The sequence below is a fragment of the Pseudoxanthomonas sp. UC19_8 genome, assembly GCF_042700505.1.
Classification (GTDB): domain Bacteria; phylum Pseudomonadota; class Gammaproteobacteria; order Xanthomonadales; family Xanthomonadaceae; genus Pseudoxanthomonas_A; species Pseudoxanthomonas_A winnipegensis.
Genome location: NZ_CP170559.1, coordinates 3957843 through 4015263, shown reverse-complemented (window position 1 = coordinate 4015263; position 57421 = coordinate 3957843). Strand labels below are relative to the sequence as shown.

The 57421-nt window shown below is 70.2% G+C and carries 46 protein-coding genes and 1 pseudogene (2 of these 47 only partly in view); 14 read left to right on the top strand and 33 right to left on the bottom strand.

The window, feature by feature from the left end; genetic code table 11:
- Positions 1-1051, bottom strand: the 5' portion of a protein-coding gene (locus ACFJIT_RS17625) for an acetyl-CoA C-acetyltransferase (protein ID WP_379654446.1). The gene continues 230 nt to the left of window position 1, outside the view; 1051 of the gene's 1281 nt are visible here — the first part of the coding sequence; its start codon is at positions 1049-1051; the stop codon falls past the left edge of the window.
- Between the two features lie 214 nt (positions 1052-1265).
- On the opposite strand from ACFJIT_RS17625, the gene ACFJIT_RS17620 reads away from it, so the two are divergent.
- Positions 1266-2150, top strand: coding sequence for a hypothetical protein (locus tag ACFJIT_RS17620; RefSeq protein ID WP_379654445.1), 885 nt, complete (start codon positions 1266-1268; stop codon positions 2148-2150).
- A 104-nt stretch (positions 2151-2254) separates the two neighbouring features.
- Here ACFJIT_RS17620 and ACFJIT_RS17615 read toward each other — a convergent pair whose 3' ends face one another.
- From ACFJIT_RS17615 to glnA, 7 genes are all read right to left on the bottom strand, one after another.
- On the bottom strand, positions 2255-2884 hold the full coding sequence (locus ACFJIT_RS17615; protein WP_130520827.1) for a superoxide dismutase family protein: 630 nt from the start codon (positions 2882-2884) through the stop codon (positions 2255-2257).
- Positions 2885-2935: 51 nt separating this feature from the next.
- A complete protein-coding gene (locus ACFJIT_RS17610) occupies positions 2936-3523 on the bottom strand; it encodes a superoxide dismutase family protein (RefSeq protein ID WP_130535364.1) in 588 nt (195 codons plus the stop codon).
- A gap of 112 nt (positions 3524-3635) precedes the next feature.
- A complete protein-coding gene (gene ntrC / locus ACFJIT_RS17605; RefSeq protein ID WP_130520823.1) occupies positions 3636-5060 on the bottom strand; it encodes a nitrogen regulation protein NR(I) in 1425 nt (474 codons plus the stop codon).
- A complete protein-coding gene (locus ACFJIT_RS17600) occupies positions 5050-6102 on the bottom strand; it encodes a nitrogen regulation protein NR(II) (protein ID WP_379654444.1) in 1053 nt (350 codons plus the stop codon). Before ACFJIT_RS17600 ends, ntrC begins: the two co-directional genes overlap by 11 nt.
- Positions 6103-6189: 87 nt before the next feature.
- A complete protein-coding gene (locus ACFJIT_RS17595) occupies positions 6190-7644 on the bottom strand; it encodes an ammonium transporter (RefSeq protein WP_379654443.1) in 1455 nt (484 codons plus the stop codon).
- 20 nt (positions 7645-7664) lie between these two features.
- Entirely contained in the window at positions 7665-8003 is a 339-nt protein-coding gene (locus ACFJIT_RS17590; protein ID WP_130520819.1) for a P-II family nitrogen regulator, read from the bottom strand.
- Positions 8004-8343: 340 nt separating this feature from the next.
- Positions 8344-9753 carry a type I glutamate--ammonia ligase gene (glnA, locus tag ACFJIT_RS17585; RefSeq protein WP_130520817.1) on the bottom strand — a complete coding sequence of 470 codons (1410 nt, stop codon included), beginning with the start codon at positions 9751-9753 and terminating at the stop codon, positions 8344-8346.
- A 221-nt stretch (positions 9754-9974) separates the two neighbouring features.
- On the opposite strand from glnA, the gene ACFJIT_RS17580 reads away from it, so the two are divergent.
- Entirely contained in the window at positions 9975-10769 is a 795-nt protein-coding gene (locus ACFJIT_RS17580) for an undecaprenyl-diphosphate phosphatase (protein WP_379654442.1), read from the top strand.
- A gap of 697 nt (positions 10770-11466) precedes the next feature.
- Here the strand turns inward: ACFJIT_RS17580 and ACFJIT_RS17575 are convergent.
- The 8 genes and pseudogenes from ACFJIT_RS17575 to ACFJIT_RS17540 all read right to left on the bottom strand — a co-directional run bounded on the left by ACFJIT_RS17575 (position 11467) and on the right by ACFJIT_RS17540 (position 18271).
- Complete coding sequence (locus ACFJIT_RS17575; protein WP_379654441.1) at positions 11467-12081, bottom strand: YbhB/YbcL family Raf kinase inhibitor-like protein; 615 nt, start codon at positions 12079-12081, stop codon at positions 11467-11469.
- A 59-nt stretch (positions 12082-12140) separates the two neighbouring features.
- Positions 12141-13169, bottom strand: coding sequence for a YheT family hydrolase (locus ACFJIT_RS17570; RefSeq protein WP_130520892.1), 1029 nt, complete (start codon positions 13167-13169; stop codon positions 12141-12143).
- A gap of 32 nt (positions 13170-13201) precedes the next feature.
- Positions 13202-13997: pseudogene (locus ACFJIT_RS17565) on the bottom strand (lysophospholipid acyltransferase family protein).
- A gap of 91 nt (positions 13998-14088) precedes the next feature.
- On the bottom strand, positions 14089-14520 hold the full coding sequence (locus ACFJIT_RS17560) for a hotdog fold thioesterase (RefSeq protein WP_130520809.1): 432 nt from the start codon (positions 14518-14520) through the stop codon (positions 14089-14091).
- A gap of 27 nt (positions 14521-14547) precedes the next feature.
- Positions 14548-16557, bottom strand: coding sequence for a phospholipase D family protein (locus ACFJIT_RS17555; RefSeq protein WP_379654440.1), 2010 nt, complete (start codon positions 16555-16557; stop codon positions 14548-14550).
- Entirely contained in the window at positions 16554-17147 is a 594-nt protein-coding gene (locus ACFJIT_RS17550; RefSeq protein WP_379654439.1) for a YceI family protein, read from the bottom strand. Before ACFJIT_RS17550 ends, ACFJIT_RS17555 begins: the two co-directional genes overlap by 4 nt.
- A complete protein-coding gene (locus ACFJIT_RS17545) occupies positions 17138-17614 on the bottom strand; it encodes a histidine phosphatase family protein (protein WP_130520807.1) in 477 nt (158 codons plus the stop codon). The genes ACFJIT_RS17550 and ACFJIT_RS17545 overlap by 10 nt, the downstream gene beginning before the upstream one ends.
- A 27-nt stretch (positions 17615-17641) precedes the next feature.
- Positions 17642-18271, bottom strand: a complete 630-nt coding sequence (locus tag ACFJIT_RS17540) for a ParA family protein (RefSeq protein WP_130520805.1) — start codon at positions 18269-18271, stop codon at positions 17642-17644.
- Between the two features lie 128 nt (positions 18272-18399).
- Here ACFJIT_RS17540 and ACFJIT_RS17535 point away from each other — a divergent pair, with 128 nt between their 5' ends.
- Together ACFJIT_RS17535 and ACFJIT_RS17530 are read left to right on the top strand one after the other, a co-directional pair.
- Positions 18400-19887, top strand: a complete 1488-nt coding sequence (locus ACFJIT_RS17535; protein ID WP_379654438.1) for an AAA family ATPase — start codon at positions 18400-18402, stop codon at positions 19885-19887.
- A 181-nt stretch (positions 19888-20068) separates the two neighbouring features.
- Complete coding sequence (locus ACFJIT_RS17530; RefSeq protein WP_379654437.1) at positions 20069-20845, top strand: hypothetical protein; 777 nt, start codon at positions 20069-20071, stop codon at positions 20843-20845.
- A gap of 21 nt (positions 20846-20866) precedes the next feature.
- Here the strand turns inward: ACFJIT_RS17530 and ACFJIT_RS17525 are convergent, their stop codons facing one another.
- Both ACFJIT_RS17525 and ACFJIT_RS17520 read right to left on the bottom strand, forming a co-directional pair.
- Positions 20867-21967: a hypothetical protein gene (locus ACFJIT_RS17525; RefSeq protein WP_379654436.1), complete on the bottom strand. Its 1101-nt coding sequence runs from the start codon at positions 21965-21967 to the stop codon at positions 20867-20869.
- Positions 21968-22009: 42 nt separating this feature from the next.
- Positions 22010-22927, bottom strand: coding sequence for an AEC family transporter (locus tag ACFJIT_RS17520; protein ID WP_379654435.1), 918 nt, complete (start codon positions 22925-22927; stop codon positions 22010-22012).
- Between the two features lie 162 nt (positions 22928-23089).
- Here ACFJIT_RS17520 and ACFJIT_RS17515 point away from each other — a divergent pair, with 162 nt between their 5' ends.
- Together ACFJIT_RS17515 and ilvA are read left to right on the top strand one after the other, a co-directional pair.
- Positions 23090-26803, top strand: coding sequence for an indolepyruvate ferredoxin oxidoreductase family protein (locus tag ACFJIT_RS17515; RefSeq protein ID WP_379654434.1), 3714 nt, complete (start codon positions 23090-23092; stop codon positions 26801-26803).
- Positions 26804-27034: 231 nt separating this feature from the next.
- A complete protein-coding gene (gene ilvA / locus ACFJIT_RS17510; protein WP_130524608.1) occupies positions 27035-28579 on the top strand; it encodes a threonine ammonia-lyase, biosynthetic in 1545 nt (514 codons plus the stop codon).
- A 476-nt stretch (positions 28580-29055) separates the two neighbouring features.
- Here ilvA and ACFJIT_RS17505 read toward each other — a convergent pair whose 3' ends face one another.
- From ACFJIT_RS17505 to egtB, 3 genes are read right to left on the bottom strand one after another with little or no spacing between them, the layout of a single operon-like run.
- Positions 29056-29334, bottom strand: coding sequence for a DUF3253 domain-containing protein (locus ACFJIT_RS17505; RefSeq protein WP_379654433.1), 279 nt, complete (start codon positions 29332-29334; stop codon positions 29056-29058).
- On the bottom strand, positions 29331-30317 hold the full coding sequence (gene egtD, locus ACFJIT_RS17500) for an L-histidine N(alpha)-methyltransferase (RefSeq protein ID WP_379654432.1): 987 nt from the start codon (positions 30315-30317) through the stop codon (positions 29331-29333). The genes ACFJIT_RS17505 and egtD overlap by 4 nt, the downstream gene beginning before the upstream one ends.
- A complete protein-coding gene (egtB, locus tag ACFJIT_RS17495) occupies positions 30314-31606 on the bottom strand; it encodes an ergothioneine biosynthesis protein EgtB (protein WP_379654431.1) in 1293 nt (430 codons plus the stop codon). Before egtB ends, egtD begins: the two co-directional genes overlap by 4 nt.
- Positions 31607-31678: 72 nt before the next feature.
- On the opposite strand from egtB, the gene ACFJIT_RS17490 reads away from it, so the two are divergent.
- Both ACFJIT_RS17490 and ACFJIT_RS17485 read left to right on the top strand, forming a co-directional pair.
- Positions 31679-32854 (top strand): aminotransferase class V-fold PLP-dependent enzyme, encoded by a 1176-nt coding sequence (locus ACFJIT_RS17490; RefSeq protein ID WP_379654430.1) that lies wholly within the window; start codon positions 31679-31681, stop codon positions 32852-32854.
- A 5-nt stretch (positions 32855-32859) separates the two neighbouring features.
- Positions 32860-33213: a hypothetical protein gene (locus tag ACFJIT_RS17485; RefSeq protein WP_379654429.1), complete on the top strand. Its 354-nt coding sequence runs from the start codon at positions 32860-32862 to the stop codon at positions 33211-33213.
- A 478-nt stretch (positions 33214-33691) separates the two neighbouring features.
- Here ACFJIT_RS17485 and ACFJIT_RS17480 read toward each other — a convergent pair whose 3' ends face one another.
- From ACFJIT_RS17480 to ACFJIT_RS17445, 8 genes are all read right to left on the bottom strand, one after another.
- Complete coding sequence (locus ACFJIT_RS17480) at positions 33692-35155, bottom strand: glycine betaine ABC transporter substrate-binding protein (RefSeq protein WP_379655799.1); 1464 nt, start codon at positions 35153-35155, stop codon at positions 33692-33694.
- Between the two features lie 11 nt (positions 35156-35166).
- Positions 35167-35910: an ATP-binding cassette domain-containing protein gene (locus ACFJIT_RS17475; RefSeq protein ID WP_379654428.1), complete on the bottom strand. Its 744-nt coding sequence runs from the start codon at positions 35908-35910 to the stop codon at positions 35167-35169.
- Positions 35911-35955: 45 nt separating this feature from the next.
- The gene (locus tag ACFJIT_RS17470) at positions 35956-37101 is read right to left on the bottom strand and encodes an acyltransferase family protein (protein WP_379654427.1); all 1146 of its coding nucleotides are present in this window, start codon (positions 37099-37101) and stop codon (positions 35956-35958) included.
- Positions 37098-38369 carry a lytic murein transglycosylase gene (locus ACFJIT_RS17465; protein WP_379654426.1) on the bottom strand — a complete coding sequence of 424 codons (1272 nt, stop codon included), beginning with the start codon at positions 38367-38369 and terminating at the stop codon, positions 37098-37100. The genes ACFJIT_RS17470 and ACFJIT_RS17465 overlap by 4 nt, the downstream gene beginning before the upstream one ends.
- Before the next feature lie 453 nt (positions 38370-38822).
- The gene (locus ACFJIT_RS17460; protein ID WP_379654425.1) at positions 38823-39419 is read right to left on the bottom strand and encodes a DUF938 domain-containing protein; all 597 of its coding nucleotides are present in this window, start codon (positions 39417-39419) and stop codon (positions 38823-38825) included.
- A 12-nt stretch (positions 39420-39431) separates the two neighbouring features.
- Positions 39432-40931, bottom strand: coding sequence for an ATP-binding protein (locus ACFJIT_RS17455; RefSeq protein ID WP_379654424.1), 1500 nt, complete (start codon positions 40929-40931; stop codon positions 39432-39434).
- A gap of 5 nt (positions 40932-40936) precedes the next feature.
- Entirely contained in the window at positions 40937-41380 is a 444-nt protein-coding gene (locus tag ACFJIT_RS17450; RefSeq protein WP_130524600.1) for a response regulator, read from the bottom strand.
- Complete coding sequence (locus ACFJIT_RS17445; protein ID WP_379654423.1) at positions 41377-43209, bottom strand: ATP-binding protein; 1833 nt, start codon at positions 43207-43209, stop codon at positions 41377-41379. The genes ACFJIT_RS17450 and ACFJIT_RS17445 overlap by 4 nt, the downstream gene beginning before the upstream one ends.
- 308 nt (positions 43210-43517) lie before the next feature.
- On the opposite strand from ACFJIT_RS17445, the gene ACFJIT_RS17440 reads away from it, so the two are divergent.
- The 6 genes from ACFJIT_RS17440 to ACFJIT_RS17415 all read left to right on the top strand — a co-directional run bounded on the left by ACFJIT_RS17440 (position 43518) and on the right by ACFJIT_RS17415 (position 50479).
- Positions 43518-45125, top strand: a complete 1608-nt coding sequence (locus ACFJIT_RS17440; RefSeq protein ID WP_130524598.1) for a glucan biosynthesis protein — start codon at positions 43518-43520, stop codon at positions 45123-45125.
- 326 nt (positions 45126-45451) lie between these two features.
- Positions 45452-46636 (top strand): glycosyltransferase, encoded by a 1185-nt coding sequence (locus ACFJIT_RS17435; protein WP_379654422.1) that lies wholly within the window; start codon positions 45452-45454, stop codon positions 46634-46636.
- Positions 46637-46763: 127 nt separating this feature from the next.
- Positions 46764-47537: a glucose-1-phosphate cytidylyltransferase gene (gene rfbF, locus ACFJIT_RS17430; protein WP_130520769.1), complete on the top strand. Its 774-nt coding sequence runs from the start codon at positions 46764-46766 to the stop codon at positions 47535-47537.
- A gap of 6 nt (positions 47538-47543) precedes the next feature.
- A complete protein-coding gene (locus ACFJIT_RS17425; protein WP_379654421.1) occupies positions 47544-48590 on the top strand; it encodes an NAD-dependent epimerase/dehydratase family protein in 1047 nt (348 codons plus the stop codon).
- A complete protein-coding gene (gene rfbC, locus ACFJIT_RS17420; RefSeq protein ID WP_130531932.1) occupies positions 48587-49150 on the top strand; it encodes a dTDP-4-dehydrorhamnose 3,5-epimerase in 564 nt (187 codons plus the stop codon). The genes ACFJIT_RS17425 and rfbC overlap by 4 nt, the downstream gene beginning before the upstream one ends.
- Positions 49151-49174: 24 nt before the next feature.
- Entirely contained in the window at positions 49175-50479 is a 1305-nt protein-coding gene (locus tag ACFJIT_RS17415) for an NAD(P)H-dependent oxidoreductase (RefSeq protein ID WP_379654420.1), read from the top strand.
- 221 nt (positions 50480-50700) lie between these two features.
- Here the strand turns inward: ACFJIT_RS17415 and ACFJIT_RS17410 are convergent, their stop codons facing one another.
- The 4 genes from ACFJIT_RS17410 to ACFJIT_RS17395 all read right to left on the bottom strand — a co-directional run.
- Entirely contained in the window at positions 50701-51147 is a 447-nt protein-coding gene (locus ACFJIT_RS17410) for a universal stress protein (protein WP_131659495.1), read from the bottom strand.
- A gap of 694 nt (positions 51148-51841) precedes the next feature.
- Positions 51842-54052, bottom strand: a complete 2211-nt coding sequence (uvrD, locus tag ACFJIT_RS17405; RefSeq protein ID WP_379654419.1) for a DNA helicase II — start codon at positions 54050-54052, stop codon at positions 51842-51844.
- Positions 54053-54955: 903 nt separating this feature from the next.
- Complete coding sequence (locus tag ACFJIT_RS17400) at positions 54956-56461, bottom strand: tryptophan halogenase family protein (protein WP_379654418.1); 1506 nt, start codon at positions 56459-56461, stop codon at positions 54956-54958.
- A 22-nt stretch (positions 56462-56483) separates the two neighbouring features.
- Positions 56484-57421: the 3' portion of a cupin-like domain-containing protein gene (locus ACFJIT_RS17395; protein ID WP_379654417.1), read on the bottom strand. 79 nt of this gene lie beyond the right edge of the window; only the last 938 of its 1017 coding nucleotides appear in the window; its start codon lies beyond the right edge, outside the window; the stop codon is at positions 56484-56486.

Below are 57421 nucleotides of genomic sequence, written 5' to 3'. Positions count from 1 at the left end.
CGCTCTCCCACGCGCGCAGCGTGCACAGCACCTGCGCGGCGAAGGCCTCGTGGATCTCGTAGATGTCGAAGTCCTGCAGGCTCAGGCCATGGCGCGCCAGCATCTGCGGCACGGCCACGGTCGGCGCCATCAGCAGGCCCTCGCCGTGGACGAAATCCACCGCCGCGCTCTTCACGTCCTTCAGGTAGGCCAGCGGCGTGTGGCCGTGCGCGGCCGCCCATTCGTCGCTGGACAGCAGCACCGCCGCCGCGCCATCGGTCAGCGGCGTGGAGTTGGCGGCGGTCAGCGTGCCGCGGCCGGAGGTCTTGTCGAACGCCGGCTTGAGCGTGGCCAGCTTCTCCAGCGAGGTGTCCGGGCGCAGGATGTTGTCGCGGCTCACCCCGCGGAAGGGCACGATCAGATCGTCGAAGAAGCCGCGCTCGTAGGCCGCGGCCAGCTTCTTGTGCGAGGACACCGCCCAGGCATCCTGCGAATCGCGCGAGATGTTCCACTCCTTGGCCATGTCCTCGCAGTGCTCGCCCATCGACTTGCCGGTGCGCGGCTCGCCCACGCCGGGGAACTCGGGCTTGAGTTCGGAAAAGCGGAAGCCCTTGAGCAGAGCGCGCGCCTTGTCCTTGGGCGTCTTGGCGCGGTTGACCTCGAGCAAGCGCGCGCGCAGCTTCTTGCCGTAGACGATCGGCACGTCCGAGGTGGTGTCCGAACCGCCGCCAATGCCCGCCTCGATCTGCCCCAGCGCGATCTTGTTGCCGATGTGGGCGATGGTGTCCAGGCTGGTGCCGCAGGCGCGCTGCAGGGTGATGCCGGGGGTCAGCGGCGACAGGCCGGAGGACAGCGCAGCCTCGCGGCCCAGGTTCCAGTCGCTGGAGTGCTTGATCACCGCGCCCATGGCCACCTCGCCCAGGGTCTGCCCGTGCAGGCCGAAGCGCTCGACCAGCGCGCCCAGAGTGCGCACCGACATGCCCAGGTTGCCGACATCCGAATACGCGGTGTTCTGGCGGCAGAAGGGGATGCGAACGCCGCCGAGGATGGCGACGGGACGGGCGACTGGCATGGGAAGACCTCGGTGGACGGCCATGTTCAAGGGAGACCCGCACATGCGCAGGCGTATGGTGGAAGTGTAGCGGCGTCGTTCGACGCCTGTCATTGCGCGTCAACGACCTTCTCTGCTGCGCCGTGAACAGCACGTGCGCGTTCATCGTGTCGCGGCGGTCACCCGGCAGGTGGCTAGAATGCCCACAGATTGCATTGGCCTTGCTGTTCCTTCCATGACCCACCCCAACGAAACCGCGCAGGTGATGGGCCTGATCGCCCTGGAGCTGGCCGGAGGCGCCCCGCCGCGGCAGCCCGCCCTGCCCCAGGCCGAGGCCGGCGCGCTGGCCGAGAAGATCGCCCGCGACCTGGCCGGCCTGGTGCCGCAGGTGACCGCGCTGGAGCTGACCCTGGCCGCCGCGCACTTCGACCCCGCCGAGGCGCTGCGCCCCGGCTGGCCGCTGCACCGCCGCCTGGACGAACTGCGCCAGCGCGCGCCGGGACGCGACCAGGGCCCGCGCGTGATCGCCTTCGGCGCGGCCAGCGATGGCCAGGTGCCGATGCCGTTCCAGGCCGACCCGGACCTGACCGGCGGCGCGCTGCGCGTGCTGCCGTTCCTGCTCAGCGGCACGCCGGAAGATGTGGATGCCGTCGGCGAGGCGCTGGAGGAAGTGCTGATCGAACGCGGCATGGCCGGCGCCGACACCGCCCTGCAGCTGCAGGACGGACTGGGCGCCAAGGTCGAGCACGTGCGCTTCATGACCCTGCACGACCTGGCCGCGATGATGGCGCTGCAGTATCAGCACCAGCACCTGGAAGGCCTGTGGCCCGTGATCGAGACCGCGCTGCTGGCGCCGGACGAGGAGCAGTGGCTGGACGCGCCGCCCGAGCCCCTGCTGCGCTATGCCGATGGCCAGGTGCAGATGGCGCTGCTGGACGCGGCCACCTGGAAGTCGCGCAACACGCCGGGAACCGACGAGCCCGAGCGCCTGGCCCGCGCCTACGAGCACTATCTGATGCGCAAGCGCCAGCTGGCCGCGGTGCTCGAGGCGCACGGCATCCCCGTCACCTACGTGCACTGCCCCAGCGAGGGCGACCTCTGCGCGCACCTGCGCAGCTGAAGGCAGCTTCCTGCCCGTGCAAAGAAGAAGGCGCCCAATGGGCGCCTTCTTTCTTCCTGCGGACCTCGCGGGCGCACGCATCGCGCCGCCCGCGATAGCGCGGCTTACATCGCCGCGGGCGCGGCCTCGATGACGCCGCAGGCCAGACGGCCACCGGCATCGCCGGTCGGCTGGGTTTTGTAGTCGTCCGGCTTCTCGTGGACGATCACGCCCTTGCCGACGATGTCGTACTTGTCGCCCTTGCCGATGTCGGTATTGGCCGAGAGCATCTGGTCGATGGTCACGTTGCCTTGCGCGTCGGCGGTGATGTTGTTGCTGTCGCCGGCGTGGTGGGTCGGCGCGGTGACCTGGCCGTGATCCACGCCGTCGGGATTGAAGTGCCCGCCGGCGCTGCTGCCGTCCGGGGCGCTGCAGTCGCCCTTCTCGTGGATGTGGAAGCCATGCTCGCCCGGGGTCAGGCCGGTCAGCGTGCCGGTGACATGCACGCCGCCTTCCATCGCCATGAAGTTCAGCTCGCCGGCGACCTTGTTGCCCTGGGTGGGCTTGAGCGTGGCCTTGGCCGAGGCCATGGCGGTGGTGGCCGGCGAGCTCGGCGGCGGCGTGTTCTCGGCCGGGGCCGAGCTGGCCGCCGGATCGCTCACCGGCGCGGGCGCGGCCTCGGGTTCGGACTTGTTGCACGCGGCCAGGGCCAGCACGGTGGCGGCACACAGCAGGGTTTGGGTCAGTCGCTTCATCGGAACGCTCCTCGTGTTGCTTCTAGGGAATGCGCGCCATGAGGCACGCGGTCAACGGATCGCCTGGATCACGCCACAGGCCACCCGCGCACCGGACTTGCCCGCCGGCTGGGTGGCGTAGTCGTCGGGGTCTGCATGCACCACCAGCGCGCGGCCGAGAATGTCGTTGGGCGCGCCGCCGCCCAGGGTGACCTCGCCCAGGCGCGTATCGACCCGGGCCACGCCTTCCAGATCGGAGGTGAGGTTGTCCATGTCGCCGGCGTGGTGGGCGCCGATCTTGGCGTTGCCGTGCGGCTGGTGGGTGGGATTGAAATGCCCGCCGGCGCTGCTGGCATCGACCGCGCTGCAGTCGCCGACCTCGTGCACATGGAAGCCGAAACGCCCCGACGGCGGCAGGCCGCCGATGGTGCCGGCGATGCGCACGCCGCCGGCCACCGGGCTCAGCGTCAGCTTGCCGCTGACCAGGCTGGCCGAGGCCGAGCGCATGATCGCCTGTGCCTCGTGGACCGTCGCCTGGGCGGGCACGACGACCGGAGGCGCGGGCTTGGGCGCCGGTGCGCTGCTGCAGGCCGACAGCGCCAGCGCCGCGCCCGAGGCGAGGGCCGGCAGCAGCAGGCGATGGAAGCGGTGGTGAGGCATCGGGCCGCCACGCTATCGGCGGCGGCGTTCAGTTGCAATGAAGTTGGGTGCAAAGCGCGCGGCGGCGCGGTGACCATCGCGTCATCGCATCGCCGTCCCTGCCCGCACGCAATCAGCTGCGACGGCGCCCGGAACCCAGCTTGCGTGTGATCGTGTTGCGGCCCACGCCCAGCCTTGCGGCGGCATCGGCACGACGCCCGTTGGTGAACTGCAGCGCCGCTTCCAGCAGCGCGCGGTCCAACCGCGTGCGCGCCTCGGCGTGCAGGCCATCGGCACCTTCGGCCAGGCGCGCGCGCGCCCACTGGCCGAGCAGCGCGTCCCAGTCAGCGGCATCGCGCGTGGACGACCTGGCGCCATGCGGCAGGGCCTGTTCGACATCGCCCACGGTGATGGTGTCCGACGGCGCCAGCGCGGCCAGGCGCCAGCACACGTTCTCCAGTTCACGCACGTTGCCGGGCCAGTCGTGCGCGCGCAGCGCCTCGCGCGCGGACGGGGCCACGCGCTTGGCCGGCATGCCGAGCTTGGCGCAGGCCTGGGCCAGGAAGTTCTCGGCCAGGCGCGACACGTCGCCGCGACGCTCGCGCAGCGGCGGCAGCTGCAGGCGCACCACGTCCAGGCGATGCAGCAGGTCGGCGCGGAAGCGGCCGGCCTGCACCAGGCCTTCCAGATCCTGGTGGGTGGCGGCGATCACGCGCACGTCCACGCGGATCAGCTCGCGCCCGCCGACGCGGAAGAACTCGCCCTCGGCCAGCACGCGCAGCAGCCGCGTCTGCAGCGGCAGCGGCATGTCGCCGATCTCGTCCAGGAACAGCGTGCCGCCGTCGGCCTGCTCGAAGCGGCCGATGTGGCGCCGCTGCGCGCCGGTGAACGCGCCGGCCTCATGGCCGAACAGCTCGCTTTCCAGCAGCTCGGCCGGAATGGCTGCGGTGTTGAGCGCCACGAACGGCTTGCGCGCGCGCGGGGACTCGTTGTGCAGGGCGCGCGCGACCAGCTCCTTGCCGGTGCCGGTCTCGCCGGTGACCAGCACCGACAGCGGCGCCTGCGCCAGGCGGCCGATCGCGCGGAACAGCCCGCGCATGGCCGGCGTGTCGCCGATCAGCTCCGGCGTGCCGTTGCGCGTCTCCGCCACCGGTTCGGCGACGGCGGCCTCGCTGGGCTCCAGGCTGGGTAGCGCGCGCGCGGCCAGGGCCACCGCATCGTCCAGGTCGAAGGGCTTGGACAGGAACTCCTGCGCCCCACCGCGGAACGCGCCGGCGGTGCTGGCCACATCGGTATAGGCCGACATCACGATCACCGGCAGGCTCGGATGCGCGTGCTTGAGCCGGTCCAGCAGCTTGAGGCCGTCCTCGCCGGGCATGCGCACGTCGGTGAACAGCAGGTCCGGCACGCCGCGCGTGCCCAGCGCCTGCAGCGCCGAGGCGGCGCTGTCGAAGCCGTCCACGTCGTAGCCCGCGTCGCGCAGCGCGGTGGCCAGCACGAAGCGGACCGAGCGGTCGTCGTCGACGACCCAGATGCGCTGGCTTTCCTCAGTGGGCATGGCGTCCCTCCTCGGCGGCATCGCGCGATTGCGGCAGCAACAGGGTGAAGACGGTGTGCCCCGGGCGCGAGCGGAAGCCCAGCGAGCCGCGATGCTCGCGCGCCACCTGCTGGGCCAGCGCGAGCCCTAAGCCGCTGCCCTCGGCACGGCCGCTGACCAGCGGCAGGAACAGGTGCTCGGCCAGCTCCTCGGGCACGCCGCGGCCGTCGTCGATGATCTCCAGCCGCAGCGCGCGCGCATGCAGCTGATCGTGGATGCGCAGCCCGTGCTCGACACGGGTGCGCAGGGTGATCAGCGCTGCCCCGGCCTGCATGGCGTTGCCGACCAGGTTCCACACAGCCTGGGTCAGGCGGTCGGCGTCGCCGTGCAGCTCAGGCAGGCTGGGGTCGTAATCGCGCCGCAGGCGGCCGTGCCAGGCGCCCTCGGCCTCGGCCAGGCGCAGCACGCGCTCGAGCACGGCGTGGATGTTGAGCGCGGCATGCGGGCGCTGCGAGGTCGGCGACAGCAGCCGGTCCAGCAGGGCGTTGAGCCGCTCGGCCTCGGACTCGATCAGGCCGATCAGGGCGCGCTCGTCCTCGTTGTCCGCGCGGTTCTGCGCGCGGCGCGAGAGCAGCTGTGCGGCGCCCTTCAGGCCGGCCAGCGGGTTGCGCAGTTCATGGGCCAGGCCGCGCAGGGCGGCGGCCAGCGCGCTGGGCATGGCCTGGGCCGGGTCCAGCGCCGGGAAGTCGTCGACCGGATGGGCTTCCAGCAGCCAGCCGCCGGCGTCGGCACGCGAGAGCCAGCCCTCGGCGAAGCGCGCGGCCCCGCCGGGGAAGCCCAGGGCGACCCGGTGCAGGCGCAGCAGGTCGCGGTCGGTATTGCGGAGAAAACGGGCCATGGCATCGCCATCCATTTCCAATGCGGCCAGGGGGCGTCCGACCAGGCGGCGCTGGCTGACACCCAGCCAGCGCGCGAAGGCGGCATTGACGCCCAGGACCGTGCCGGCGGAATCGGCCCAGGCCACCGGCGTGCTCAGCGCGTCCGGGGTGGGAATCTCGCTCACAGCGCGTTCCGGGGGTTCGGGAAGCGGGTCCGTGGAGTCCGGCGGCGGCATTGCACCATCTTAGTGCAATGCCGCCGCCGGGCGCGGTCAGGCCTCGTAGGCCGCCTCGCCATGCGAGGTGATGTCCAGGCCCTCGCGCTCGGCGTCCTCGCTCACGCGCAGGCCGAACACCAGCTTGGCAATCGCGAAGCCCACGATGGACACCACGCCGATCCAGGCCACGGTGATCGCCACGCCCTCGATCTGGATCAGCACCTGGTGCGGGATGGAATAACCATCGCCCTTCACCCCACCCAGCGACGCGGCCGAGAACACGCCGGTCAGGATGGCGCCGACGATGCCGCCGATGCCGTGCACGCCGAACACGTCCAGCGTGTCGTCGGCCTTGAGCAGCTTCTTCAGGCCGGTCACGCCCCACACGCAGACGAACGCGGCGATGGCGCCGATGGCGATCGCGCCGAACGGCCCCACCGTGCCGCAGGCCGGGGTGATGCCGACCAGGCCGGCCACCGCACCGGAGGCCACGCCCAGGGCGGAGGACTTGCCCTTGAACAGCTTCTCGGCCAGCGCCCAGGCCAGGATCGCCGCGGCGGTCGCCAGCATCGTGTTGAGGAAGGCCAGCGCCGCGCCGGCGTTGGCTTCCAGGTTGGAGCCGGCATTGAAGCCGAACCAGCCCACCCACAGCAGCGCCGCACCGACGAAGGTGTAGGTGACGTTGTGCGGCCGCAGTGCGACCTGGCCGAAGCCGATGCGCTTGCCGACGAAGTACGAGCCCACCAGACCGGCGACACCGGCGTTGATGTGCACGACCGTGCCGCCGGCGAAGTCCAGCGCGCCGCGCTCGAACAGGAAGCCGCCGGTCGCCCAGACCATGTGCGCGATCGGCAGATAGCCGGCCGTGAACCAGATCAGCGCGAACAGCAGCACCGCGGCGAACTTCACGCGCTCGGCGAAGGCGCCGACGATCAGCGCGCCGGTGATGCCGGCGAAGGTCAGCTGGAAGCAGACGAACACCTGCTCGGGCAGGCTGACGCCCTTGGTGAAGGTGGCCGCCAGCGTCTCGGTGGTCACGCCCTTGAGGAAGAGCTTGTCCAGATTGCCGATCCACTTGCCGTCGCCCGAGAAGGCCAGGCTGTAGCCGTAGGCGACCCACAGGATGGCGATCAGCGAGAACACGGTGATGACCTGGATCAGCACCGAGAGCACGTTCTTGGCGCGCACCATGCCGCCGTAGAACAGCGCCAGGCCGGGCACGACCATCATCAGCACCAGCAGCGTGGAGGTCAGCATCCAGGCCACGTCGCCCTTGTCGACGATCTCGGCGGCGGGTGTGGCCGTGCTCGCGGCGGCGGACGGCGCCGCGACCGGTTCCGGCGCGGTGTCCGTCGGGGCGGTGGTGGCCGGGGCTTCCGTGGCGGCAGGCGCAGTGGCTTCCTGCGCGGCGACGGTGGACACGGTACCGGCGGCCAGCAGGCCCAGCGCGGCGGCCGCGCACAGCACCTGCAGGCGGGTGGTCAGGGCGGAGAGCAGACGAGTCTTCATGGGGGGTCTCTCCGGAAGGGTTAGAGCGCGTCGGCGCCGACTTCGCCGGTGCGGATGCGGATGACCTGGTCGATCGTGGTCACGAAGATCTTGCCGTCACCGATCTTGCCGGTGCCGGCGGCCTGCTGGATGGCCTCGATGACCGCATCCAGACGCTCTTCGGTGACGACGGTTTCGATCTTGATCTTCGGCAGGAAATCGACGACGTACTCGGCGCCGCGATACAGCTCGGTGTGGCCCTTCTGGCGGCCGAAGCCCTTCACTTCCGTGACGGTGATGCCCGAGACGCCTGTCTGCGACAGCGCCTCGCGGACTTCGTCCAGCTTGAAGGGGCGGATGATGGCGGTGATCAGTTTCATGCACATTCCCCGATGATGGTTGGAGCGCCCGGCGCGGGGCCGGACAAAAGAGCGGCGCGATAAGCCGAATCAAAGGTGGTCGCCGGCATCGCGCCGGCGCCACGATGAAGCGCCCAAGGGCCGCGTCGAACGCGCGGGAGCAAGGACCCGTGCGTGCGACGTGGGAGGGAGGGCGTGCGGCCCATGGGCGTCTTCGATGACGCGTCCCCAGCACTGCATGGTTCACGGCCGCCCCAGCGTGGCATTGCGGCTTCCGTCGGCCGTGCACCGGAAGCGCTCAGGTGAGGTGCAGCGATGGCAGTGGGTGGGAGGGGGGACCCACCGCCATCGCCGCGTTTGCTCAGTTGGCGTAGTACAGCTGGTACTCGAGCGGATGGGTCGCCGCGCGGAACTTGGTGACTTCCTGCATCTTCAGGTCGATGTAGCCGTCGATCAGGTCGTCGGAGAACACATCGCCGGCCTTGAGGAAGTCGCGGTCGGCGTCCAGCGCGGCCAGGGCCTGGTCCAGCGAGGAACAGACCTGCGGGATCAGCTTCTCTTCTTCCGGCGGCAGATCGTAGAGATCCTTGTCCGAGGCCGCGCCCGGGTCGATCTGGTTCTTGATGCCGTCCAGGCCGGCCATCATCAGCGCGGTGAAGGTCAGGTAGCCGGACTGCAGCGGATCGGGGAAGCGGATCTCGATGCGGCGCGCCTTCGGGCTGTTGACCCACGGGATCCGGCACGAGGCCGAGCGGTTGCGCGCCGAGTAGGCCAGCATCACCGGCGCCTCGAAGCCCGGCACCAGGCGCTTGTAGCTGTTGGTGCCCGAGTTGGCGAAGGCGTTGATCGCCTTGGCGTGCTTGAAGATGCCGCCGATGTACCACAGCGCCATCTGCGACAGGCCGCCGTAGCCGTCGCCGGAGAACAGGTTGGTGCCGCCCTTGGCCAGCGACTGGTGCACGTGCATGCCGCTGCCGTTGTCGCCGACGATCGGCTTGGGCATGAAAGTGGCGGTCTTGCCGTTGCGGAAGGCCACGTTCTTGATGATGTACTTCATCATCAGCAGCTCATCGGCCTTCTTCACCAGCGTGTTGAACTTGGTGCCGATCTCGCACTGGCCGGCGGTGGCCACCTCGTGGTGGTGCACCTCGGTCTCGATGCCGACCTGCTCCAGGGTCTTGACCATCTCGGCGCGGATGTCGTGCAGCGAGTCGGTCGGCGGGACGGGGAAGTAACCGCCCTTCACGCCCGGACGGTAGCCGCTGTTGCCGCCTTCGTACTTGGCCGCGCTGTTCCAGGCCGCCTCTTCGGAGTCGATCTTGAAGAAGGTGTTGCCCATCTCGTTGGCGAAGCGCACCGAGTCGAAGATGAAGAACTCCGGCTCCGGGCCGAAGAAGGCCACATCGGCGATGCCCGAGGACTGCAGGTAGGCCTCGGCGCGCTTGGCCACGCCGCGCGGACAGCGCAGGTACGAGGTCATCGTCGCCGGGTCCAGCACGTCGCAGGTCAGGTTGATGGTCGGATCGGCGTAGAACGGATCCAGATAGGCCGTATCGGCGTCGGGCATGAGGACCATGTCCGATTCGTTGATGCCCTTCCAGCCGGCGATGGAGCTGCCGTCGAACATCTTGCCTTCCTCGAACAGGCTGGGCTCGACGATGCTCGCCGGGAAAGTCACGTGCTGCTGCACGCCGCGCAGGTCAACGAAACGCAGGTCGACGAACTCCGCCTTGGAGTCCTTGATCAGCTTTTCGACTTTGTCGACGGACATCTTTGCTCCTCGAATCGGTGGTGAGGTGGAATGTGTGACGGCCTTATCGCAAGCCGCGTGCCAACCCGGAGGGCGCGCTAAGTCCCTGTTTTCTCTACATCCTCTTCACGCCGCGCACCAACCGGATGCACTTTGAAGGTGCATCGACTGAAACTAGCACCTAAAGCGTGCAAATGCGATTCGCCTTATGCTTCGGCCTCCCCCACGTTGCGCCCTGTCCCATGTCCGAACTCCTGGCCGCGCTGCTGCTCGGCATCCTCGAAGGCCTCACCGAATTCCTGCCCATCTCCAGCACCGGGCACCTGCTGATCGCACAGCACTGGCTGCCGCGGCAGACCGATTTCTTCAACATCGTCATCCAGGCCGGCGCGATCATCGCGGTGGTGCTGGTGTTTCGGCAGCGGCTGGTGAGCCTGGCGCTGGGCTGGCGCGATCCGGTCCAGCGCGACTACATGTTCAAGCTCGGCACCGCCTTCCTGGTGACCGCGGTGGTGGGCCTGGCGGTGCGCAAGCTGGGCTGGGCGCTGCCCGAGACGGTGACCCCGGTGGCCTGGGCGCTGATCATCGGCGGCCTCTGGATGATCGTGGCCGAACGCCTAGCCGAGCGCCGCGGCGACAGCCCCAACGTGACCTGGACGGTGGCCGTGCTGGTCGGCCTGGCGCAGGTGGTGGCCGGCGTGTTTCCCGGCACCTCGCGCTCGGCCGCGGCGATCTTCATCGCGATGCTGGCCGGCACCAGCCGGCGCTCGTCGGCGACCGAATTCGCCTTCCTGGTCGGCATCCCGACCATGTTCGCCGCCAGCGGCTACACCTTCCTGGAGCTGGCCAAGGACGGACAGCTGGGCCAGGTCGACTGGACCGCGGTGGCGGTGGCCTTCCTGGCCGCGGCGGTGACCGGCTTCATCGTGGTGCGCTGGCTGCTGGGCTTCATCAAGTCCCACCGCTACACCGGCTTTGCGGTGTACCGCATCGTGCTGGGCGTGGCCCTGCTGCTGTTCCTGCCCAGCGGCGCCTGAGCGCGGCAACCGATGGAACGAAAAGCCCGCGCGATGCGCGGGCTTTTTTTGTTCTTGCCTGAGTGCATCACCCAGATCTGTTGATGACATGAGCGCTGAGGCTTGAGCTCACTTCGCCGACCAGCCTCGACCCGGCCGGGCACGGCTCCTCGGCTCGGTCCGCAATCCCTGGCGGACTCGCCGCCGCGGGCCATCCATGGCCCGCTCTCCGCGCGCCAGGCCGGGTCGAGGCTACGCGAGCGTGCAGATCAGGACTTCTTCCAACGAAGGCATTGCGCAAGCGCTGTGCCCCCTCCCTTTCGCCGTAGGCGAAGGGGAGGGCCGGGGTGGGGTGCTGTTGCTCTTCGCTTCTGTGGCTTGCCCGGGAAAGCCCCGACCCCTCCCCTGCGCTGCGCGCAAGGGAGGGGGCCTCAAGTCGATCATTTCCCGGCACTGATCGCGTTGTGCGCGTAGGCAAGTGTCTCGAGCGGCTGCGCAAACCGAAGCCCTACAACCTGACGCGCGAGGCAGCGGTCCGGCGGGCGGGGGCCGCGCCTAGCGAGGCAGGAAGCCGAGCGCCCGAATCAGGGCAGGATGCCCTGATTGAGGGACAAGCGGCCACCGCCCGCCGGACCGCTGCCCTGCCGAAGCCAAGAACGCCAGGCGCCGCGACCTGTCACTCGAGAGAAGAACATTCTTCGCAACAGACGCAGACAGCTCAGCCCGCCAGCTTGGGGTTGAGCGTGTAGGTGCCGACCCACTCGGCCTGTCCCAGCACATGGCCTTCGATCGCCTTCAGCACGTCCTGCCCGGTGAACGCGCCCTCCACCGGCACGCGCTCCAGGTCCAGCGCGTACAACCGGAAATGGTAGTGATGCAGGCGTGCATCGTTGTACGGCGGATAAGGCCCGTCGTAGCCGAAGTACTGCCCGGCCAGCTGCGCATTACCCTCGAAATAGCCGGTGTAGTCGTTCAGCCCCTGGCGCGCGCCGGACGGACCATCAGGCGTGCGCTTGCCGCCGGCAACGAAACCGTCGGCGCAGCTGCCCGCGGCCAGCGCCTGCACCTGGGCCGGGATGTCGACCATTACCCAGTGATAGAAGTCCTGCCGCGGCTGGTCGGCCGGCACCTCCATGTCATCGCGGTTGGTGGTCTCCGGCACCGTCGGCACGTCCGGATCGACCACGAGCAGCGCGAAACTGTGCGTGCCGGCCGGCGCCTGCTCCCAGGCCAGGTGCGGATTGCGGTCGGGCGCGAAGCCCTGGGCGTCGCCGCCGGCGAACTCGGCCGGGATCGGGGCGCCGTTGGCGAAACTGTCGCTATGGATGCGCATGGCAAGTCTCCGTATCGAAGGGAAGCTGGGAAGACGGCGCGCCGGGCGCGGCGCGGACGCTAGTCGCGGGTGAGCCGATCGGTCACCCAGCGCTCGCCGAACCCGTCGCAGTGCGCGTTCTCGATGAAGCCGCAATGGCCGCCCCAGCGCGCCACTTCCAGCGCCACGCTGGCCGGCAGCTGCCAGCGGGCGAAGTCGGCGAAGGGAATCACCGGATCGTCCTGGGCCATCAGGATGTGCGCCGGCACGGTCATCTCGGCCAGCCGGTTGCCGGCGATGGAATAGCCGTCCAGATAGTTCTCCAGCGTGCCGAAGTCGGTCTCGTGCTCGACCATCCAGCGGGTCAGCTCGCGCACGCTCAACGACAGCACCGTGTCGTCGTAGACATGGCGCTCGGGGAACAGCTGGCGCTTGATCTCCAGCGAATGGCGCCACTTGCGCTGGAAGTACCAGTGGTACAGCGGCAGGCCCTGCTCCATCCCGGTCAGCGTGGACTGCGGGTCCAGCACCGGGCACACCGCGGCCACGGCCTTGAGCGGCAGCCCGAACGCCGGCGCGCGCAGCGCCACCCGCAGCGCGAAGTTGCCGCCGAGCGAGTAACCGGCCGCGACCATCGGCCGCGACGGGAACCGCTGCGCCACGTCGCAGGCCGCGTGCAGCACCTCGGGCAGCAGGCAGGAGTGGAAGATGTCTTCGTTGAGGTGGTGGGTCTGGCCGTGGTCGCGGAAATTCAGCCGCACCACCTCATAGCCGGCCTCCAGCAGGCTGGCGGCGGTCATGCGCATGTAGCTGGATTCCGAACTGCCCTCCCAGCCGTGCAGCAGCAGCGCCAGGCCACGCACCTCCATGCCCGGCACGATGCTGTGCCAGCCCTGCAGGCGCACGCCGGCGCCGCCGTCGAAGATGTGCTCGGTGCTGACCGCGCCCATCGCCTGCAGCCGGCGCAGACCGCGCCGGCGGCGCAGGTCGCTCGAACTCAGGATCGACTGCAGATGCGCGTTGCGCAGCCAGCGCGGCGGCGCGTAGCTGCTGGCGCTGACCGGCGCCTGGCCCACGTCGGACTGCGCCGGCGCCAGGGAGGCGCCCATCAGGCCCGCGCGTGCGCCGAAGCCCAGCATGCTCAGGCCTCCATCGCCGCGACGATGCGCGCCCGGGCGGTGTCGGCGATCTGCCGACGGCCCTGGACCCTGGTCGGGGAAGATGGGTTCGAGGAAGCAGATCTCGGCCACGCGCGAAGGTTCGCCCAACAGGCGTAGAAAGTTCGCGAAGAAGCTCTCATGCGGGCCGAAGGCCACCACCCGCTGCGCATCGCCGCGCACGCCGTAGCGCAGGGCCACCGGCTGCACCGGCACGGCCGCCTCGACCGCCGGCTGGAAGATGCGCGCGTGGAACGGGCCGACCTCGCTGCCGTCGCGGGTACGGCCTTCCGGGAACACCGCCACCGGGCGGCCTTCCTTCAGCCGCTCCAGCATCGCCTCCATCACCCCGCCCAGCGACTCGGTGCTGCCGCGCTGGTGGAAGATCGTCTCCCCGCGCTGCGCCAGCCAGCCCACCACGGGCCAGCCGCGGATCTCCTGCTTGGCCACGAAGCCGACCATGCGCTGGCTGTGCACCATCTCGATGTCCACCCAGCTGACGTGGTTGGAGACGAACATCACCGCCCCCTGCAGCGGCGTGCCGCTGCGACGCAGGCGGAAACCGAAGATGCGCATCAGCGCGGCCGACCAGTGCTCGACGGAGAACTGCTTGACCGTGCGCCCGCGCAGCGGCAGGCCGGCCCACAGCGGCACCATGGCCAGCAGCAGCAGCGGCAGCATGACCAGCAGATGGATCACCAGCAGCGGCGTGCGGAGCAGATAGCGGAAGGCGCGGCCGGCACCGGGGGCAGCAGGCGCCAGAGAGGGGGACGGACTCATCCGGGCAAGATACCGGATGGGTCCGGGGCCGGCTACAACAGCCGGCCGGAAGCAGCGTTGCGCCGGGCCGGCGCGCCGCCCGCGCGGCCGATCAGGCCGCCGGCTTGGGCACCACCGCCAGGGTCAGGCGCGAGACGCACACCGGCTTGCCGCGCTCGTTCTCGATGCGGATGTCCCAGACCTGGGTGCTGCGGCCGATGTGGATCGCGCGCGCGGTGCCGGTGACGGTGCCGGCGCGCTCGCCGCGGATGTGGTTGGCGTTGATCTCCAGGCCGACCACGGCGTGCCGCTCGGGATCGAGCACGCTCAGGCCGCCGGCCAGGCTGCCCAGCGTCTCGGCCAGCACCACCGAGGCGCCGCCGTGCAGCAGGCCGAACGGCTGGTGGGTGTGCGCGGCCACGGGCATGGTGCCGCGCAGCCAGTCCGGGCCGGCCTCGGTGATGACGATGCCCAGGTGGCCGACCAGGTTGCCGGCCGACATGGCATTGAGCGCGTCGATATCGACGGGGACGCGGAAAGTCATGGCAGTGTCCTTCTAAAACGTGAAGCGTCAGAGGATCGGCACCAGGCCGGCGCCGAAGGCGATCAGGATGCGCGCGTACAGCCGCTTGGGCCCGATGCTCACCTCGGGGAAGTCGCCCACCGACTTGTAGCAGGCGTGGAACATCGGATCCTTGACCGGCAGCGGGCCCGGGCACTGTTCGCTGGGCACGAACTCGTAGCTGGTGGCATAGCGCCAGGGCCAGATGTCGAACACCGGCAACGCCGAGGACACCTTGTCCAGGCTGTAGTTGATGCCCGAGAACACGCCCGGCTTGGGCCGAGGCGCGATCACCCAGGAGTTCTCCGGCTCGATGTCGCGGCGGATGCTCTGCTCCAGCTGCTGGGCGAAGGCGCGGTTGGGGATCACCACCACCGCCTCGGTGTTGTAGTCGAGCGAGCGCGGGTCGAAGTTATGCGTGCCGATCACCGCGATGTCGTCGTCGATCACCATCGACTTGGCATGCAGGCCCATGCGCACGCCGGCGCGCTTGAGCGGCAGCGGGTCGCTGTGCGGACCCTTGCTCAGGAACGAGGGCCGGCCCTCGGCGCGCTGCAGGCGGCGGTCCACGCGGTTGCGTTCGCGCGCGCGGCGCGTGGCGCGATCCTGCTGCTCGTCGCGGTCCACCATGCCGAAGGGCCGGCTGCCGGGCATCGAGGTGCGGATGGCGGTGCTGCGCGGCACGTCCTGCTCGGGCATCGGTGCCGGTTCCTGCCCGGGCAGCGCCACCGGCGGCACCGGCAGCAGCGTGGCGACGTCCACCGGCGCATCGGCCGGGAACGGCTTGTATTCGTAGAGCTGGAAACCGAGCTCGCGCAAATACATGCGCTTGTACTTGGCCGACACCGAATACACGATCGGATTGTCGGTGGCGGCCAGGCTGTTGGTGGACACCACCACCGCCGGCGGCACCGGCCGCGTGCGCAGGCCCTTGAAGAAGCGCTTTGCCTGCTTGGACATGATCAGGTACGGCGTCTGCATCAGGATCTCGTCCTGCGCGCGGGTCAGCAGCGTGCCCAACTCCCAGTCCGAGGGCGCGGCGGTCTCGGGATCATCGGCGCGATGCTTGCGCGGGGTGTCGGCCACATAGCTGACCGTGCCCACTTCCAGCGCGCGGTCGACCAGGCGCTGCTGGATCACCTCCGGGTCGCTGGCGTCGGCGCCCATGTCGGCGACGCGGTCGGGGCGCTTGAACGCCTCCGGCGGCATCGGCGGCACGCCTTTCTCGAGCAGCGTACGGCCGACATCGCTGAGCCGCTCGGCCGGGATGCTGCGCGGCGCCTCCCAGAACTGGTCAAAGCTGCGCCCCATGTCCGCGCCTTCCGGGCCTGCGATCAGCACGTCGCGGTCGCGGAAGTTGTATTCCGAATCCCAGTCGTAATAGTCGTCCTGGTAGTTGCGCCCGCCGGTGATGCCGACCGCATCGTCCACCAACAGCAGCTTGGTATGCATGCGCTGGTTGAAGCGCCGGAAGCAGCACACCACGCTGGCCGCATAGTCCAGGTAGCCAGGCACGGCCTGGTTGAAGGTTGGGTTGTACAGGCGCAGGGCGAAGTTGCGGTGCGCGCCGGACAGCGCCGCCAGCATGTCCAGGTTCGGGATGGCGGTGAGCTGGTCGATCAGCACCCGCACCTGCACGCCGCGGCGCGCCGCGGCCAGCAGCTCGTCCAGCACCAGCCGCGCGCTGTCGTCGGTGTCGAAGATGTAGGTCTGCACGTCGATGCTGTGGCGCGCGGAGCGGATCAGGTTGAGCCGCGCCAGCAGCGAGTCCTCGCCGCGGTCCAGCAGCAGCGCGTAGTGGCGCGGCACCTTGGGCGTGGAATCGGCGCGCGCCTTGTCGGCCAGATCGCGCAGCGCTGAGGGCTCGGCGCAGGCGTTGGCGCCCTGGCAATCGATCACCTGCGAACGGGCGGCCTGGGCGATCTGCACCGCGCGTGCATGATCGGCCTGGGACAGGCTGGCGCAGCCGCTGCCCAGCAGGGACAGCAGCAGGGCGAAGGCCCCCAACAGCTTCCTCAAGGTTTGGGCTCCCGCTCCGATGCCTGCACGCGCGCGCGCAGCAGGAACTGCACCTTGTCGCTGAGCGCCAGCCGGAAGCCGTCCATGTCGTAGTCGCTGCGGCGCACCTCGCCGGACAGCACCACATCGCAGTCCACGCCAGGGCGCGCACAGGGCTCGGGCGTGACCGTGAGGGTCTCCGGGCGGCGGATGCCGCGGATCACCAGCTCACCCTCGAGCTGGCCGCCGCCTTTGAGCACCGCACTGTCATAGGGGTAGGACACGAACACCACTTCCGGCCATTTTTCCGCATCGAAGAACGCGCTGCCCCGCGCCCACTGCGCATAGCGCGTATGGTCGCCGATCTGCACGTCGGCCGTGTACATGTGCAGAGTCACCTGGTGTCGGCCGTCGGGCAGCACGTGCACCACCCCGTCGTAGCGCGGGAAGTTGCCTTCCAGCGTCTGCCCCCAGCGCGTGGACAGCGCGAAGCCCAGCCGCGTGTGCTGCTTGTCCAGCGGCATGGTGCGCGACTGCGCGGCGGCGGCGGTGCAGAGGGTCAGCCCGGCGCCGAGACAGAACCGGATCCAGGCCTTCGCCTTCACGGCCACCAGAACGCCGACAGGCTCGCCGCGCCCGGTTCGATCGGGCCGTCCTCGGCGAAGGTCAGCACGACCACCGAGCCGGTGGGCATGCCGCGATAGTCGCTGGTGCTGCCGCTGTGCAGCAGCGCCGCCAGCTGTTCCAGCCCGGGGTTGTGGCCCAGCAGCAGCAGGCGGTCGACATCGCGGTGCGCATCGGCCAGGCCGATCAGGGTGCCGGCGGTGGCCTCGTAGATGGCCTGTTCCAGGCGCTGTTCGACGTAGCCGGTGGTGGCCAGGACCGCTTCGAGCGTCTCGCGGGTGCGGCGCGCGGGCGAGCACAGCACGCGGTCGGGGATCAGCCGCTGATCCTTGATCCAGCGGCCGGCCGCCTCGGCCTCGGCCTGGCCGTGCGGGGCCAGCGGGCGGTCGAAATCGGACTGGCCGGGCAGGGCGGGCTCGGCATGGGCATGGCGCAGGAGGATGAGTTCACGCATGGGTCGACCTTATCGGGGGCTGCGTGATCAGACCGCATCCAGCCAGGCGAGCAGCGGCTGCCAGTCCTGCTGGTGATCGCGCACCTGCAGGGAGTGGTAATCGAACAGGCTGCGCCCCAGCCCGGCCATGACCACATAGGCCTGGGTATCGCGCAGGGTGGCGACCACCGGATACGGCCATTCCCCCATCATCTCCAGCGCCTGCTGGGCGGTGTGGGTCCAGGGCTTGGCGCGGTTGAGGACCAGGCCCACCGGCAGCTTGCGCTTGTGCACGCGCGGGACCTTGGACAGCGAGTTGAGGAAGCCGACGGTGGCCTCGATGTCCAGGCCCGAAGGCAGCACCGGCACCACCACCGCATCGGCGGCGTCCAGCAGCGCTTCCAGTTCATCGGCCATGGCGCCGGCGCGGCCGTCGGCGATCACGGTCTGGGTGTCGGCCGGCAGCCTGGACGCCCACTTCTTGCCGGTGCCGCTGAGCGGCAGCACGGCGCTGGGGAGCTCGGCGCGGCGCTGGGCCCAGCGCGTGGCCGATTCCTGGGGATCGGCGTCCACCAGGACCGTGCGCTGGCCCTGCAGGGCGTAATACGCGGCCAGGTTGGTGGCCACCGTGGTCTTGCCCGCACCGCCCTTGGAACTGGCGACCAGGATGGTCTTCATGCGCTCACGCCTTCGCACTCGTCCGGGAAGCCGGAGCGTACACCGTCGGCCGTGAAAGCCACCAGCCGGCCTCCGGCCCGTGGCGAGGGTTGGCTCTGCTATGTTCGCTCGCCCCGCAAGGAGTGCCCATGAGCGAGCTGAAGGACCTGACCGCGCTGATCCGCGCCGGAACGCCGCTGATCGTCATCGAGACCCAGGACGAGGCGCGGGTGGTGGACCTGTTCCGCCAGTCCCTGGCCCAGGTCTGGCGCGCGCTCTATCGCTGGTCGGCCACCGAGGGCCTGCGCCGGCTGGACATGGACCGCGAGGATGCGGCCGAAGGCGCGCCCGAGGCCGGTGCGGCCCTGCAGGCGATCAAGGCGGCCGAGCAGCGCGGCGTCTACCTGCTGCTCGACTTCGCCCCGTATCTGGAATACGCCGGCCACCAGCGCCAGCTGCGCGACATCGTCCAGCGCCGCCATTGCCAGCCGCACGTGGTGGTGCTGGTCGGCGCCCGGGTCGAGCTGCCGGAAACGCTCGAGCCGCTGGCGGTGCGCTTCAGCCCGCGCCTGCCCGCCGCGGCCGCGCTGCTGAAGATGCTGCGCGAGGAAGTGGCCGCCTACCCGGCCGAGAACGGCGGGCGGCGGGTCGAGGTGGACACCGCCGCGGCCCAGCAGATCATCCGCAACCTGGCCGGGCTGGACCTGGTCGACGCGCGGCGCATCGCGCGCCACCTGATCTACGACGACGGCGTGCTCGGCCCCGGCGATCTGCCGCAGCTGGCCAGGCTGAAGTTCGAGCTGCTCGGCCGCGGCGGCCAGCTGCAGTACGAATACGACGGCACGCGGCTGGACGAGGTGGCCGGCGCCGACCGGCTCAAGCGCTGGATCGCCCAGCGCCGCAGCGTGTTCGCCTCCACCACGCCGCCGCCGGGCCTGGACCCGCCGCGCGGCATGCTGCTGCTGGGGGTGCAGGGCTGCGGCAAGTCGATGCTGGCCAAGGCCACCGCGGCCGGGTTCGGCGTGCCGCTGCTGCGCCTGGACATGGGCGCGCTGTACGACAAGTACCACGGCGAGACGGAGAAGAACCTGCGCAAGGCGCTGGCTGCGGCCGAGCAGCTGGCGCCGTGCGTGCTGTGGATCGACGAGATCGAGAAGGGCCTGGCCAGCAGCGGGAGCGGCGAGGATGGCGGCGTGTCCCGGCGCGTGCTCGGCAGCCTGCTGATCTGGATGGCCGAGCGCAGCGCGCCGGTGTTCGTCGTGGCCACCGCCAACCAGGTCCACGAACTGCCGCCGGAGCTGCTGCGCAAGGGACGCTTCGACGAGATCTTCTTCGTCGACCTGCCCGACGCCGACACGCGGGTCGAGCTGCTGCGGCTGCATCTGGGCCGACGCAGGCTGGTGGCCGAGGACTTCGCCCTGCCTGCGCTGGCCGCGGCCAGCGACGGCTTCTCCGGCGCCGAGATCGAGCAGGCCATCGTCTCGGGCCTGTACACCGCACACGCCGAGGGCCGCGCCCTGGACACCGACGGCCTGATGCGCGAGATCCGCACCACCCGCCCGCTCTCGGTGCTGATGGCCGAGCAGGTCCAGGCGCTGCGCGACTGGGCCCGCGGCCGCACCGTGCCGGCACACTGAGGCGCGGGTGCGCGACGGCGGCCAGGCGCGCCGCTGGGCCCAGGTGGGGTGAACCGCGTCGAAGACGCTACCAATCCTCACTCATTTCCCTGTAATTTCAAATACTTGTCGCTTGTCGCAAGGGCCGCGCTGCCGTAGGCTCAGGGGTCTCACGGATCCCGACGGAACGGCCCCGTAGTCCATGGAACACTCCCTTCCCCACCCCCAGACCTGCGAGGAGGCCACGCCCTCGCAGGTGGCCGCCGAGCTGATCGCGCGGCATCAGCAGGCCGACGGCCGCGTCGCCGTGCTCGATCTGGCGCGCCAGGTGCCCGCCACCGCGCGCGCCAGCCACATCGAAGTGCAGGTGCTGGCGCAGGAAGTCGCCGTGCGCCTGCCCATCCCCGTCGCGCGCAAGCTGCTGTCCGGCTTCCCGCCCTTCAGCCTGGTTCCGCGCGCGCCGTGGCAGCGCAAGAGCCTGCTGTACCGCGCGCTGGACACGCTGGCGCCACTGCGCTGGGTGCGCTATCGGCTGGGCCGCTCGCGCTATGCCTGGGTGCGCCAGCGCGCGGCGCATCGCCAGGGCCTGGAGGCGTTCACCGTGGTCGAACGCGCCACCGACGCGGCCGTGGCCCGCTTCGCGCGCGTGGTCGACCTGCATTGCTTTGCCGACCTGTTCGGCCGCGACGGCGATTTCCGCGACACGGTGGTCGCGCTGGTGTGCGAGCACGCCGCGCCCGAGCTGCGCGATCCCTCCGGGGCCGAGCAGCGCCTGAACATGGCCGCCCTGCTCGACCTGACCGCCTGGCATCAGGGACAGCGCGGCGACGCCGCCACCCAACTGGGTGCCGAACTGGTGATGCTGGCCATCCCGGCCTCGGTGTTCGAGCGGGTCACGGCGGCGATCCGCCAGTGCATGTCCCAGCGCACACCCGCCGTCCCGACGCAGGCGCAACCTCAGGAGATGGCGGCCGCCTGAAGAACGGCGGCGTGGAGGGCGCTACTGCGCCCTCGCCGCTGTCGCCCTGGTCGAGGTCCAGCCCGCGGGCGGAGTGAGCGGCCGGTGGTTGGCTTCCAGCAGGCGCTGCAAAGCGATGATCTCGCCGTCGCGCAGCTCCCAGTCGAGATAGGTGTCCATCGGGACCTCGCCCGTCGACGATGACCGGAGGCGGGACGCTTCAGCCAGGAGCCATTGCAACTGCCGCCGCTCCTCGCGCCAGCGCAGTTCCTGCGGGGTGTCCGCCGTCAGGCGCGTCATCAGGGCGGTGCCGATCATGCGGGTGATCAGGTCGCTGCCATCGCGCGCCATCAGCGCGAACACCGACTTGCAATCGTCCCAGCGTTCGCGGTCGTCGTGGGTGTGCGTTTCATCGCAGTAGCGGGTGACCACGCCCAGACTGGGGATCGGCCGCGTCGCCAGCATGGTCAGCACGTTGAACCTGGGCCAGTCCGCCAGTTGCGAGCCATCGGGTATACCGGTCTGCGCCGCGAGCGCCTGGCGCAGCGATGCATCCATCGGCGGCACCGGCATGCCGGAGACCGCGTTGGCCAACAGACCGCCGAACTCGATCTGCATCGCGTCGTAGCGCGTCGCCTGCGTGGCCGCGCGCCAGGCCCTGGCCGCTGCCTTGGCATCGCCGCGCTGCTGGGCCTCGATGAAGGTGAGCAGCTGCACGAACAGGTTGTCGCCTTCCTCGCGCTGCAGGAACGCCAGCGCGCCGGCCGCGTCGCATTGCACGTTGGCCCCGGGGCATCCCATCGCCTCGAAGCGTGCGACCAGCGCATCGCGCGGCCGCGCGTCGAGCGCGGCCTGCATCCAGACACCGGGCTCGTCGATCCCGGCGACAGGCGGCTTGCCCGTGCCTTGCCGTGCGTCGGCCTCGTCGCGGGGCCACAGCACGGCGGCGGCATAGAGATCGCGCGCCTGGCCGCTGGAGGCCACGCCGCGCAGGTGCAGCTGCAGGGCCTGGTCGTACTGCGCCTGCCAGGCCTTGAAGCGCTGCTCGAACGCGGTCTGGTCGGCCGCGGCCTGCGCCTGCGCACGGACCGGGAGCACCTGAAAGGCCAGCAGCAGAACGGCGGCGAAAGCAAAGCGGCGCATGTCGGTTCGTCCCTGAAAACCCGACCTTGAGGATGACACGCCTCAAGGCGCCAGGTGCGGCAACAGCCAGGACAGCAAAGGCAGCGTGGCCAGCGACAGGACGATGGAGTAACCGGTCAGCGCCGCGCACAGGCGCGGGGCCAGGTTGTGCGAGATGGCCAGCGCGGCGGCGGTGATCATGGTCGGCATGGCCGACTCGAGCACGTTGACCTGGAACAGCTGGCCACGCAGACCGAAGGCGTAGGACAGTGGAATGGCCAGCGCCGGCATCACCAGCAGGCGCAGCGCCAGGCCCACGGCCAGCGGCTTGAGTTCATGGCGCGGCAGCCGCAGCTGGATCGACAGGCCGACCGAGAGCATCACCAGCGGCAGCATCGCATCGGCCAGGCGCTGCAGGCCGCTGGCGATCCAGGCCGGCGGCGCGGCGGGCATCAGCGTGACGGCGAACACCAGCGCCCACAGCGGCGGGAACTTCACCACCCGCAGGACGAGCTGCCTGGCCCCCGGCGGCGTCTCGCCCGAGTAGCGCGCCAGGATCACGATGCCGAGCGTGGACAGCATCAGGAAGGTGCCGAACTGGTCGTACACCACCGCATAGGGCAGCGCATGGTCGCCCAGCAGCGCCCGCACCATCGGATAGCCGATGAAGCTGGAATTGGAGAAGCCCACGCAGATCAGCAGCGCGGCCTGTTCGCTGCGCGCCAGCTTCAAGGCGCGTCCGGCGATAGCGACCAGCCCGTACACCGCGCCCATCAGGATCCACGGCGTCAGCATCAGGCCCAGCAGCGAAGGATCCAGGTGCAGGCGCGGCACGAAGGTCAGCACCGCCGCCGGCAGGCAGACGTAGAGCACCACCAGATTGAGCACATGCGCCGCCCCTTCCGGGAACAGGCGCAGCCGCGCGAACAGCAGCCCCAGGGCCAGCATGGCCAGGATCAGGGCGAAGGCATCGAAGGCCATGCGTTTCCTTGCGCGGACAGGCGCGAGAGCGTGGATCGGGCGCATTGTCGCAACGCGCCTGCCGCAACGCCAAATGAGGCCGGCACCGAGGCGGTTGTAGACTGCCGCCGCGCCAGGCCCATCGCCACGCGCACGCCACGCCGCTTTCCACCGGGCCAGCCCATGACCAGCACCGCAGAACTCACCTCGCCCTCGTCCGCCGACACGCCGGCGCTGGCCACGCTGGATACCGACTACACCCTGGAGCACAAGTACACGCGCACCGACGGGCGCATCTACCTGTCCGGCGTGCAGGCGCTGGTGCGGCTGCCGCTGATGCAGCGCCTGCGCGACGACGCGGCCGGCCTGAACACCGCCGGCTTCGTCAGCGGCTATCGCGGCAGCCCGCTGGGCGGCTTCGACCTGGAGCTGTGGCGCGCGCGCCGGCACCTGGACGCGGCCAAGGTGAAGTTCCAGCCCGGCCTCAACGAGGACCTGGCCGCCACCATGCTGTGGGGCACGCAGCAGACCAAGCTGTTCCCGGGCGCCACCGTCGCGGGCGTGTACGGCATGTGGTACGGCAAGGGCCCGGGCGTGGACCGCAGCGGCGATGTGTTCAAGCACGCCAACGCGGCGGGCACCTCGCCGCTGGGCGGCGTGCTGGCGCTGGCCGCCGACGACCACGCCTGCCGCAGCTCGACCCTGCCGCACGGCAGCGAGGAAGAGTTCGTCAGCGCGATGATGCCGGTGCTCAACCCGGCCGGCGTGCAGGACATCCTCGACCTGGGCCTGGTCGGCTGGGCGATGAGCCGCTACACCGGGCGCTGGATCGGCTTCAAGACCATCGCCGAGACCGTGGAGTCCTCGGCCTCGGTGGACGTGGATCCGTTCGCGCTGCGGATCGTGCTGCCGGAAGACTTCACCATGCCGGCCGGCGGGCTGAGCATCCGCTGGCCCGATCCGCCGCTGGACCAGGAGATGCGCCTGCATCGCTACGCGGTGGCCGCCGCGCAGGCCTTCGCTCGCGCCAACCAGATCGACCGGGTGGTGCTGGACTCGCCGCGCGCGCGGCTGGGCATCGTCACCACCGGCAAGAGCTACCTGGACGTGCTGCAGGCGCTGGAGTACCTGGGCCTGGACGAGGCGGCCTGCCGCGACATCGGCATCCGCGTCTACAAGGTCGGCATGAGCTGGCCGCTGGAGCCGATCGGCATCACCGCCTTCGCGCGCGGGCTGGAGGACATCGTCGTGGTGGAGGAGAAGAAGGCCTTCATCGAGCGGCAGATGAAGGAGCTGTTCTACAACTGGCCGGCCAGCGCCGGCGCGCGCCCCAGCATCGTGGGCAAGTACGACGAGGCCGGCGCCTGGATCCTGCCCTCCACCGGCGAGCTGACCCCGGCCACCATCGCCGGCGTGATCGGCGCGCGCATCCTGCGCTTCGCCAGGACCGAATCGATCGAACAGCGCCTGCGCTGGATGGAGGCCAAGGAAGCCGAGATGGCCCTGCCGCGCGCCAGCTTCCCGCGCGTGCCGCACTACTGCAGCGGCTGCCCGCACAACACCTCCACCGTCGTGCCAGAGGGCGCGCGCGCGATGGGCGGCATCGGCTGCCACTACATGGTCACCTGGATGGACCGCAGCACCGACACCTTCACCCACATGGGCGGCGAAGGCGTCACCTGGTCGGGGCAGGCGCCGTTCACCGCGACCGAGCATGTGTTCCAAAACCTGGGCGACGGCACCTACTTCCACAGCGGCTCGCTGGCCATCCGCCAGTCGATCGCCACCGGCGTCAACATCACCTACAAGATCCTCTACAACGACGCGGTCGCCATGACCGGCGGCCAGCCCGTCGATGGTCCGCTGAGCGTGCCGGACATCGCCGCGCAGATGCGCGCCGAGGGTGTGCAGACCCTCGTGCTGGTGTCCGACGAGATCGCCAAGTGGTCGCGACGGCGCGACCTGTTCCCGCCGGACACCGAATTCCACGACCGCGCCGAGCTGGACAGCGTGCAGGCGCGCCTGCGCCAGGTGCGCGGCGTGTCGGTGCTGATCTATGAGCAGACCTGCGCCACCGAGAAGCGCCGCCGCCGCAAGCGCGGCAAGCTCGTCGATCCGCCCAAGCGGGTGATGATCAATTCGCTGGTGTGCGAGGGCTGCGGCGACTGCGGTCAGAAGAGCTTCTGCGTGTCGGTGCTGCCCAAGGAAACCGAGTTCGGCCGCAAGCGCGCCATCGACCAGTCCAACTGCAACAAGGACTATTCCTGCGTGTCGGGCTTCTGCCCCAGCTTCGTCACCGTGCACGGCGGCCGGCCGCGCAAGGGCCAGCGCAGCGAGGCCTCCGCGCTGCTCGAGGCGCTGCCGGCGCCGGCGTTCAAATCCGACCTGGGCGAGCCCTGGAACATCCTGATCACCGGCGTCGGCGGCACCGGCGTGGTGACCATAGGCGCGCTGCTGGGCATGGCCGGGCACCTGGAGGGCAAGGGCGCCAGCGTGCTCGACCAGACCGGGCTGGCGCAGAAGGGCGGCGCGGTCACCACCCATGTGCGCCTGGCGCGCCGGCCTGCGGACCTGCACGCCGTGCGCATCGCCGCCGGCGAGGCCGACCTGGTGCTGGGCTGCGACATGGTGGTGGTCAACGACTACTGGGTGCTGTCCAAGGTGCGCGGCGAACGCGCGCAGGTGGTGCTCAACACCTATGAGGCCATGCCCGGCACCTTCACCACGCATCCGGACATGCAGTTCCCCGCGGCCGAGATCATCGCCGGGGTCAACGTCGCCCTGGGCGGACGCGACCCGCTGCTGCTCGATGCCACCCAGCTGGCCACCGCGCTGCTGGGCGATGCCATCGCCACCAATCTGTTCATGCTGGGCTATGCCTGGCAGCAGGGGCTGGTGCCGATCGCGTTCGAGGCGCTGATGCGCGCCATCGAGCTCAACGGCGCGGCCATCGAGATGAACAAGAGCGCCTTCGCCTGGGGCCGCCTGGCCGCGGTCGATCTGCCCGCCGTGCAGCAGGCCGCCGGCCTGGTGCGCAACACCGAGACCCGCGAGGAGCACGTGCCGCGCAACCTGCGCGTGCTGCCGCCGGGCGACTGGGAGGGCACCGAGTGGGGCGCCACCAGCGCGCCGCGCAATCCCGACAACGCGCGCAGCGTGCGCGGCCTGCCCGACACCGCCGCGGCCACGGCCGACGGTGTGGTGCTGCTGCCGCTGGACGACGCGCGCCTGTCGCGCACCCTGGACGAGGCCATCGCGCGCCGCAGCGCCTTCCTCATCGACTATCAGGACGCCGCCTACGCGGCGCGCTATGCCGACTTCGTCTCCCGGGTGCGCGAGGCCGAGAGCGCCCGGGCGCCCGGCTCGACAGCGCTGACCGAGGCGGTGGCGCGCTATCTGTTCAAGCTGATGGCCTACAAGGACGAGTACGAGGTCGCGCGGCTGTACACCAGCGGGGAATTCAAGCGTCAGCTCGAACAGCAGTTCGAAGGCGACTACACCCTGCAGTTCCACCTGGCCCCGCCGCTGCTGGCCAAGCGCAACGCCAGGGGCGAGCTGGTCAAGCGCGCCTACGGGCCGTGGATGCTGCGCGCGTTCGGCGTGCTGACCCGGCTGAAGTTCCTGCGCGGCGGCGTGTTCGACGTGTTCGGCCGCACCGCCGAGCGGCGCACGGAGCGCCAGCTGATCGAGGACTACCGCCGCACGGTGGCCAGCCTGCTGGACACGCTCGACGCCGAGCGCCTGCCGCTGGCCGTGCGCATCGCCAGCCTGCCCGAGCAGATTCGCGGCTATGGCCACATCAAGGAGCGCCACCTGCACGCAGCCCGGGCGCAGGAGGCGCAGCTGCTGGCCCAGTGGCGCAACCCGAAGGCCATCCCGATCGTGCAGGCGGCCTGAGGGTCTTCTACTCCGGTGGAAGCCACGGTCTCCCCAGATCCCTTGTAGAGCGGAGCTTGCTCCGCTGCCCTTCGTTCGGTCGTGGGGAAGGCCCCAGCGGAGCGAGCTCCGCTCTACAGGCGCGGGCCGCCATGGTGGCTCCCACGGAAGCAAAAGATGCTGCGGCGGCCAATGCTTCCAACCGCAACCAAGCCCCAGCAAACCTAACGCGCGCTGTAGCATGGCGGCCCTATGACCGCACCGCTCAAGCCTGCCGATTACCTCAGGAAAATCCTCACCGCGCGCGTCTACGACGTGGCCGTCGAGACACCGCTGGAGCCGGCGCGCATTCTCAGCCAGCGGCTGCACAACAAGGTGCTGCTCAAGCGCGAGGATCAGCAGCCGGTCTTCAGCTTCAAGCTGCGCGGCGCCTACAACAAGATGGCGCATCTGAGTCCCGAACAGCTGCAGCGCGGGGTGATCTGCGCCTCGGCCGGCAACCATGCTCAGGGCGTGGCGCTGGGCGCGCACCGGCTGGGCACGCGCGCGGTGATCGTGATGCCGGTGACCACGCCGCGGCTGAAGATCGACGCGGTCAAGGCGCTGGGCGGCGAGGTGGTGCTGCATGGCGACAGCTATTCGGATGCCTATACCCATGCGGTGACGCTGGAACAGCAGCAGGGCCTGACCTTCGTCCACCCCTTCGACGACCCAGACGTGATCGCCGGCCAGGGCACCATCGCCATGGAGCTGCTGCGCCAGCATCCCGGTCCGCTGGATGCGGTGTTCGTGGCGGTCGGCGGCGGCGGGCTGATCTCGGGCGTGGCCAACTACATCAAGGCCCTGCGCCCGGAGATCAAGGTGATCGGCGTGCAGATGGCCGACTCCGATGCGATGGTCCGCTCGGTCAAGGCGCGCAAGCGCGTGGCGCTGACCGAGGTCGGCCTGTTCGCCGACGGCACGGCGGTCAAGCAGGTCGGCCGGGAAACCTTCCGCATCGCCCGCGGCCTGGTGGACGCGTTCGTCGTGGTCGACACCGACGCGGTCTGCGCGGCGATCAAGGACGTCTTCGTCGACACGCGCGGCATCGTCGAGCCCTCCGGCGCGATGGCGGTGGCGGCGATCAAGCAATACGTGGCCACGCACAAGACCAAGGGCGCCACCTACGCGGCGATCCTGTGCGGGGCCAACATGAACTTCGACCGCCTGCGCTTCGTCGCCGAGCGCGCCGAGGTCGGCGAGGAGCGCGAGGCGCTGTTCGCGGTCACCATCCCGGAGGAGCGCGGCAGCTTCCTGCGCTTCTGCGAACTGGTCGACCAGCTGCCGGGCGGGCCGCGCAACGTCACCGAATTCAACTACCGCATCAGCGACGCGGCGCAGGCGCATGTGTTCGTCGGCCTGACCACGCACGGCAAGGGCGAGTCGTCGAAGATCGCGGCCAACTTCCAGCGCCACGGCTTCGCCACGCTGGACCTGACCTTCGACGAGCTGGCCAAGGAACACGTGCGGCACATGGTGGGCGGGCACTCGACGCTGGCCCAGGACGAGCGGTTGCTGCGCTTCGTGTTCCCCGAGCGGCCCGGTGCGCTGCTCAAGTTCCTGACCCTGCTCAAGCCGAGCTGGAACATCAGCCTGTTCCACTACCGCAACCAGGGCGCCGACTACGCGCGCACCCTGGTCGGCCTGCAGGTGCCGGCCAAGGACAACGCCGCCTTCGCCCGCTTCCTGGACACGCTGGGCTACCCCTGCGTGGAAGAGACCGACAACCCGGTGTACCGGCTGTTCCTGCGCAAGTAGCGCCCCTGCCTCTCCCCGTTGCGCGCAGCGCGGGTGGAGGTTGGGAGGGGTGCTGTTGCCGTTGGCACAGGCACGAGCAACGGCAACGGCAACAGCTAACCCCACCCCAGCCCTCCCCTTCGCTTCGCGAAAGGGAGGGGCAGAGGCCCGCGAGCTTGCTGCAATCGGCGGCTGCCGGGGCAGCGCGGTATGCGCTGCTGCGAACACCGCTCTTGCCCCTCCCCTTTGCGCGCAGCGCAAGGGGGAGGTTGGGAGGGGGTGCTTTTGCGGTTGCTGTTGGCACGAGCACGAGCAACAGCAACAGCCAACCCCTCCCCAGCCCTCCCCTTCGCTTCGCGAAAGGGAGGGGGCAGAAGCAGATCGAGGCCTGCGCTTTGCGCTCGGCTAGCGAGCGCAGGATCGTCTCTCCGACACATGCCGGTGCGTCGGGTGCGGTCAGAGCGGCTGCAGCAGGCGCACGCCGCGAGAGACGAGGCCTAGGGCGTGTCGAAGCGTTCGCCGCGGCGCAGGCGCACCGGGCCCTTGGCTTCCTCGATCCGCACGCGGCGATGCCGCTGGGTGACCACGATCCGCTGCGCCTGCGCCAGGTGCGCGGCGGCCTGGCGCACCGCGGGCATCAGCGCGCGCCAGGCGGCCTCGTCATCGCCCAGGGCGCGCGCCACTTCGGACGGGCAGATCGAGGCCAGCGCCTCGCGCTCGGCCAGCAGCCGCAGGATCGTCGCCTCGACGCACGCCGGTGCGTCGGGCGCGGTCACAGCGGCTGCAGCAGGCGCAGGCCGAACCAGTCGCGGGCGTCGTTCCAGCCGTGGGTCACCTTCAGCCCCGCGCGCACGGCCAGCTGGGCGAAGCGCGCATCGGTGTACTTGTGGCTGTACTCGACCTGCATGGCCTCACCTTGCGCGAAGTCAAAACGCCGCCCGCCCACCTGCACGGTCTGCGCACGCTGGCTGACCAGGAAGGTCTCGATGCGCAGCCGCTCGCGCACGTAGACGGCGCGATGGGCGAACGCATCCACGTCGAAATCGCTGCCGATCTCGCGGTTGAGCCGCGCCAGCAGGTTGAGGGTGAAGGCCGCCGTGATCCCGGCGGCATCGTTGTAGGCGGCCTCGATCAGCGCCGGATCCTTGTCCAGGTCGATACCGACCAAGGCGCAGCCGCCCGGCCCCATCGTCTGGCGCATCCCGTCCAGCAAGGCCTGCGCGGCCTCGTCGGTGAAGTTGCCCAGGGTCGAGCCGGGGAAGAACATCACCGTGCGCTGCGCCGGCCGCGCGCTCTGCGGCAGGTCCAGCGGCCGGGTGAAGTCCGCGCACACCGGCAGCATCTCGATCGCGGGGAAGTGCTCGGACAGGCGCGCTGTGGCCTGCACCACCGCCGTGCGCGAGATTTCCACCGGCGTGTAGGCCACCGGGGCGTGCAGGTGTTCGAGCAGCAGCTCGGTCTTGCGGCCGCTGCCGCTGCCGTACTCGACCACGTGCGCGCCCGGGCCGATGGCCTGGGCGATGGAAGGCAGGCGCTGCTCCAGCAGGGCCAGCTCCGTGCGGGTCAGGTAGTACTCGGGCAGATGCGTGATCGCCTCGAACAGGCGCGAGCCCTCCGCATCGTAGAAGTACTTGGACGGAAGCGTCTTGGGATCGCGCGACAGGCTCTCCAGCGCGTCGGCGGTGATGTCGTCGGGCTTGGGGCGCAGGTCGGTCAGCGCGTCACGGGCGCGGGTCATGGCGCAGGCGGCAGCGTTCAAGGCAGGTCCTTGGCAAGGCGCATGCCGGCGTACTGCCAGCGCGCGTCGGAGGGGAAGAAATTGCGGTAACTGGCGCGGATATGCGTGCGCGAAGTGGCGCAGCTGCCGCCGCGCAACACCCATTGGGCATTCATGAACTTGCCGTTGTATTCGCCCAGCGCGCCGGGCCACGGCGCGAAGCCGGGATACGGCAGGTAGGCACTGCTGGTCCATTCCCACACATCGCCGAACAGCTGCGACAGGCCGGTGTCGGTGCCGGGCTGCGAGCGCGGATGTAACAGGTCGTCCTCGACGAAATGGCCTTCGGCCGGAACGCCGGTGGCGGCCAGTTCCCACTCGGCCTCGGTCGGCAGGCGCGCGCCGGCCCAGCGGGCGAAGGCGTCGGCCTCGAACAGGCTCAGGCCGCTGACCGGCGCATCGGGATCGCGCTCACGCCAGCCGCCCAGGGTGAACTCGCGCGCGCCGTCCTCGTGCCAGTACAGCGGGCGCTGCCAGTCGCGGCCGCGCACCGTCGCCCAGCCGTCGCTGAGCCAGTGCGCCGGCGTGCGATAGCCGCCGTCGTCGACGAAGGCGGCGAACTCGGCATTGCTCACCGGACGGCTGGCCAGGGCGTGCGCGGCCACCAGCGTGCGATGGCGCGGCGATTCGTTGTCGTAGGCGAAGTCCTGCGCCTGCGGCCAGGGCGCCGCGCCGATCTGGGCGATCTGTTCCTCGCGCGCGCACCAGCGCAGCGGCGCGCCTGCGGCGCGCGGCGCGGGCAGATCCGCGCGATAGGCCGGCTGCAGCGGGTTGCTCCACAGCGCGTGGCGGATGTCGGTCAGCAGCAGCTCCTGGTGCTGCTGTTCGTGCTGGATGCCGAGCTGCACGATGTCCAGCGCCTGATCGTCCAGTGCGCGCGCCTGCAGCCGCGCGCACAGCGCCTCCTCGACCGCCGCGCGATAGGCGCGCACCTGCGCCAGCGTCGGTCGCGACAGCATCCCGCGGCGCGGGCGCGCATGCATCGGCCCGACGCTGTTGTAGTAGCTGTTGAACAGGTAGTCCCAGGCCGGGTCGAAGGCGCGATAGCCCGCGTCGGCGCCCAGCACGAAGCGCTCGAAGAACCAGGTCGTATGCGCCAGATGCCACTTGGCCGGACTGGCGTCGTCCATGCTCTGCACCATCGCGTCCTCGGCGCTGAGCGGCGCGGCCAGCCGGGCGGTGAGGGCGCGCATGGTCTGGAACGCGGACAGCAGCGTCTGCGACCGCGCGTCGCGGTCGCGATGCGCCTGGCGGGGTGGGAGGGCATGCATGGGCCCATGCTAGGGGGCGGCGGTGAACGCCCTGTTATGCCCACCTGCGTCCTGTGCAGCTAGGCTGCACACATGCGCGATACGCCGACGCTCCCCGCCCCTGTCCCGTGGCCGCAGCGCCAGCGTGCGTTCGCCACGCCGACCGACGCCATCTACCTGGACGCAGCCTCCAAGGGCGCACGGCTGCGCCATGTGCTGGACGGCGCGCACGCGATGCTGGAGGCCGAGGCCGCGCCTTGGTGGCTGCCGCACGCCGACTGGATGCGGCGCATCGAGGAGGCGCGCGCGCTGGCCGCGCAGGTGCTGTTCGACGGCGATGTCGAGGGCTTGGCGATGGTGCCGTCGGCCGCGCACGGCCTGGCCACCGCCGCCGCCAACCTGCCGCTGCGGCGCGGCCAGGCGGTGCTGGTGCTGGAAGGCCAGTTCCCGTCCAACCTGCTCGCCTGGCAGCAGCGCTGCGCGCAGGCCGGCGCGCACGTGGTCGGCGCCGTGCCGCGCGCGGACGAGACGCTCACCGAGGCGGTGCTGCGCACCATCGACCACACGCCCGAGCTGGCCATCGCCACCCTGCCCCATTGCTACTGGCACGACGGCCGCCTGCTCGATCTCGACCCCATCGCCGACGCCGTGCACGCGCGCGGCGCGGCCCTGGTGCTGGACCTGAGCCAGAGCCTGGGCGTCCTGCCACTGCAGCTGGCGCGCTGGCGGCCGGACTTCGTGGTGGCGGTGGGCTACAAGTGGCTGCTGGGCACGATGGGCCTGACCTGGCTGTGGGCCAGCCCGCGCTGGCGCGACGAAGGCGTGCCGCTGGAGCAGCACTGGGTCGCGCGCGATGCGGGCGCGGACTGGGTGTTCCCGCTCGACACGCCGCCGCCCTACCTGCCGGGCGCACGCCGCTTCGACGCCGGCGGCATCGCCGATCCGCTGCGCCTGCTCCTGACCCACGGCGGGCTGGCCCAGCTGCAGGCCTGGCAGCCGGGCCGCATCGCCGCGGCGCTGGGCGAGGTCACCGCCGCGCTGGATGCGGCGCTGGACGCGCGCGGGCTGTCGGCGTGGAAGACGCCGGGGCATGCGCCGCATATCGCGGGGTTGCGGGTGCCGGCCGAGCGGTTTGATGCCGTGGCGGGAGCGTTCGCGCGGCGGGGGGTGATCTGTTCGCGGCGGCAGGGGTGTTTGCGGTTGGCGCCGTACTTGATGGTGACTGCGGAGCAGACGGAGGAAGTGGTCGAGATCGCAGCGAGCGCCTAGCGCTGTTGCTGTTGCTGTTGCTGTTGCTGTTGCTGTTGCTGTTGCTGTTGCTGTTGCTGTTGCTGTTGCTGTTGCTGTTGCTGTTGCTGTTGCTGTTGCTGTTGCTGTTGCTGTTGCTGTTGCTGTTGCTGTTGCTGTTGCTGTTGCTGTTGCTGTTGCTCAAGAGCTTCTGCTTTTGCTGTTGCTTTACCTGTCTGAGCCGTAAAGCGAGCCGAGCATCGCAGGAAGACGGGGCCGAAGAGGGGCCCTGTTTGAGCGAAGCGAGTTTGGGCGCCATGCCCCGTCTTCCGAGAAGCGCAGGGGACCGCCGCGCAGCGGCGGCTCGCGTCCCGGCGAGAAGCGGTTTTGGCTACTTTTGACAAGACAAAAGTAGCTCGCGCGGCGAAGCCGTGCGAAAGCTTTGCTTTTAAGAAGCACCTGCATGGCACTCAAGTTTTGCTTGCAAATTTAAAGCAATACTTGTCAGGAGCTGGCGCCGGAACTTGTAGGACGAAAGCAACGCGCCTGCGGCGCGCCAAGTGCAAAGCTTTCGCGCCTGCGGCGCGACTTCCTTTTGTCTTGTCAAAAGGAAGCAAAACCGCTTCTCGCCGGGACGCACGCCGACGCTACGCGTCGGTCCCCTGCGCTCCTCGCAAAGCAGGGCACGGCGCCCAAACTCGCTTCGCTCAAACAGGGCGCCTCTTCGGCCCTGCTTTGCTGCGGTGCTCGGCGTGCTTTACGGCTCAGACAGGGAAAGCAAAAGCAAAAGCTCTTGAGCAACAGCAACAGCAACAGCACCGCAACGGCAACGGCAACGGCAACGGCAACGGCAACGGCAACGGCGACAGTAGCGACCCGCTATGCCCGCGCCACGAGCCTCAAGCCCTTGGGCGTCATGGCACGCTCGAAGAGCTCGAACCCCCCCTGCACCAGCAACGCCAGCACCGCCGCCGGCACCGCCCCCTCCAGAATCATCCCCAGATTATCGAGCCGGATCCCGGTCAGGATCGGCTGGCCATAGCCACCAGCGCCGATCAGGGCGCCGAGCGTCGCCGTGCCGACATTGATCACCGCGGCGGTCTTGACCCCCGCAAGGATCGTGCGCAGCGCCAGCGGCAGCTCCACCCGCCACAGGCGCGTGCGCGCCGGCAGACCCAGGGCCGCGGCGGTCTCGCGCAGGTCGCGCGGGATGCCGGTCAGGCCGGCGTGCGTGTTGCGCACGATAGGCAACAGCGAATACAGGAACAGCGCCGCGATCGCCGGCTTCGCGCCGATGCCGAACAGCGGAATCATGAAGACGAACACCGCCAGCGACGGCAGCGTCTGCAGTACGCCGGTCAGCGACAGCACGACCTGACCCAGGCGCGGGCGGCGCGCGGCCAGCACGCCCAGCGGCAGCGCGACCAGCAGCGCGCAGCCGAGCGAGACGCCGACCAGGGCCAGGTGTTCGCCGGTGCGCTGGGCGATGCGCGCGGCGCGGCCGCTGCCCTGCGGCGCATCGACGCCGACGAACGCGGCGGCCACCTGCGCCTCGGCGCGATGCTCCAGCTTGACCTGCGCGTTGAGCCGGCGCATGTCCGCCACATCGATGCGCCCTTGCAGCGCGCGCAGCGCCTGCACGAAGGCCGGCGCACTGCGCTCCAGCTCCAGCCGATACAGGAACACCGCCTGGTAATCGGGGAAGTAATGGCGGTCGTCGTCCAGCACCACCAGGTCGTAGTACGGAATCTCCGCGTCGGTGCTGTACAGGTCGGTGACGTCGATGGCCCCGCTCTGCAGCGCGCGGTAGGCCAGGTCGTGGTCCAGCCCGTTGGCCTGCTGCGGCAGCCCGTAGGCGGCGCGCACGCCGGGCCAGCCGTCGGCGCGCTGCAGGAACTCGTTGCTCAGGCCCAGCTTGAGTTCGGGATGCCGCGCCAGATCGCCCAGCGTGCGGATGCCCAGCGCCTGGGCGCGCGCCTTGCGCATGCCCAGGGCATAGGTGTTCTGGAAGCCGAGCGAGCGCGTCATGCCCAACCCCTGCTGCGCCAGCGCGGCGGCCAGCTGCGCCTCGGTGGCGTCGGGCTGCTGCAGCAGTTCCTGGCGCAGCGTGCCGGTGTATTCGGCATAGGCGTCGATGTCGCCCTCCTGCAGCGCGCGCCAGAGGATGCGCGTGCCGCCGAGCTGGCGCTTGTGCGCCACCTCCACGCCGTCCTTGCGCGCCTGCGCCACGGCGATCTCGGCCAGGATCACACCTTCGGTGAAGTTCTTCGAGCCGACGGTGACCTGCCTGGCCATCGCCGGGGACAGCAGACACAACAGCACGCAGACCAGCCAGGCGCGCATCGCCGCGCGCCTCATGCGGCATCCTCCAGCGTGCGCTGGGCGGTCATGAAGCGGGTGACGAATTCCTCGGCCGGGTCGTCCAGCAAGGCCCGGGCGCTGCCCTGCTGGACGATGCGCCCGGCCCGCATCAGCACCAGGGTGTCGGCCAGGTAGGCCGCCTCGGCCACGTCGTGGGTCACCAGCACCACGGTCTTGCCCAGTTGGGCGATCAACGCGCGTATCTGGGTCTGCAGCTCGTGGCGCACGATGGGGTCGAGCGCGCCGAGCGGCTCGTCCAGCAGCAGCACCGGCGGATCGAGCATCAGCGCGCGCACCAGCCCCATGCGCTGGCGCTGGCCGCCGGAGAGTTCGGCCGAATAGCGCGCCAGCAGCGCAGGCGGCAGCTGGCAGACCTCCGCCAGCTCGGCCAGGCGCGCCTCGATGCGCTCACGCGGCCAGCCCAGTGCGCGCGCCAGCAGCGCGGCGTTGTCGCGCGCGCTCAGATGCGGGAACAGGCCGCCTTCCTGGATCACGTAGCCGATGCGCCGGCGCTGCGCCAGCAGCGTCTTGCGCTGCAGCGGCTCGCCCTCGAAGCGCACCTGCCCGCTGTCGGGCCATTCCAGCCCGATCAGCATGCGCAGCACGCTGGACTTGCCCGCGCCGCTGGGCCCGATCAGGGCGGTGGTGCGACCCTGTTCGATCTCGAGGTCGACGTCATCGAGCGCGACGGTGTGGCCGTAGCGGCGCGTGACCCGCTGCAGGGAAAAGATCGCCATGGCCCGATGCTGGCATACCGCGCTGGGCCATGTCGCGAAGGGCGCTCAGGCCGCCGCGGCCGCATCGGCGGCGGGCGCGGGTGGCGCACGCAGCCAGCGCCGCTTGAGCCAGCGCTCGGCCGGCAGCGTCCACAGCCGCGCGAATGCCCAGGCCAGCAGCCAGCACAGTGGCAGCAGCGCCAGATACCACCACGCGCCCAGACGCACCTGGCCGCCACCGGCGCGATACAGCCCGACTAGCGCGAACACGACGAACATGTGCGTCAGATAGAGCTCGTAGCTGAGCCGGCCCCAGGCCCGCAGCCACGCCAGCGCGCGCAGCGGCGCACGGGCCGGCATCGCGTGCAGGCCGACCAGCAGCGCGCCCGCACCGCCGACCAGCACCAGCATGGCGCCGTTGCCCAGCGAGCGCCACAGCTCGCCGCCGCACAGCAGCACCGCCGCCAGCGCGACCACGCCGAGCACGCGCAGGCCGCGCGCGGTGGAAGCCGGCACCGGCCAACGGGTCACCGCCAGGGCCGCCAGCACGCCGACGGCGATGGCGGAAAAGCCCGGCAGGTAGGCCTTCTCCTGCCAGATCTCGTTGTCGGCGATCGCCGCGCGGGTCAGCGGCAACGACAGCGCCAGCAGCACCAGGGCCGGCACCAGCAGCGCGCGCCGGCGCAGCAGCAGACACACCAGCGGGAAGGCGAGATAGAACGCCTCCTCGATCGACAGCGACCACAGTACGTCCCAGCCGCCGGGCAGCCAGCCGGTGCGGCCCTCGTACCAGTTCAGCTGCAACGTCAGCGCCGACCATAGCGCGCCGCCCAGCGACTGGCCGGGCTTGTCGATCACGAAGTTCGGCACGCCCAGGCCATGCATCAGCGCCAGCACCGCCAGGAGCAGCAGCAGCGCCGGCAGGATGCGGGCCGCGCGCCGCGCATAGAACGCGCGCAGGTCGATGCGCGCCAGCGACGACCAGCGCTGCACGGCATGCAGCGTGATCAGGAAGCCGGAAATGACGAAGAACACGAACACCGCCTCGTAGCCGTTGTAGCTCAGCGCGCGCAGCAGGCGCAGCGGCAACCAGTCGGACAGCGCGGTGTCGCGCAGCGGGATGCGCAGCGCCAGGTGGTGCACGACCACCAGCAGGATCGACACGCCGCGCAGCGTGTCGATGCCGGGATTGCGCTGCGTCGGCGCGGTCATGGCGCGCCCTGCGCGGAGGCCGGCAGCAGCACAGGCGGTCCGGCAGAGCGCAGGGCCTGCAGGATCTTCAGACCGGCGCGGCCATCGACCGGCGCCAGACCCAGCGCCTGCTGTTCGCCGGCGATGGCGCGGCGGGTCTGCGCGCCGACCAGGCCATCGGGCGTGCCGAGGTCATGGCCGCGCGCCAGCAGCAGCAGCTGCAGTTCCTTGCGCTGCGCGCGGTCCAGCGGCGGATCGTCGGTGGGCCAGGAGGCGATCAGCGGGCCGCCGCCGCGCAGGCGGTCGGACAGCAGCGCGATGGCCAGCGCATAGCTCTCGGCGGCGTTGTAGCTGTAGATCGCATCGAAGTTGCGAAACGCCAGGAACGCCGGCCCGGCCACGCCGGCCGGCAGCAGCAGCGCGGCCGGCGTGTCGTCGGCCGCGATCGCGCCGCCGTCGGCGCGGGTGATGCCTGCGGCGACCCACTCGCGCAGCGGGCGCTTGGCCTTGCGCCCCGCGCGGGACGCGTCCCAGCCCGCCGGCACGCGCACCTCGAAGCCCCAGGGTTGGCCGGTCTGCCAGCCGGCGCGCTTGAGATAGTTGGCGGTGGACGCCAGCGCGTCGGGCACGCTGTGGACCAGATCGCGGCGCCCGTCGCCATCGCCGTCCACCGCGATGCGCTGGTAGGTGCTGGGCATGAACTGGGTCTGCCCGAACGCGCCGGCCCACGAGCCGGTCAGCCCATCAAGTGTCAGATCGCCCGACTGCAGCAGCGCCAGGGTCGCCAGCAGTTCGCCGCGGAAGAACTCCTGCCGCCGGCCGAAGCACGCCAGGGTGGACAGCGACACCAGCAGCGGCCGCTTGCCCTGCACCCGGCCGTAGTCGCTCTCCACGCCCCAGACCGCCACCACCGTGGCCGCATCCACGCCGCTGTCCTGCGCCACGCGCGCCAGCACCTCGGCGTGCTGGGCGCGCATCGCCTGGCCATCCGCGACGCGCTGGGCGTCGACCAGCGGCGCCAGGTAGTCCCAGATCGGCGTGGAGAACTCGGGCTGGCTGTCCAGCAGCGGCAGCACGCTCATGTCCGGCACCACGCCGGCCATGAAGCGATCGAACGCGGCAGGCGCGATCCCCGTGGCGCCCGCTCGCGTGCGCGCCATGCAGCTGGCGTAGGTGGCGCGATCGGCGTCGCTGGGGGCTCCCGCGTCGACGGCCGGCTGCTGCGCCTGCGCCGCCCACGCCATCGAGGCCATCGAGGCCATCAGGATTCCCGCCAGGTTGCGTCGCATGCATCCACTCCCGCGCTGCCATTGCCAGCGTCGATTGTAAGCAGCGGGCCGCTGCCGGGGCTTTGGCTGCGACGTTGCGCACGGCGCCGTGCCGACGGAGGTCTGCGGGCGACGCGCCGCATCAAGTGCAGAGGCGCTGGATTCCCGCCTTCGCGGGAATGACGACCTGAAAGGCTCGCGTCGCTGCTGCCGTTGTCGTTGCCGCTGCTTCCGTTGTGGCTATTGCCGTTGCCGGTATCGCTGTTGCTGCTGCTTTGGGTGTTGCTGTTGCTGTTGCTGTTGCTGTTGCTTTGGCTCTGGCTTCAAGGCCCCTCCCCTTTCGCGCAGCGAAGGGGGAGGCTGGGAGGGGGTGCTTTTGCTTTTGACTTTCCCGCGAAGAGCAACCCTCCCCCTCAGTCGCTAGCCGCGACTTCGAGCTCCCCTTGGCCTGCGGCCAAAGGGAGGGAGCAAACCCTACCCCCGCCGCCACACCAGCAAGCGATTGTTCGCAGGCATCGCATGATCGGCCTCCAGCCGCAGACCGATGCCGCGCGCCAGCGCATCGACCGCCTCGAAATCGCGGATCCCGCTGACCGGATCGCGCGCCTTCAACCACTGGTCGAACTGCACATTGCTGTCGCTGGTGAAGGCACCGCCATAGTTGAACGGCCCGTACACCGCCAGGACGCCGCCGCTCTCCAGCACACCTGACAACCCGGCGAAGCACGCCTGCACCTGCGGCCAGCCCATGATGTGCAGCGTATTGGCGGTGAACACCGCATCGAAGCGCTGCGCCGGCCATGGCCCGCGCGCCACGTCCAGCTCCAGCGGCGGCGGGGTGTTGGGCAGCGCGGCCTCGTCCAGCCACGCGCCGATGCCCGGCAGGTGTTCGGCGCGCTCGCTGGTCTGCCAGCACAGCTGCGGCAGCGCGGCGGCGAAATGCACCGCGTGCTGGCCGGTGCCGCTGCCGATCTCCAGCACGCGGCGAGCCTGGGCCAGCAGCGGGCGCAGCACCGCCAGGATCGGATCGCGATTGCGCGCGCAGGACGGAGCGAACGGCTTGTCCACCATGCGCCGGCCGGCTCAGCCCTCGGCGGGCTGCAGCGCCTCGGCCACGGCGTGGAAGAGCCGGCCCATTTCCAGCGGCTTGTCCAGGAACTGCGCGCGCAGGCCGGCCGGCAGTTCGGACCGGTCGAACGGGCGCGCAGGATCCTGCAGCAGCAGCACTGGCCCGCGATAGCCGCGCTGGACCAGCGCCTGCACCAGCGCGGTGGCCGGCAGCAGGACGAAATCGCTGTCGATGATGAACAGCTCCGGCATGCCGTCGACCACGGCCGCGCGCAGCGCGTAGGCGCCGTCGGGCGCGGTGGCCGGCGCGTAACCCTGGCTTTCCAGCGCGTTGCGCAGCAGCGACTGGCGCGTGCTGTCGCCGTCGACCAGCAGGATGCGCTGGCCCTGACCCGGGGCCGGCACACTGGACTGCGGCGCGGCGCCGCCGGTGACCGGCAGCACCACCGCGAAGGTCGTGCCCACGCCCGGCGTGCTGTCCACCTCGATGCGGCCCTGGTACTGCTCGACGATGCGCAGGCAGGACATCAGCCCCAGGCCCGTGCCCTCGGACTTGGTGGTGAAGAACGGGGTGAACAGCTGGCTGCGGGTCTTGGCGTCCATGCCGATGCCCTCATCGGCCACGCGGATGCACACGCCTTCCTCGACCGGCCGCGCCGACAGGGTCAGCGTGCCGCCCGTGGGCATGGCCTGGATCGCGTTGAGGCACAGGTTGATCAGCACCTGCTGCAGCTCGACGTAGTTGGCGTCGATCTGCACCGGCGTGGCCGGCGGCTGCAGGTCCAGGCGCACGTTGTCCGGCAAGGTGCCCTGCAGCAGCACCTGCACGGCCTGGAACAGCTCGCCCACCGACACGTCCTCGCGCGCCTTGCGCGCGCCGCGCACGAAGGACAGCATCGACTCGGCCATCTCGTGGCCGCGCCGGCCGGACTCGGCGATCACCTGGCCCAGCTTGTGGATCTTGGGGTTGTCGCTGTGGATGGCCAGCAGGTCCGGCACGATCAGCAGCGGCTGCAGGATGTTGCGCAGGTCGTGGCTCAGGCCCGCGGCCAGCATCGCCATCGAATCCAGCCGCTGCGAGCGCAGCAGCTCCTTCTCCACGCGCGCGCGTTCGTGCTCGCTGCGCGCCTCGCGGATCGCGCGCGCGGCCGCCGACGGCAGGCGCGCGGTCTTGTCCTTGAGGATGTAGTCGGCCGCGCCCTCGCGCAGCGCCTGCACCGCGGTCTCCTCGCCCATGGTGCCGGAGACGAAGATGAAGGGGATCGGCGGCTGATGGCTGCGCACCAGCTGCAACGCCTGATGCCCGGAGAAGCCCGGCATGCTCAGGTCCGACAGCACCAGATCCGGCTTGAACGTCGCCAGCGCGCGCGCGAGCTCGGCCTCGGTATCGACCCGCTCGAACTCGGCTTCCAGCCCCGCGTCCACCAGCTGCATGGACGTCAGCTCGGCGTCCTCCGGCGAATCCTCCACCAGGAGGATGCGCACGGGGCCGATCGGGGCGGCGCTCAGCGGCATGCCGTTCAGGCCTGCCCCGGGGCTTCGTTGAACACGGCCCAGAACGTGCCCAGCGTCTTGACCGCGGTGAAGAACTGGTCGATGTCCACCGGCTTGACCACGTAGGCGTTGGCGCCCAGGTCCCAGCTGCGCACCAGGTCGCTTTCCTCGCGCGAGGACGACAGGATGACCACCGGCAGCGGCTTGAGCGCCTCGTCTTCGCGGATCGCGCGCAGCACTTCCAGCCCGTCCATGCGCGGCATCTTGATGTCCAGCAGCACCACGGCCGGCAGGCCCTCCGGGCGCTCGGCATAGGCACCGCGGCGCAGCAGGTAATCCAGCGCCTCCACGCCGTCCTCCACGTGCACGATGGGATTGGCCAGGTTGGCCTCGCGCAGCGCGTCGATCGCCATCTCGGCGTCGGCGATGCTGTCTTCGGCCAGCAGGATGGTGCGGATCGGGGTACTCATGACAGGAACTCTGCAGGGGTGGGCCCGCGCGGGACGAACGCGTCGTCCGGCGAGCTGGGGATGATGAAGTGGAACGTGGCGCCCTGGTCGGGCTCGGCCTCGGCCCAGACGCGGCCGCCATGGCGCGTCACGACGCGGCGCACGCTGGCCAGGCCAATGCCCGTGCCGGCGTACTCGCTGGATTTGTGCAGTCGCTGGAACACGCCGAACAGCTTGCCGGCGTAGGCCATGTCGAAACCGGCGCCATTATCGCGCACCCAGAAGTGATGCTCGCCATCGCCCTCCAGCCGGTAGCCGACCTGGATCTGGGCGACCTCGCGCTTGCCGCTGTACTTGACCGCGTTGCCCAGCAGGTTCTGCCAGACCTGGCGCAGCATGTTCTCGTCGCCCACCAGGATCGGCAGCGGGTCGATGTCCCAGTCCACGCGCAGCGGCAGGGCGTGCTTGTCCGCGCTGACCTGGGCATCGAGCATCGAGCGCGTCTCGGCCACCAGCGACTGCATGTCCACCGCCTGCAGGCGCAGCACGACCCGGCCCAGGCGCGAGTACACCAGCAGGTCGTCGATCAGCGCCGACATGCGCCGCGCCGAGTCGCCGATCACCTGCAGGTAGTGGCGGCTGCGCTCGTCGGTGTCCTCGCCCAGATGGCGGGCCAGCTTGTCGGCGAAGCCGGACACGTGGCGCAGCGGCGCGCGCAGGTCGTGCGAGACCGAGTAGCTGAAGGCCTCCAGCTCGCGGTTGACGTCCGAGACCTGCTCGATCTTGCCTTCCAGCTGGCGGTTGAGGTCGATGATGCGCTGCTGGCTGGTCTTCTGCGTGGTCACATCGCTCAAGGTCATCAGCACCGCGTCGTCGCCGCCGTCGGGCAGGGCCATGCGCCGGGCGTTGAGCAGCAGGGTGCGCTGCACGCTGCCGCGGGTCAGCTGCTGGACCTCGTAGTCCCACAGCTCGCGCCCGCGCGCCAGCACGTCGGCCAGGCGCTGGCGCACCACATCGTCGTCCCAGGCGTCGCTGAGCTCGTCCAGGCGCGGATGGCGCTCGGCCAGGTCGTCCTCGTCGATGGCGTAGAGCTCGGCGAAGGCCGCGTTGTGCAGCAGCACGCGCTGGTCGCGGTCCAGCACCACAATCGGCTCGCGCACGGTCTGCAGCACGCTGGCCGCGCGCGCGTCGGCGCGCGAGGAGGCCTGTTCGGCCGACAGCCGCTGGCCCATCTGCCGGGCCAGCAGCCAGATGATCAGCACCAGCAGCAGCAGCTGCAGCACCATCGCGCCCAGGCCCAGCCAGCGCACCTGTTCGCGCCGGGCCTGGAAGTCCCGCTCGCGCTGGGCCTTCATGCGCTGCTCGTCCTGCAGCAGTTCCTGCAGGACCGGATGGGCCGGCAGGTCGCTGGCCAGCAGCCGCAGGATCTGGGCGCGGCGCGGCTCGACGCTGTCCGGCAGCTCGGTCGCCAGGGCGATGCGCCGGGTCGCGATCTCGCGCAGGCGGCCCACCCGCACCTGGGTGTCAGCGTTGTCCTCGGTCAGCGCCTGCAGCTGGTCGAGCATGCGCTCGAGCACCGCCGGCGAGGCCTTCAGGCGCTCGCGCGGAATCTTGGCGTCCACGCCCATGGCCAGCAGCAGGCTGCACTCCTCGGCCTCGCGCAGCTCCACCGTCAGCGCATTGACCTGCGCCTCGACCTGATGGGTGTGCGTGACCCACGCCGCCGCGTTGAGCGTGGACGTAAAGAGCTGCTGCAGCAGCAGGGTCGGCAGGATGACGATGAGCAGGACGATCAGCGTCAGCAGAGGCAGACGCCAATCCAGCCACTGCGACCGAAAGGACACGGACATGGGTCTATGGTGAGGGTGACGGGAAGCCCGGATCTTCACCCGGACTCTACGAAAGTTAATGCGACAGCATCCGCTTGCTTCCCGTCCGTCGCGCGCCGTCCCTCCCAGCTTTGGACTGCGACCCGACACGCGAAACGCGTGCTTGTAGAGCACGCAACAAGTGGACCGTTTGAGATGTAAAGAATCCGTGAAAGCGCGTGAAGATGAATAGGCCAGACAGCCAACGGCCGCTTTGTCAGCAGACCGCCAACGCTACAACGCTTAGCATCTACCCGACTCCTTCTCTTCCCGGCCCTGCCCTCGCCTGCATGATCCGACGTCAATTCCTCACCCGCGCCGCCGGGACCCTGGCCGCCCTGGGCCTGCCCCCCTCGCTGCTGGCCTCGCAGGCCGCGCTGGCCGCGCCCGGCAAGTCCAACCTGGTGTTCGGCCCGGCCCAGCCCTTCGACTACGCCAGCCTGAAGGGCCAGGCGCGGGCACTGGCCAGCGCGCCGTACAAGCCGCATGGCGGCCCGCTGCCGGCGGCGCTGGACGGGATCAGCTGGGACCACTACCAGGCCATCCGCTACCGCAAGGACCATGCGCTGTGGACCGGCCAGGACGACGCCTTCCTGGCCCAGTTCTTCCACATGGGCCTGTACTTCAAGCGGCCGGTGACCATGCACGAGGTCGCCGACGGCCAGGCGCGCGAGATCAAGTACAACGCGGGCATGTTCGACTACGGCGACAGCGGCCTGGCCAAGGTCAAGCTGCCGGACACGCTGGGCTTCGCGGGCTTCCGCCTCAACACCAAGGACGATCCGAACCGCGACTTCGCCGCCTTCCTGGGCGCCAGCTACTTCCGCGCGGTCGGCAAGGAGGGCCAGTACGGCCAGTCCGCGCGCGGCCTGGCCATCGACACGGGCATGGGCAAGCCGGAGGAGTTCCCTGACTTCGTCGCCTATTACCTGGAACGGCCGGCCAAGGGCTCCAATACGCTGGTGGTCTACGGCCTGCTGGATTCGCCCAGCGTGGCCGGCGCCTACCGCTTCGCGCTGACCCCGGGCGAGCCGCTGCTGATGGACATCGACTGCGCGCTCTACCCGCGCACCAGCATCGAGCGCCTGGGCCTGGCGCCGTGCACCAGCATGTACCAGACCGGCGAGAACGACCGCCGCATGGCCTGGGACTGGCGCCCGGAGATCCACGACACCGACGGCCTGGCCCTGCACACCGGCAGCGGCGAATGGATCTGGCGCCCGCTGACCAATCCGCCGCAGCTGCGCTTCAACGCCTTCGCCGACAACGATCCCAAGGGCTTCGGCCTGCTCCAGCGCGATCGCGACTTCGACCACTACCAGGACGACGGCGTGTTCTACGAGAAGCGCCCGTGCCTGTGGATCGAGCCCAAGGGCGGCTGGGGCGCCGGCTCGGTGCAGCTGGTGGAGATCCCCACGGTCGATGAGACCTTCGACAACATCGTGGCGTTCTGGAACCCCAAGGAGAAGCCACAGGCCGGCCAGGAGCTGCTGTACGGCTACAAGCTGTTCTGGGGCTCGGCCGCGCCCTCGCAGCCGCCGCAGGCGCATTGCGTGGCCACCCGCACCGGCCTGGGCGGCGTGGTGGGGCAGAAGCGCAGCAAGTGGTCGCAGCGCTTCGCCGTGGACTTCGTCGGCGGCAAGCTGGCCGCGCTGGAAGCGGCCAACGCCAAGGTCGACCCGGCGCTGGAGATCCGCGGCGGCACGCTGGAGACGGTGTCGTGCCGACCGCTGCGCGAGCTGCACGGCTACCGGGTGATGTTCGACGTGGTGCCGGAGAAAGAAGACAGCAGCCAGATCGATCTGCGCCTGTACCTCAAGGACGCCACCGGCTCCTTAAGCGAGACCTGGCTGTACCAGTTCAGCCCGCCGCCGGCGGCCGAGCGCAAGATCTACTGAGCCGCCGCGGGCGGCGAACCGCCTGCCATTGAAGCGCGGGACGCGCGATGCGCCCCGCTGTCCTGTCCGCGCGCGCGACTGCGTTAACAGCAGTAAGCCGCCGGAGATGCCGGTACAGCGGCATCGGGGAGGGGACACGACCTAGGGCGCGCGCGGAACGCGCGCCGGGTCGCGACCGGTGGGCTGAATGCGGTGCCGTGCCGGTCCATCGTGGCCGCGCGTTCCTGAAGGTCCGGTCCGCCCTGCGCCGCTGCGCATGGGCGGACGCCTGCAGGAAGGCGCGAGGCGATGCGTCAGGTTTCCCCACACTTGACGAAGGAATGCCCATGGCCGACCGATCGGTCCTGCTGTCGAGCAATTACAACGCCTGGCCCGAGCCGTTCAACGGCCAGGCCTACGCCTTCCTCAACGTGATCGCCCAGGTCGAGAACGCCGACCTGCTGATCCCGTCCGCCGCGCCGCATACGGCCGGCCGCGGGGTCAATCCCAGCGTGGGCTATCTGTGGAACGAGCTGCGCCACCGGGTGGTGTCGCAGGCCTGGCGCCGGCTGGGCCGGCCGGGCCTGTCCAACGCCACCCAGACCCAGGTCGGCCGCGACTACGACGTGTTCGTGTTCGTGTGCCAGTTCCCGCCCGAGCTGACCACGCTGGCGCGGATCAAGGGCTGGCGCGAGCGCTGCGGCAAGGCGTACTGCTACCTGCTCGAGGGCTGGCCCGAGCGTTTCCCGCACCAGGCGCAGGAGCTGCGCATGCTCGACGCGTTCGATCATGTGTTCGTGCTCAACGCCGAGAGCATCCCGGCGCTGCGCCAGTACACCTCCACGCCGATCTCCTTCCTGCCCAGCGCCTGCGACACGCTGCTGTCCTGCCCCTACCCCGAGGCGCCGCCGCGCAGCATCGACGTGCTCTCCCTGGGTCGGCGCATGCCCGAGCTGCACACCAAGCTCAGCGCGCTGGCCGCGCACGACGGCAACTTCTTCTACGTGCACGACGTGCTCAAGGCCGGCGCGGTCACCGACTGGGCCGAGCACCGCGCCCAGTCGGCGGCGATGATCAAGCGCGCCAAGTACTTCATCGCCTACGACTTCACCGTGGACACCACCGGCGTGTTCAAGGGCGTGCGCAAGAACGCGCTGGCCACGCGCTATTTCGAGGGCACCGCCGGCGGGGCGATCGTGCTGGGCTCGCGCCAGCACTGCCCGGAGTTCGACGACCACTTCGACTGGCCCGATGCGGTGATCGAGCTGCCGCCCGGCACGCCGGACGTGGGCGCGTTCCTGGCCGACCTGGGCAGCCAGAGCGCGCGCCTGGAGCAGGCGCGCGCGACCAATGTCAGCCAGGCCCTGCGCCGCCATGACTGGGCCCATCGCTGGGGCCAGCTGCTGGACGTGGCCGGCCTTCCCCGCAGTCCGCGTCTTCAACAACGGATCGAGCGACTGGCCCGCATGGCCGGCATGGTCGATGTCGCGCATGGCACGCCGCTGGTGCGTCGCCGCGACGTCACCGTCTGATCGGGCAGTCCCCCTTGCGCGTTGCGGTCAGGGCCGCCCGTCGCGCCGTGCTTTCGCCGGCGCGGCCAGGACGCGCGAGCCATGACTTTTTCGCAGGAGACCAAGACGTGACGCGGAAGGAGCAGCAATGAAGGCAGTCATCCTGGCCGGTGGCCTGGGCACCCGCATCTCCGAGGAGACCTCCGTGCGGCCCAAGCCGATGGTGGAGATCGGCGGCAGGCCGGTGCTGTGGCACATCATGAAGATGTACAGCCACCACGGCATCAACGACTTCATCGTCTGCCTGGGCTATCGCGGCGAGGTCATCAAGGACTTCTTCATCAATTACCACCTGATGGGTTCGGACATCACCTGCGACCTGGCCAGCAACACCACCACCCTGCACGACAGCCGCGCCGAGCCCTGGCGCGTGACCCTGGTGGACACCGGCGCGGACACCATGACCGGCGGCCGCCTCAAGCGGGTGATGCCTTACCTGAAGGACGAAGAGGCCTTCTGCCTGACCTACGGCGACGGCGTGTCCGACGTGGACATCGGCGCCGGCATCGCCCTGCACCGGCGCGAGGGCCGGCTGGCGACGGTGACCGCGGTGCAGCCGCCCGGCCGCTTCGGCGCGCTGCGGGTGGAGAGCGATGCGGTCACCGGCTTCCGCGAGAAGCCGGCCGACGGCGACGGCCTGATCAACGGCGGCTTCTTCGTGCTCTCGCCCAAGGTCGCCGACTTCATCGAGGGCGACGACACGGTGTGGGAGAGCGCGCCGCTGGAAGGCCTGGTCGAGCAGGGCCAGCTGAGCGTGTACAAGCACGAAGGCTTCTGGCAGCCGATGGACACCCTGCGCGACAAGAACTATCTCAACGATCTCTGGAACCACAACAAGGCGCCCTGGCGCGTCTGGGAGTAAGCAACGATGCGCATCCTGATCACCGGCAACATGGGCTACATCGGGCCGGTCCTGGCCAGGCACCTGCGCCAGCGCTTCCCACAGGCCTGGCTGGTCGGCGTGGACCGCGGCTGGTTCGCCCACTGCCTGTCGGACAAGCGCGGCCTGCCCGAGGTGGTGCTGGACGAACAGTGGTTCCGCGACGTGCGCGACCTGACCGCGCCGGAGCTGGCCGGCTTCGATGCGGTGGTGCACCTGGCCGCGGTGTCCAACGATGCGATGGGCAAGCGCTTCGAGCAGGTCACCGACCAGATCAACTGCAAGGCCAGCCTGTCGGTAGCCCGCGCGGCGGCCGAGGCGGGCGTGAAGCACTTCGTGTTCGCCTCCAGCTGCAGCGTCTACGGCGCCGCCGCCGACGGCACGCCGCGCTCGGAATCCAGCGCCGTGGCGCCGCTGACCGCCTACGCCCACTCCAAGATCGACACCGAGACCGGGCTGGCGGCGCTGGACACGGACATGACCGTCACCGCGCTGCGCTTCGCCACCGCCTGCGGCGCCTCGCCACGCCTGCGCCTGGACCTGGTGCTGAACGACTTCGTCGCCGGCGCGGTGGCCAGCGGCAAGGTCGACGTGCTCTCCGACGGCACGCCGTGGCGCCCGCTGATCCACGTGCGCGACATGGCGCGCGCGATCGAATGGGCGATCCAGCGCCCGGCCGCGCAGGGCGGACGCTACCTGTTCGTCAACGCCGGCTCGGAGCGCTGGAACGTGCAGGTGCGCGACCTGGCCCGCGCCGTGGGCGCGGCCATCCCCACCGCCGAGGTCTCCATCTCGACCAACGCGCCGGCGGACAACCGCTCCTACCGCGTGGACTTCTCGCTGTTCGAGCGGCTGGCGCCGGACCACCAGCCGATCGAGACGCTGGAAGGCACCATCGCCGAGCTGCGCGACGAGCTGCAGCGCACCGCCTTCTCCGACCGCAACTTCCGCCAGAGCGGCTTCATCCGCCTGCGCATCCTGGAAGGCCTGGTCGACAGCGGGGTGCTTGCGCCCGATCTGCGGGCGGCGGCATGAAGTTCCACAGCACGCCGCTGCATGGCGCCTATGTGATCGAGCCGGAGCAGCGCGGCGACGCGCGCGGCTGGTTCGCGCGGGTGTTCTGCGAGAAGGAAATGGCCGCGGCGGGGCTGGTGGACCGCTTCGTCCAGGTCAACAACTCCTACAATGCCGAGGCCGGTACGCTGCGTGGCATGCACTACCAGCTGCCGCCGGCCGCCGAGGTCAAGATCGTGCGCTGCGTGCGCGGCGCGCTGTGGGACTGCATCGTCGACCTGCGGCCGGATTCGCCCACGTACCTGAAGTGGCACGGGGTGGAACTGACGGCGGAGAACCGGCTGGCCTACTACGTGCCGCGCGGCTTCGCCCATGGCTTCGTCACGCTGGAGCCGGACACCGAGGCCTTTTACCTGGCCAGCGCGTTCTACGAGCCCAGCGCCGAGCGTGGGCTGCGCTGGAACGACCCGACCTTCGACATCCAGTGGCCGGCGGCGGGCCGGATCATCTCGGACAAGGATGCGGCCTGGCCGGACTTCGACCCCACCTATCACGGCGTCGATCGGCTGATCGGCTACTGAGCCACGCTTCAAGGAGTTTCCCCCATGGTCATCGATCGACTGCTGCAGGCGCGACAGGCCGCCAGCACCCCCATCCGCGTCGGGCTGTACGGCGCCGGCTTCATGGCCAAGGGCATCGTCAACCAGATCGTGCATTCGGTGCCGGGCATGGTGCTGTCGGTGATCTGCAACCGCAACGTGGACAAGGCGCTGGCCGCCTTCGCCCTGGCCGGCGTGCAGGCGCGCGTGGTCGAGACCGGCCGCGCGCTGGCCGACGCCATCACCAGCGGCGTGCCCGCGGTCACCCACGACCCGGCGCTGCTGTACGAATGCGACCTGCTCGACTGCCTGGTCGATGCGACCGGCGCGGTGGAGTACGGCGCGCACATCTCGCTGGCCGCCATCGCCCACGGCCGCGACATGGTCACGATGAACGCCGAGCTGGACGGCACCGTCGGCCCGCTGCTCAAGCGCAAGGCGGATGCGGCCGGCGTGATCTTCACCGCCTGCGACGGCGACCAGCCCGGCGTGCAGATGAACCTGTTCCGCTTCGTCAAGTCGATCGGGCTGACGCCGCTGATGTGCGGCAACATCAAGGGCCTGCAGGACCCGTACCGCACGCCGGCCACGCAGGCCGGCTTCGCCGCCAAGTGGGGCCAGGACCCGTACATGGTCACCAGCTTCGCCGACGGCACCAAGATCAGCTTCGAGCAGGCCATCGTCGCCAACGGCACCGGCATGTCGATCCTGCAGCGCGGCATGACCGGCTACGACCACCGCGGCCACGTGGACGAGCTGACCAGGAAATACGACATCGACGCGCTCAATGCCGTCGGCGGCGCGGTCGACTACGTGGTCGGCGCGCTGCCCAGCCCGGGCGTGTACGTGCTGGCCAGCCACGACGATCCCAAGCAGCAGCACTACCTCAACCTCTACAAGCTGGGCGAGGGCCCGCTGTACAGCTTCTACACGCCGTACCACCTGTGCCATTTCGAGGTGCCGCTGTCGGTGGCGCGCGTGGTGCTGCTGCGCGATGCGGTGCTGCAGCCGCTGGGCGGCCCGCTGGTCGAGGTGGTCGCTACCGCCAAGCGCGACCTGGCCGCCGGCGAGACGATCGACGCGCTGGGCGGCTACCTGACCTATGGCCAGTGCGAGCGCGCCGACGTCACCGCGCGCGACGCGCTGCTGCCGATGGGCGTGGCCGAGGGCTGCGTGCTCCGGCACGACGTGGCCAAGGACCAGGTGCTCACCTATGCCGATGTGGAGCTGCCGCAGGGGCGCTTGATCGATCGGCTGCGAGTCGAGCAGGCTGCGCTGTTCCAGCCTGCTGGGCAGGTCGCGACGGTCTGAGTGGCGTCAGGGTCGCCGGATCCGCGCGTTTCGGGGTGTTGTGGTGCCGATGTGGACGCGGTAGATGAGGTCTGAGGCGATCTGGGCGGACGTCCATGGATCCCCGCGTTCGCGGGGATGACGGCTTCTTCCCAAGCACCGGCGCTCATCCTGGACGCGTCACTCCCGCGAACGCGGGAGTCCATGGACGTGCGCAACCGCGGCGCGGTGCGCCCGACCGATCAGCGCACCACCAGCACCGGCACGGTGCTGCGGGTCAGGACCTCGGCAGTCTGGCTGCCCAGCAGCACGCGGGTCACGCCACGGCGGCCGTGCGAGGCCATCACCACCAGATCATTGCCGCGTGCCGCCATGGTCTCCAGGATGCCGTCGGCGGCATACCGGTCCAGCACATGGATCGGCTCGGCCTCCACCTCCATCGCCTCGGCCCGGTCCAGCGCCGGCTGCAGGATGGCATTGGCGGCCTGCTCGCGCTCGGCCCGGTATTCGGGACCGGATTCATAGCCCACCACCCAGCCCTGCGCATCGACCATGCCGCCGGCCCACGGCTCGGACACGGTCAGGATGTCGACCCTGGCGCCCAGCCGCGCCGCCAGCCCCAGGCCCTGGTCCAGGCCACGCAGGGAAAGCTCGGAACCATCGATGGCAATCAGAATGCGTCGGTACATGGGACCCTCCACGCGCTGCGGTGATGCCCCATTCAAGCGCGATCGCCCGCCCCCCGCCTTGATCGCGATCAAAGCCCCGCAAAACCGCCGCCCAGCCCCAGCCCCAACCGCCAGCGCGAAACGCGTGCTACCGCCTCCTCCCTCACCCCACCACCCCCGCCTACACCCGCCCCGCCCCACCCGCGGCGCCAACTCCGGCTCCGGCTTTGGCTCCGGCTTTGGCTTTGGCTTTGGCTTTGGCTTTGGCTTTGGCTTTGGCTTTGGCTTCCAGGTCCCCCGTAAGGCACGGCGGAGGGGCGAGGACAAGACCCGCAGGGCGCCGCACAGGGATGTGCGGCGTTTTCCGAGGGGACAGGATGTCCCCTTGGAAAATCCCTCGCCCCGCAGCGGACCTGCGCGCAGCGCAGGCGTGCCGCCCGGGGTGTGTTTCTTTTGCCTACTTTTCTTTGCACAAGCAAAGAAAAGTAGGTCGGGCGGCGAAGCCGCACGAAAGCCTTTGATTCAAGAACTATCGCGCGCCAACAGCATCAGAGCAGAAACCCACTAAGAGCCGCTGGCAAACCTACCGTTTCCGCGAAGAAGAGAACCCAGAGCCTTCGACCTCGCCGCGCGAAAGTCGCTGGATTCCCGCATCCGCGGGAACGACGGTAGAGGATTCGTCGGCGGCTCTAAACCGCCAAGCAAGCCCAACGCCTCAAGCCGGCGACAGATTCGCGTAGGCCAACACCAACCACTTGGCCCCCTCGTCGAACTGCACCTGCACCCGCGCATGCGCGCCCGCCCCCTCATAGTCGATGACCACCCCAGCCCCGAACTTCGGATGCGACACATTGGCGCCCAGCTTGAGCGCCGGCACCTCCAGCGCCGCATGCCCGCCCGCACCCCGCATCGCCCCCAGCGAAGCGGGCCGCGACACCTGCACCTTGGGCCGCACCTCGTTGAGCAGCCCGCGCGGGATCTCGCGCAGGAAGCGCGAGGGCACGTTGTAATTGTCCATGCCGTGGATGCGTCGCGACTCGGCGTAGGCCAACACCAGCTTCTGCCGCGCGCGGGTGATGCCGACGTAGGCCAGGCGCCGCTCCTCCTCCAGCTTGCCCGGCTCCTCGACCGAGCGCGCGCTGGGGAACAGCCCGTCCTCCAGCCCGACCAGGAACACCAGCGGGAACTCCAGCCCCTTGGCCGAATGCAGCGTCATCAGCTGCACGCCGTCTTCGCCGGCCTGGGCCTGGCCCTCGCCGGCCTCCAGCGCCGCGTAGGACAGGAACGCCACCAGCTCGTCCATGCTCTGCGCCGCATCGGGTGTGTCGTCCAGCTCCAGCGGATTGACCTCGGCGCGGGCGAAGCGGGAGGCCACCGAGACCAGTTCGTCCAGGTTCTCGGTGCGCGACTCGGCGTCCAGCCCGCCCTTGTTCTCGCGCGCCCAGTGCTCGCGCAGCGCCGAGCGCGCCAGCACGTGGTCGATCTTGTCCTTCAGGTCCAGCGCGGCGGTTTCCTCGCCCAGCGCCTGGATCAGCTGCACGAACGCGGCCAGCGCGTTGCGCGCGCGCCCGGCCAGGTCGCCGCCCTGCGCGGCCTTGCGCGCGGCGTCCCACAGCGACAGCGACGCGCCGCGGGCCACACGCCGCACCTCGTCCAGGGTGCGCTCGCCGATGCCGCGCGGCGGCGTGTTGACCGCGCGTTCGAACGCGGCGTCGTCGGCGCGGTTGGCGACCAGACGCAGATAGGCCAGCGCGTCCTTGACCTCGGCGCGCTCGAAGAAGCGCATGCCGCCATAGACGCGGTACGGCACCTGCTCGGCCAGCAGGGCCTCTTCCAGCGCGCGCGACTGGGCGTTGCTGCGGTAGAGCACGGCGACCTCGCCGTAGCTGCCACCCTCGCGCACCCACTGGCGCGCGCGCTCGACCACATAGCGCGCCTCGTCGACCTCGTTGTAGGCCGCGTAGAGATCGATCGGGTCGCCCTGCCCGGCGTCGGTCCACAGCTGCTTGCCGATGCGGTCGGGGTTGTGCGCGATCACCGCGTTGGCCGCGCCCAGGATGTTGGCGGTGGAGCGGTAGTTCTGCTCCAGGCGGATGGTCTGGGCGCCGGGGAAGTCGGTGAGGAAACGCTGCACGTTCTCCACCTTGGCCCCGCGCCAGCCGTAGATGGCCTGGTCGTCGTCGCCGACCACGAACACCTGCCCGCTGTCGCCAGCCAGCAGGCGGATGAAGCCGTACTGGATGGCGTTGGTGTCCTGGAACTCGTCCACCAGCAGCTGGCCGAAGCGGCGCCGGTAATGCGCCAGCAGCGCCGGGGTGTCGCGCAGCAGTTCGTGTGCGCGCAGCAGCAGCTCGGCGAAATCCACCAGGCCGGCGCGGTCGCAGCGCGCCTGGTATTCGGTGTAGGCGGCGACCATGGCGCTGAGCCATTCGTCGCGGCCCTCGGGCTGGATGTGCTGGGGGCGGCGGCCTTCGTCCTTCTGCTGGTTGATCCACCAGGCGATCTGGCGCGGCGGGTACTTGCCCTCGTCCAGCTCCAGCGCCTGGGCCACGCGCTTGACCAGACGCTGCTGGTCGTCGGAGTCCAGCACCTGGAAGCCTTCGGGCAGCCGCGCTTCGTTGAAGTGCAGGCGCAGCAGGCGGTGGGCCAGGCCGTGGAAGGTGCCGATCCACATGCCGCGGCTGCCGTTGCGCAGCTGCGCGTCGGTGCGATGGCGCATCTCGGCGGCGGCCTTGTTGGTGAAGGTCACCGCCAGGATGCCGTGGGTGGGCACGCCCAGGACCTCGTTCAGCCAGGCAATGCGGTGGGTGAGCACCCGCGTCTTGCCCGAGCCGGCGCCGGCCAGCACCAAGTAATGCCCCGAAGGGGCGGACACGGCCTCGCGCTGGGCCGGATTGAGATCGTCGAGCAGGTGGGAGACATCCATTGCCCGCCCATTCTACCGGGCCCGTCCTCAGGCCTTGAGAAAACGGAACTTCCCCCCGTGGGAGCCGCCATGGCGACGAGGGGCTTTGCCGGGAACGCCTCATCGCCGGCATGCCGGCTCCCCCTGTAGAGCGGAGCTCGCTCCGCTGGGGCCTTCCCCATGAACCGAACGAAGCGCAGCGGAGTCCCCAAGAGGGGATTGCCACAAGCTCCGCTCTACAGGCAGGCGGCCGCGAGATTTGAGGAGACAGTTGCTTCTACAGCAGCGGGCGCACCGCCCGCTTTCCAGAGGCCGGAACTTCCCCGGTGGGAGCCGCCATGGCGGCGAGGGGCTTTGCCGGGAACGCCTCATCGCCGGCATGCCGGCTCCCCTCTGTAGAGCGGAGCTCGCTCCGCTGGGGCCTTCCCCGTGAACCGAACGAAGAGCAGCGGAGCAAGCTCCGCTCTACAGGCGGGCCGCTGCGAGATTTGAGGAGACAGTTGCTTCCACAACAGCGGGCGCACCCCGCTTTCCAGAGGCCGGAACTTCCCCGGTGAGAGCCGCCATGGCGGCGAGGGGCTTTGCCAGGAAAGCCTCATTGCCGGCATGCCGGCTCCCCCCTGTAGAGCGGAGCTCGCTCCGCTGGGGCCTTCCCCGTGAACCGAACGAAGAGCAGCGGAGCAAGCTCCGCTCTACAGGCGGTCGCTGCGAGATTTGAGGAGACAGCTGCTTCCACAACAGCGGGCGCGCCAGCCGCTTTCCGGGCGGCGGAACTTCCCCTGTGGGAGCCGCCATGGCGGCGAGGGGCTTTACCGGGAAAGCCTCATCGCCGGCATGCCGGCTTCCACCTGTAGAGCGGAGCTCGCTCCGCTGGGGCCTTCTGAGCGCGCCGCCACGCCGGCAGAGGCGTTGAAGGCCGCCGGCTCAGGCCATCGCGGGGCGCGGCTGGGCGCAGTAGCTGCGCAGGTAGTCGGCGTGGGTCGGCAGGCGGGCCACGGTCTGTTCGACCTGCTGGTGGATGCCGTCCAGGAAACGCGCCAGCTCGGCGTCGTCCATCAGGTCGGCGACCGGGTGGTACTGCGCGGGCGCGATGCCCTGGCCCAGCATCACCTGGATCCAGGAGTTCTCGGCGAACAGCTCGTTGGGCACATGGAACACGCGGCCGGTCTGGGCGAACAGGTCGATCCGGTGCCGCAACGTGGCCGGGATGTCCATCTGCGCGCAGGCCTGCCAGAACGGCGTGTCGCGGCGCCGGGTCACGTGGTAATGCAGGATGACGAAGTCGCGGATGTGGACCATCTCGGCCTCGGTCTGCGCGTTGTATTCGTCGATGTCCACCTGGCGGATCACATGCGGGAAGGACTGCAGCAGCCGGGTCAGGTTGCGCGAAACCAGATGGATGTTGGTCGACTCCAGCGGCTCCAGGAAGCCGCTGGCCAGGCCCAGGGCCACGCAGTTGCGCTTCCAGGTGACCTGGCGCTGGCCGGGCGTGAAGCGCAGCGGGCGCGGTTCGAACAGCGGCGGGCCTTCCAGGTTGTCCAGCAGCGCCGCGCGCGCGGCCTCCTGGTCCATGAAGCGGCTGGAATAGACGATGCCGTTGCCGACGCGGTGCTGCAGCGGGATGCGCCACTGCCAGCCGGCCGGGCCGGCCATCGCGCGCGTGTACGGCACCGGCGGGGCGACCGATTCGGTCTGCACGGCCAGCGCGCTGTCGGCGAACAGCCAGTGCGACCAGTCCTCGAAGGCGACCCCCAGCGTCTGCCCCAGCAGCAGCGCGCGGAAGCCGGTGCAGTCGATGAACAGGTCGCCCTCCACGCGGGTGCCGTCCTCCATCACCAGCGCGGCGATGTCGCCCTGGGCGCTGGTCTGGACGGTGGCGATCCTGCCCTCGATGCGGCGGGCGCCGAAGCCTTCGCTGAAGCGGCGCAGGAAGCGGGCGTACAGGCCGGCATCGAGATGGAAGGCGTAGTTCATGCCGTTGCGCGCCAGGTGGGCGAAGCGCTGCTCCCGCGCGGCGCGCAGCTCCAGGCAGTAGTCGCCGTAGTCGCGCGCCAGCCCGCGCTGGCGGCCCTTCATCCAGAAATGCTGGAAGCCGGCGGTCCAGTGGTCCTTGCCGGTGGTGCCGAAGGAATGGATGTAGTCCTGGCCGGGCTCGCGCCAGCCTTCGAACTGGATGCCGAGCTTGATCGTGGCGCCGGTGGCGGCCATGAACGCCTGCTCGTCGATGTCCAGCAGGCGGTGGAAGGTGACCAGCGTGGGGATGGTGGCCTCGCCCACGCCGACCGTGCCGATCTCCTCGGACTCGACCAGGGTGATGTCCAGCACCTTGCCCAGGGTGCGCGAGAGGGCCGCGGCGGCCATCCAGCCGGCGGTGCCGCCGCCGGCGATGACCACGCGCTTGACCGGGCGGGGCTGCGAACTGTCCGTCATGCGGCTCGATCCCTCGTGGCGCTCAGCGGTTGAGCCGCTGCAGCAGGCGCGCGCGCAGCTCGCGCGCACGGATGTCGTCCATCGGCGCCAGCGCGCCGCGCGCCTCGGGCGCGATGTGCGCCACCGTCTCGGCGTCGGCGTCGAACACGTAGTGGCGGAACACCTCGCGCCAGTGTTCGCGCTCGTGCGCGGGCAGATCGCGCACGCTCAGCAGCGCCAGCATCAGCGCGTTCATCGGCGAATCCATATAGGCCGGGCTGCGCCGCCACCAGTAGTTCACCAGGATGTTGAACGGCGCCAGGCCTTCCATGTGGTGCCACCACAGCGAAGGGATCAGCACCGCGTCGCCGGGCTCCAGCACCGCGACCTGCGCGTGGCGCAGCGCTTCGGCGAAGCGCGGATGGGCTTCGAAGTCGGGAGCGGCGAAGTCCACCAGGCTGATCGCCTGCCCGGCCGGCGTGCGATCCAGCGGGCCGATGTACAGATTGGCCAGCTGCTCGGGCGGGAACAGCGTGACCCGGCGGCGGCCCGCCACCACGCAGGCGATGTTGTCGGGGATGTCCTGATGCGCGGCGATGCGGGTGCGGTTGCCGATCCAGATGCTGGCCAGCGGCATCCGGGCGCCCAGGTCCAGATCGTTCTCGGCGCGGAAGCCCGGCAGCCAGGTATCGATGGTCGTCGAGCCGACATAGATCGCCGGCGGCGCGGGCGCGTGCAGATAGCCCAGCAAGGTGTCCAGCACCACCGGCAGCGGCACGCGCTCCTGGCGGAAATTGAAGCCCTGCTGCCCATCGGTATAGAAGAAGCGGCCGCCGGTCTCGGGCGCGGCCACGGTGGCCACCACCGGGTCGGGGCGCGCGAAGCGGCGCAGATAGGCCACCGCCTCCTGCGCCGACGCCGCACCGGCCCGGGCCATCGGCCAGTCGGCCACCACGCCGCGCAGCACCAGCGGCTGCTCGG

Coding starts and splice junctions, on each gene's coding strand:
- ACFJIT_RS17620 (WP_379654445.1), top strand. CDS start 1,266: ATGACCCACCCCAACGAAACCGCGCAGGTGATGGGCCTGATCGCCCTG.
- ACFJIT_RS17615 (WP_130520827.1), bottom strand. CDS start 2,884: ATGAAGCGACTGACCCAAACCCTGCTGTGTGCCGCCACCGTGCTGGCC.
- ACFJIT_RS17610 (WP_130535364.1), bottom strand. CDS start 3,523: ATGCCTCACCACCGCTTCCATCGCCTGCTGCTGCCGGCCCTCGCCTCG.
- ntrC (WP_130520823.1), bottom strand. CDS start 5,060: ATGCCCACTGAGGAAAGCCAGCGCATCTGGGTCGTCGACGACGACCGC.
- ACFJIT_RS17595 (WP_379654443.1), bottom strand. CDS start 7,644: ATGAAGACTCGTCTGCTCTCCGCCCTGACCACCCGCCTGCAGGTGCTG.
- ACFJIT_RS17590 (WP_130520819.1), bottom strand. CDS start 8,003: ATGAAACTGATCACCGCCATCATCCGCCCCTTCAAGCTGGACGAAGTC.
- glnA (WP_130520817.1), bottom strand. CDS start 9,753: ATGTCCGTCGACAAAGTCGAAAAGCTGATCAAGGACTCCAAGGCGGAG.
- ACFJIT_RS17580 (WP_379654442.1), top strand. CDS start 9,975: ATGTCCGAACTCCTGGCCGCGCTGCTGCTCGGCATCCTCGAAGGCCTC.
- ACFJIT_RS17575 (WP_379654441.1), bottom strand. CDS start 12,081: ATGCGCATCCATAGCGACAGTTTCGCCAACGGCGCCCCGATCCCGGCC.
- ACFJIT_RS17570 (WP_130520892.1), bottom strand. CDS start 13,169: ATGGGCGCCTCCCTGGCGCCGGCGCAGTCCGACGTGGGCCAGGCGCCG.
- ACFJIT_RS17560 (WP_130520809.1), bottom strand. CDS start 14,520: ATGACTTTCCGCGTCCCCGTCGATATCGACGCGCTCAATGCCATGTCG.
- ACFJIT_RS17545 (WP_130520807.1), bottom strand. CDS start 17,614: ATGCGTGAACTCATCCTCCTGCGCCATGCCCATGCCGAGCCCGCCCTG.
- ACFJIT_RS17540 (WP_130520805.1), bottom strand. CDS start 18,271: ATGAAGACCATCCTGGTCGCCAGTTCCAAGGGCGGTGCGGGCAAGACC.
- ACFJIT_RS17535 (WP_379654438.1), top strand. CDS start 18,400: ATGAGCGAGCTGAAGGACCTGACCGCGCTGATCCGCGCCGGAACGCCG.
- ACFJIT_RS17530 (WP_379654437.1), top strand. CDS start 20,069: ATGGAACACTCCCTTCCCCACCCCCAGACCTGCGAGGAGGCCACGCCC.
- ACFJIT_RS17525 (WP_379654436.1), bottom strand. CDS start 21,967: ATGCGCCGCTTTGCTTTCGCCGCCGTTCTGCTGCTGGCCTTTCAGGTG.
- ACFJIT_RS17520 (WP_379654435.1), bottom strand. CDS start 22,927: ATGGCCTTCGATGCCTTCGCCCTGATCCTGGCCATGCTGGCCCTGGGG.
- ACFJIT_RS17515 (WP_379654434.1), top strand. CDS start 23,090: ATGACCAGCACCGCAGAACTCACCTCGCCCTCGTCCGCCGACACGCCG.
- ilvA (WP_130524608.1), top strand. CDS start 27,035: ATGACCGCACCGCTCAAGCCTGCCGATTACCTCAGGAAAATCCTCACC.
- egtB (WP_379654431.1), bottom strand. CDS start 31,606: ATGCATGCCCTCCCACCCCGCCAGGCGCATCGCGACCGCGACGCGCGG.
- ACFJIT_RS17490 (WP_379654430.1), top strand. CDS start 31,679: ATGCGCGATACGCCGACGCTCCCCGCCCCTGTCCCGTGGCCGCAGCGC.
- ACFJIT_RS17480 (WP_379655799.1), bottom strand. CDS start 35,155: ATGCGCGCCTGGCTGGTCTGCGTGCTGTTGTGTCTGCTGTCCCCGGCG.
- ACFJIT_RS17475 (WP_379654428.1), bottom strand. CDS start 35,910: ATGGCGATCTTTTCCCTGCAGCGGGTCACGCGCCGCTACGGCCACACC.
- ACFJIT_RS17470 (WP_379654427.1), bottom strand. CDS start 37,101: ATGACCGCGCCGACGCAGCGCAATCCCGGCATCGACACGCTGCGCGGC.
- ACFJIT_RS17465 (WP_379654426.1), bottom strand. CDS start 38,369: ATGCGACGCAACCTGGCGGGAATCCTGATGGCCTCGATGGCCTCGATG.
- ACFJIT_RS17460 (WP_379654425.1), bottom strand. CDS start 39,419: ATGGTGGACAAGCCGTTCGCTCCGTCCTGCGCGCGCAATCGCGATCCG.
- ACFJIT_RS17455 (WP_379654424.1), bottom strand. CDS start 40,931: ATGCCGCTGAGCGCCGCCCCGATCGGCCCCGTGCGCATCCTCCTGGTG.
- ACFJIT_RS17450 (WP_130524600.1), bottom strand. CDS start 41,380: ATGAGTACCCCGATCCGCACCATCCTGCTGGCCGAAGACAGCATCGCC.
- ACFJIT_RS17445 (WP_379654423.1), bottom strand. CDS start 43,209: ATGTCCGTGTCCTTTCGGTCGCAGTGGCTGGATTGGCGTCTGCCTCTG.
- ACFJIT_RS17440 (WP_130524598.1), top strand. CDS start 43,518: ATGATCCGACGTCAATTCCTCACCCGCGCCGCCGGGACCCTGGCCGCC.
- ACFJIT_RS17435 (WP_379654422.1), top strand. CDS start 45,452: ATGGCCGACCGATCGGTCCTGCTGTCGAGCAATTACAACGCCTGGCCC.
- rfbF (WP_130520769.1), top strand. CDS start 46,764: ATGAAGGCAGTCATCCTGGCCGGTGGCCTGGGCACCCGCATCTCCGAG.
- ACFJIT_RS17425 (WP_379654421.1), top strand. CDS start 47,544: ATGCGCATCCTGATCACCGGCAACATGGGCTACATCGGGCCGGTCCTG.
- rfbC (WP_130531932.1), top strand. CDS start 48,587: ATGAAGTTCCACAGCACGCCGCTGCATGGCGCCTATGTGATCGAGCCG.
- ACFJIT_RS17415 (WP_379654420.1), top strand. CDS start 49,175: ATGGTCATCGATCGACTGCTGCAGGCGCGACAGGCCGCCAGCACCCCC.
- ACFJIT_RS17410 (WP_131659495.1), bottom strand. CDS start 51,147: ATGTACCGACGCATTCTGATTGCCATCGATGGTTCCGAGCTTTCCCTG.
- uvrD (WP_379654419.1), bottom strand. CDS start 54,052: ATGGATGTCTCCCACCTGCTCGACGATCTCAATCCGGCCCAGCGCGAG.
- ACFJIT_RS17400 (WP_379654418.1), bottom strand. CDS start 56,461: ATGACGGACAGTTCGCAGCCCCGCCCGGTCAAGCGCGTGGTCATCGCC.